The following is a 54,634-nucleotide window of genomic DNA, read 5'->3' as shown; positions in this document are numbered from 1 at the left end:
GCCTCGCGCCTAACTCTGAAGCCCCGGCCGGCTGAAGTTCAGGCGGGGACCTTCTCTGCGGGCAGGCAGTCAGCTATGCAGGCGTGGGGTGGTGGGGGAGCCATGCGTGGGGTGGAGGTTGTGGTGGTCTTGGAGACGAAGGCGACGGAGATTGCCGCCGCGGCCAAGCAGAGCCCCGCGGTAGCGAGCATCGCGGGGCGGAAGCTTGCGGCGATTGTCTCGGTGAGGCTGAGGTCGACGCCGCCAGCCAGTGCCGGGAGTACTGCGATCGCGGCCACGCCACCGATGCGCGACACGGTGTTGTTGACCGCGGAGGCCTCACCGAGGTCGGCGCTGCTCACCGCCGCGAGCACAGCGGCAGTCAATGGTGTGACTGCCAGTCCGAGTCCCAGTCCGTACACAAGGTTCCCCGGGAGCACACCGCCCAGGTAGCTCGAACCCGGTCCGAGCGCGGACAGGTAGACGAACGCGATCCCGACGATGGTCATCCCTGCCGCCATCAACCACCCGGGACCGAAGCGGGCCACCAGGAACCCGCTCACCGGCGAGATGAGCAGGAAGACGATCGAAGACGGGATCAGCGCGGCCCCCGCGGCGCTCGCGCTGTAGCCCAGTTGCAGCTCGAGCTGGAGATAGAGGAGGTACGACGACGCACTCAGGGCGCCGTAGAAGAGCAGCGTGCCGGCGTTGATCGCGTCGAACTGGCGCGACTGGAACAGCCGCAGCTGCAGCATCGGATGCCGCCGCATCGCCTCGAACGGGAACAGTGCGACCAGGCAGGCGACACCGACCAGGCCGGCGACGACGACCGACGGACGCGCCCAGCCCCTGGCGGCACCTTCGGTCAACGCGTAGATCACGCCGCCGAACCCCACCGCCGTGAGCAGAGAACCCGGTACGTCGGGCCTGCCGCCGGCCGCGGGATCCCTACTGTCCGGGACGCCTCGCAGTACGAGCAGTGCGGCGATCACCAGCGGCGCGTTCAGTAGGAAAAGCCAACGCCAGGAGTAGGTGTCCGAAAGCCAGCCACCCGCGTACGGACCGACTGTCATACCGAGTGTCGCAAGCCCCGCCCAGATGCCGATCCCGCGGGCCCGGTCCTCGGGGCGCAGGGTCGCGTTGAGGAGGGCCAGGCTGCTCGGCACCACCAGGGCACCGCCGATTCCCTGGAGCACCCGGGCCGCGATCAGCAGACCCACCGACGGAGCAAGCGCACACAGCACCGACGCCCCCAGGGTGATCACCAGCCCGACCGCCAGGATCCGTCGCCGTCCGTAGCGGTCCGAGAGACCACCGGCGACGAGGAGGAGGGCCGCGACCGTCACCAGGAAACTCGTCACCACCCACTGCAGCTCGGCCACGCCGGCGTTCTGGTCCTCGCCGATGGAGGGCAGGGCGACCGTGACGACCGAGGCGTCGAGGAATCCGATCATCGAGGCCAGCACGGTCGCGCAGATGACCGCGATTCCCGTCGTACTGCGCAGCGGGACGGACGGGCTTGCCTGATCGAGGGACATGCCTCCACACTGCGGGAATCCGGAGGAACTCGCACCAGTGGACTCCCTGGTCTGTCCCGGGCCTAGTGCCGTCGAGCTGCCGTCCGGTACGGATCGCCGGACGGGAGCCAGGCTGTCTCGAGGTCGAGCGAGGCAAGGTCGCGGGTCAGTACTTCGACGGTGGCGTGCACCGCTCTCCGCGACTCGTCGCGCCGCGACACCAGGGACCAGGTCCAGTACGGCGAGGGGTCGATCACCTGGCGCCGGACGAGATCGGGTGGGAGCGGCCCGAGCTGGCTCTTCGGGGAGTTCAGCAGGGGACGGCGGAGGCGGCGTACGTGGTCGAAGAAGGCGTCACCGGTGATCCCACCGTCGTCGATGTACTCGAGCTTCGCGCCGGTGTCGTGGGCGAACTCCTCGCCGTACGCGTTCCAGGACGACCAGGTGGCGGTATCGGCGTCCACCGGGACGAGGATGTCCTTCGCCCGGACCGGCGACGCGTCAGGGCCGACGGCAACGCTGAAAAGCCGGTCCGCGCCGATCACTTGCGCGTCGAGATCGAGCTCGGCCAGGACGTCGGACAGTACCCAGCAGATCGCCAGATCGAGAGTGCCGTCCGCGACCCGGCCCGCCTGGGCATGCGAGGGCAGCACCCAGGCGTCGATCAGGAGCTGGGCGACACCGGACGAGCGGCTGACGAGGTCCGCGGGGTGCCAGCTGACGTAGCCGAGCCGGACCGCTTCGCTCGCCGCCATGCCGCTCGCGAAACGCCGCAACTCGTCGGCCTGCTCGAGCAGGGCCCGCGTCGAGGGCAGCAGCGCCTGGCCGGTGGCGGTCAGGGTGACGGAGCGGCGGTCGCGGTCGAACAACCGGACGCCCAGATCCCGCTCGAGGGACTTGATCTGCTGGGACAGCGACGGCCCGGCGATGTGCAGGCGAGCCGCCGCCCGGCCGAAGTTCAGCTCCTCGGCGACGGCGACGAAGTACCGCAGCTGTCGCAGCTCCATGGGTCGATCGTAAGGCGGTGGGAGGCGTCGCCTCTCAGCAGAGAGCAACTCGGTCGTGGTGAGGCCCCAGGGACCGCGCAACCATCATCACCTAGCTTGAGACCCGTCCCCGTTCGCGACCGGGGAGTACTTCCGACGATAGGCGCGTGATGCTCACCGATCAGCTCGGTATCGACCTCCCGGTGTTCGCCGCTCCGATGGCCGGCGGCGCCACTACGCCGCGGCTCGTCGACGCGGCGGCGAAGGTCGGCAGCCTCGGGTTCCTGGCCGCCGGGTACAAGTCACCGGAGGCCCTCGGCCAAGAGCTGAACGAGGCGCCGTCCACGACGTTCGGGGTGAACCTGTTCGCGCCGAATCCGTTGCCGGTCGACCGCGAGGAGTTCCGTCGCTACGCCAGGCTCGTCGCCGCCGAGGCGGACCGGTACGGCATCGACCTCGAAGATGCCGAGCCGATCGAGGATGACGACCGCTGGCACGAGAAGCTCGACGTACTGCGCGCCCACCCGGTACCCGTGGTGAGCTTCACCTTCGGGATCCCGAGCCGCGACGACCTCGCCGTACTGCGTGCCACCGGCGCGCTGCTCCTGCAGACGGTGACCACGGTCGACGAGGCCAAGGCCGCAAGTGACGCGGGCGTCGACGCCCTGGTGGTACAGGCGTCGGCGGCAGGTGGTCACTCCGGCACCTTCACCCCGGAGCAGCCGCCGGTGGAGGCTCCGATCAACGACCTCGTCGCAGCCGTACGACGTACCGTCGGCCTGCCGGTGATCGCCGCCGGTGGCGTGGCGACCGCGGAGGAGGTGGCCGCGGTGATCCGGGCCGGCGCGGATGCCGTTGCCGTCGGCACCATTCTCCTGCGCAGCGACGAGGCCGGCACGTCGGCCACCCATCGCGCGGCGCTCAAGGACCCGAGCCGGACGGACACTGTGGTGACCCACGCGTTCACCGGGCGTCCCGCACGAGCTCTGCCGAACGCTTTCACCAGCCAGTACGGCGATCTCGCCCCCTACGGTTACCCGGCCTTGCACCACTTGACCAGCGGTCTCCGCAAGGCCGCGGCGGCAGCCGGCGACCAGGAACACGTGCACCTCTGGGCCGGTACGGGATTCAGGCACGCCACCGAGGAACCGGCCGCCACCATCCTGACCCGCCTGGCCGAAAAGCTCTGACGCGCCTCCCGGTGACCCTGCCTCCTCGGTGCCCGCGCCCAAGGGTGGGGTCAGCCGTCGGGGTCGGGACGCGCCGGTTGAGGAAGTGCTGGTTGAGGGCGTGCTGCTTGAGGACGTGCCGGTTCAGGGCGTGCCGGTTGAGGACGCGCTGGTTGGGGAACGTGCATGACCTCGAGGATGTCGACGCCGAGCATGTCGAGGTGGTTGAAGACGCCTGCCAGCGCGGCCTGGTCGTGCAGGTAGCCGTGCAGAACGGTTTGCGCGGGCTCGGAGTGGACGGCCAGGGACGGGAAGGCGTTGGTCAGCTCGCGGGACAGCGTGCCCTTGACACGGATGACGTAGTGGGTCATGGCGTTGCCCCTTTCAGGATGGTCGGGACTGACTGTGCTGCTCCGGTCCCCGGCCGGCATCACCCTGCGCGGGCGATCATTTCTGCTCGGATTCCTTCAGGATCTCGGCCTTCTGGTGCTCGAACTCCTCGTCCGTGAGCACCCCGGCCGAGCGCAGCTCGCCGAGTTCCTTCAGCTGGGCAAGCATCGCGGAGCGGGCCTGGGTCGCAGGGGGTGCGAACGAGGTCGGGACCGGGGCGTTGGTGGAGGCCGCCCACGTGCCCTGCTGGCGCTCGGAGATGCGCTGGTGCACTCGCGTCGCCACACCGGCGACGACAGCGGTTCTCGCGGCCGTTCTGAACAATCCCATCGGAGCATCCCCTCTGTCAGCCGGTGCCGTCGCCGAGCGCCGCCTCGAAGTCGTCGTCCGGGATCCGGCCGGAGGCGACCAGGCGGGCGCTCTCGCCGTGCAGCGCGGCGGCGAGGGAGACGACCCACTCGTTCTCGTAGATGACGACGACGCCCAGGTGGCCGGCCTCGATCAACGACCCGGCCTCGCGGACGTCGTCGGCGTTCATCAACCCGGAGAACGAGCCGATGAACGGCGCCAGGGCGGACAGTTCCGGCAGGATGTCGGACGCCAGCTTGACCGGTGCGACCGAGCTGTCGTCGGCCTTGCTCAGGACCTCGAGGTCGAGGATCCGGATGATCCCCCGCTCGGCCAGGTCCAGCAGGACGCCGAACCCGTCGGGACCGAGTCCCTCCGGCGGAATCTGCACCACGAGCAGATCGATCGGCCCCAGTACGTCGTTGGCCCGGGCCGCTGCGTCAGTGGAAGTCGACATCGGGCCTCCTGGCCGGTCGGGTGGAGCAGGCGCAGAGTCGCTCAGCAGGGGACCACGCGGCCGTGCCGCCATTCTCCCAACCGGCCGGCCAGGGCGGAATCACCTAGACCGGGTGAGATGCCTGGCAACTGGCGTCAGGCGTTCATCAGAAGGGATCCCGGATGGGATCACACTCACGCCGAACGTGCGCAGGCACGCGCCGGTCAGGGTGGCGATGTCGACGATGGCGTCGACGGGTTCCTCGGTCGCCAGCGCCAGCGCGTCGGCCATCACCAGCCGTCCCTCGGCGTCGGTGTTGAGAACCTCGACCGTCTTGCCGCCGTTCCGCATCGTCAGCACGTCGCCGAGCGTCATCGCGGAGCCCGACGGCATGTTGTCGGTGCACATCAGGTAGCCGGTCACCGCGGTCGTACAGCCGAGCCGGCCGAGTGCCGTCATCGAGGCGAGCACCGCGGCCGAACCGGTCATGTCGTTCTTCATCTGCGCGCGGGACTCGTCGCTCGGCTTGAGGCTGATGCCGCCGGAGACCTCCGCAGCCCATCTCGATCAGCTGGTCCTTGTCGAAGACCCCCACCTGCAGGCCGGCCGCAGTACCGACCTCTTGGGCGACCTCGGCCATCCGTACGGCGGACAGCGTGGTGGCCGGGCAGTTGGACAGATCCCGGCCGAGGGAGCACGCCTCCGCGATGACGCGACCCCGCTCCGCTCCCGCGCTGACCTGCTCTGCCACGTCGTCGTCGGCCACGAGCAGCAGCGACTCCAGCGTGGGCTCGTCACGGCCCTGGCCGACGAAGTACCGCCAGCGGGCCAGCAAGACCCTTCGGTCACGGCCTGGGCGAAGTCGGGGGCGGAGATGCCGAGGTCGGCCGAGGGGACCTGGACGGCGAGTCGTTTGTGCCAGGGGACCGAGCGGGCGAACTCCGCCGCCAGATCGCGGACGAGCGTCAGGTCGACCTCGTCCGCGGTGCCGGTGCCGACGGCGACCGCCACCGGACCGTCGCCCCAGCGCGCCTGCACGGGGTCAGGACTGCAGTGCGGCGATGAGTTCCTCTTCGCGTTCCTTCGTGAGGTTGGTCTGGATGACCGTTGGGTTGAACGGCTTCAGCGCATCGATCACGCGGTCCACGGTGGCCGACCTGGCCAGCAGGAAGACGGCCGACTTGCCTTCCTGCAACTGCTTGCCGACCTGTTTGATCAGGTCGTCGCTGATGCCGACGTCGGTCAGCTTGCCGGCCACGGCACCGGACGCCGCGCCGACGGCGAGGCCGGCCAGCGGATTCAGGAAGAGCAGTCCGATCAGGGTTCCCCACAGCGCGCCACCGGCCGCGCCGGCCCCGGTCATGTTCATCGTCTGGTGGATGCGGACCTTGCCCTTCTCGTCCTTGTAGGCATAGGCCGCGTCGTCGCGTTGCAGCAGTTGCTGCTTGGCCAGGTCTTCGGTCAGGGCGAGGACACGCTCGGCGTCGTCGCGACTGTTCAAACCGAGAACCACGAGATGCGTCATTGCTGGACTCCTCCGTCGCCTGGTCGCGCGTCACCCGCTCCGCGCCGAGAGCCTCATGTCATCAGACAGGCGAGGCCGCCGACCTCATCCGAATTGGGTGACTAGATCCACCACCCGGGGGCGGGCGACCACGCCCGGACGGATTGGCCTGAGCGACCGGCGTACCGGTGCCGCCACGTGATCGCATTCGGTAGTTCACCCCTCACGGGGGATGGTGGGGACGCCTCGTTAGGTCAGGCTCGAGGAAGGAGGCATCGACTTGACTGCTCATTACGCCCAAGGCAACGCGAAGACGCTCGACGCCGGCCGGTTGTGGGCCGGCGGGGTGGCCACTGCTCTGGTGTGCGCTCTGATCGCCGTCGTCGGCATCCTGCTGGCTCGTGGCGTCTTCGACGTCGAAGTCCTCGCACCTGAGGGCGAGGGCGTCTGGGGCGACGCCGACACGCCGAAGTACGCCCTGTTCGCCGCCCTGGCCGCCCTCGTGGCGACCGGGCTGCTGCACCTGTTGCTGGTGTCGACGCCCCGGCCGCTGCTGTTCTTCGGCTGGATCATCGCGCTGGCGACGGTGGCGGCCGCGGTGGCCCCGCTGGCGACCAACGGGTCGACCGAGGCGAAGGTCACCACCGGGCTGATCAACCTCGTCATCGGGATCGCCATCGGCACGCTGCTCACCGGAACGGCGCGAATGGCGGTGCGGTACCGGCCGGTCGGCCCAGGTCCGGCCGCCGGTCCGGCCCCCGGTCCGCCCGGCGTCCGCTAGGTGAGGCCGGCGTCGCGGGCGACGCGGAGGGCGGCTGACCGCCTGACGACGCCGAGCTTGCGGTACAGCGATCCGAGGTGGGTCTTGACGGTGTTCTCGGTGATGAACAGCGCGTTGGCGATCTCGGTGTAGGAACTGCCCAGGGCGAGCTCGTCGAGCACGTCCGCCTCCCGCGCGGTCAACCGGATCTTGGCGCCGTTGATGACCGCGTCGAGGCGCCGGGGCGGTGAGGGCTGCCCGTCGGGCCGGGTCCGGGCGAGCAGCGTGACCCCTCCTGCCTTGCTCCACTCCGCCCCGTAGCCGTTGAGCTTGTCCAGCACGACCGCCGCGAACGGATGGACGTTCGGCCCTTCGACGTGTTTGCGCAACAGGCCCACGAAGGCAGGCTCCATCCCGGCCGCCGCGAGCGCGTGCAGGGTCCGCTGGGGAGCGGTCCGGTTCAGCATGTCCACCAGCGCGGTCTCGGCGGCCTCCTCGTCACCGAGGCGCAACAGCAGCACGGTCCGGATCGATGCGGCCGAAGCTGCCAGCACAGGGTGGATGCCCGGGCGCCCCAGGGCCGTGTCCATCGCGTCGAGCGTTGCCTGTGAATCGCCGTCGGTGATGCTGGTGATGGCCCGGATCAGCTCGGCATCCCCGGTGCAGGTGGTCTCCGAAAGGATCCGGAGTTGCTTGTCCATGCCGCTCAGGTCGCCGATCAGCGCGGCCACCCAGAACCGCAACAGGGTGAAGTCGCGCGCCAGGTACGACGGCAGCGCGCCGGCTGCCGTCGGCTCCATGGCGAGCTCGGTGCCGGCCTGGTCGAGCTGGCCGTTCTCGATCAGCAGAGCGGCGCTCAGGATCGCGCGCAAACCGGCGACGACCGTGTCCGAAGCGGCCACGTCGGTGTCGGCAACCTGCTCGAGCCAGTGCTGCGCCGCGTCCAGGTCGAGCTGGTTCAATGCCGCCAGGCCCAGTACCACCTGCGCCCGGACCGCGTAGTCCTTGAAGAGAACGGCATCCCCGGCCACGTGGAGCGCGGCCCGCGCGGACTCCGCGGCGTTCTCCGCCTGGCCGCGCACGTAGTACACGACGGCGCGGTGGGCCAGACCACCCGCGATGAGCTGGCGATGACCGGCCATCCGGGCCGACACCAAGGCCTCGTCGAGATGGCGGAGAGCCTCGTCGAGATCGCCGACCCACGTCTCGGTCGCCGCGAGTTCGATGAGGAGCAGGGACAACCGCTCCGGTGCCAGCACCGCCGGGCGCCGGGCGTTGTCCGGAGTACGATCCAGCACCAGCAGCGACCTGGCGCGGGCGAGCGAGTCGCGGACGTCGTACCAGCCGTAGCGTGACTCCCACAGCCGCAGCGTCAGCGCGTCCGCCCGGAGTGCGTCGTCCTCCGGGGTCGCGGGCTCTGCCGCCGAGCTGATCGACGCCTGGTCGGCGGAGGAGGTGTCCATCACCGCGCCGGTGACGTCACCGGCACGGCGGTGCAGGACGCCGCGAACACCGAGCAAGTGCCGATGGGTGTCCAGGTAGCCGTCCGGGAGGTTTTCGAAGCCCGAGGCAACGAGTTCGTGGCCACCGCTGGCGAGGACGGCAGGCCCGTACCGGAGCAGGACGCGGTCGATCAGCCCTGGATCGCCGGCGTCGAGGGCGTTGCGCAGGGCAAGAGAGCCTTCGCCACGGTTCTCGTAGTACAGCGCCGCGCGGTGGTGAGCCGCGGTGACCACCTTGGCGTCCTCGGGGCTGCCGGCGGCGCGACGGTGCAGGAGCTCGATGAGCAGTGGGTGGTAGCGGTAGACGGATTCACTGTCCGCTCCGTTGGTGTACGCGGTCACAAGCAGCCCGTTGCCGGCGAGATCCGCCAGCAGCGCCTCGGCGTTGGGGTCGGCGCTCAGCATGGCGGCCAGCGGCGCTGTCAGGCCGTTGGCAGCGAAGGTGCTGAGCAGCATCGACTGAGTCCGGGTGTCAAGGGTGGCGAAGGTTTCGCCGAGCAGCAGGTCCAGCACCGGCTGCTCACTGAGCATGCGGGTACCGGCGTCGCGCGAGACGGTGATCGTCCGGGCCGCGAGCACGAGGGCCGCGGCCCAGCCCGCTGTCTTCTCCTGCAACAGCGAGATGTCTGCCGCGGTGGCGTTTTCATCATGCGCATGAATGAGTTCGGCGGCCTCTGCATCGTTGAACCGCAGTTGACGCGAGCGCAGGGTCGTCGCCAGGCCGCGCAGCTCCAGCTCCGTCAGCGGCAGGGGCAGGTCGTAGCGGGTGGCCAGCAGCAGCCGGACCGACTGCGGTGACTTCTTCAGCAGCGTGGACAAAGTGGTCAACATCGTTGCGGAGAGCAAATGAGCGTCGTCCACCACGACAGGCTCGGGCGCCGCCGCCGCTGACGCCTGGCTGAGGACGTCCTCCAGCGCGTCCGGATCTTGTCCGGACACCCACAGCACGGAGCGTCCGGACGTGCTCCGATGGGCCGCCCAGTCGGACAGCAGCACGGTTTTACCGGTGCCCGCGGGTGCCACCAGCATGGTCAGTGGTGCCGCAGAGCCACGGTCGAGTGCAGCGCGGAGCCGCTCACGACTGACCAGCGTCAACGGCGGCCGTGGGGCTCCTCCCATGGCCGGTCGCCTGGTTCCGTCGTGCGCGTGCTCGGGCTCGAAGATCGTCACGCGCCGCCCTCCCTGGCTTGCGTGCTTCGCGTTGAGCCTGTAACCCCTGGTTTCTCATTTGGAGACTAGTCGGTCCGTGGCCGTTGTGGGAGAGGCCGCGCCACGGACCCTTATCTCCCTTCCGCGTCAGGCAGCGGCCAGCGTGAGGGTGGTCGTTGCCGTCTGCCCCGATCGCAGGTAGGTGATCTGGAGGGTGTCCCCGGGCGAGCGGGTCAGCGTCGCCACCACGATGTCCTCGCTGCTGCGGGCGGGCTTGCCGTCGATCTTGGTGATGATGTCGCCGGGCTTCAGGCCTGCCTTCACCGCTGGACTGCCGGGGTCGACGGCCAGCACGAACAACCCCGGCTCGGTGCCGGAGGCCCTGGCCATCTCCGGCGGGAGCTCCTGCACCTGGAGCCCGGTGGTCGGGTGGCCGGCCTCGCCCGTCTCGATGAGTTTCTCGGCGATCGGCATGGCGAGATCGATCGGGATGGAGAAGCCCAGGCCGACGCTGCCGCCGCCGGAGACCCCGGCCGAGTTCGGCACGGTCGCGATCGCGCTGTTCACCCCGACCAGCCGTCCCGAACAGTCGACCAGCGCGCCGCCGCTGTTGCCGGGGTTGATCGCGGCGTCGGTCTGGATCGCGCCGATCAGGTGGTGGGTGACGTCGTCCCCGGGCACCGGAACGTATCGGTCCAGGGCGCTGACGATGCCGGAGGTGACCGTGCTGTAGAGGCCGAGCGGCGCGCCCAGAGCGACGACCGGGTCGCCGACCTCCAGCGCCGCTGACGACCCGAGTGCGATCACCGGGTACCCCTTCGAGGCGTCGGCGGCCTTCAGCATCGCCAGGTCCGTGCTGGGGTCACGGCCGATGATCTCCGCGTCCGAGCTGTGCCCGTCGCTGTAGAGCACCGACACGCTGCCACCGTTCGCGGCCAGCGAGATCACGTGGTCGTTGGTGAGGATGTAGCCGCCGTCGCGGATGATCTGGCCCGATCCGCTGCCGGCCTGACCGCCGCGGCGGGCGGAGATCGTCACGACCGACGGCAGGACCTGGTTCGCGACCGGCGCTGCGGCGCACATGGCGACCTGGCCGGCCGTGGTGCCGGCGGCCGATGACGGGGTGGCCCCGTCGTCGGACAGTGCCCAGACGATCAGTCCGCCGATGACCGCACCCACGAGAGCGGCGCCGCCGATCCCGGCCAGGAGCGTGCGGTCCCGGAGTACGCGGCCGCGGGCGGGGGGCGCTGCCTCAGGGGTTGGCGCCGCAGCGTCCGGGGCGGGCGACGACGCGCTCGGAGCGGCCGTCGGGGCGTCTGGGGCGGGCGTCGAGGCGTCCGGGGCGGGCGTCGGGGGGTCCGGCGCGGGCTGCCCACTGGGTGGATCGGCCATCTCGATCTCCTCCGCGCTGGAATCGTGGCGCACCGGCCGGCGAAGGTGGCGGTTCCGCGAGATCAGCCGTCGATGCGCCGGTCGGGACACAACCCTTCGTCAAGGATCGCCGCCCGAACCGCCGAAATACTCACCCGAAAGAGGTGATCCAGGCGCTTGATGGCGCACACTAGGGTCATCGACGATCACGGCGCCGGCTGCTGGGAGGTGCGGTCATGGGAGCGGCGGACAGCACGCCCCGGCCGCATTGGCGGCGGAGTGGACTAGCGCGCGCGGTCGTGATCGGGCTGGCCCTGGTGGTCGCGGGCATGGCCTACAGCCTGCTGGTGCCGAACGGGGCATCGGGTGCCGACGGACCCCAGTCGCAGCAGATCGAGGAAGGCCGCAAGCTGTTCGCCGTCGGCTGCGCGAGCTGTCACGGGCTCAACGGCGAAGGTGGCTCGGACGGCGAGGGCCATCAGGCCGGACCGCCGCTGATCGGAGTGGGCGCGGCCGCGGTCGACTTCCAGGTCGGTACGGGCCGGATGCCGGCGACCCAGACCGGTGCCCAGGTGCCGCAGAAGGAGCCGGTCTACACCGATGAGGAGATCGCGGCGCTGGCCGCCTTCGTCGCCTCACTCGGGCCGGGCCCCGCGATACCGGCGACGGAGGCGTATGACGTCAGCAAGGCGACGGACGACGAGATCGCCCGCGGCGGCGAGCTGTTCCGGACCAACTGCACGGCCTGCCACAACTTCGCCGGCCGGGGTGGCGCCCTGCCGAACGGCCGCTACGCGCCCTCGCTGATGAGCAGTTCGCCCCGGCACATCTACGAGGCGATGCTGACCGGGCCCCAGCAGATGCCGGTCTTCTCCGACCAGGTGCTGTTGCCCGAGGACAAGCGCGACATCATCGCCTACGTGGTGAACCTGCAGGATCAGAAGGACCCGGGCGGCTTTGGTCTCGGACGCCTGGGCCCCGTCTCCGAAGGACTGTGGGGCTGGTTCGTGGGCATCGGTGCGCTCATCGCGGTCGCGGTGTGGATCGGGGCCAAGGCCCACTGACCGGGGACGCTTGCTACTGATCCGGCTAGAGATCTAGCGGAACAGGTCGAGGCCCTGGCCGATCATCACGGTGGCCAGGACTGTCAGCAGGACGACGAGGATCGTGTTCAGGTTGCTCAGCAGCCACTCCTCGAGCGCCTGCAGGGTCGAGGCGGACCGCTCCGCTCCCGCGACGACGACCGCCAGCAGGGGAACGAGGACCGTCAGCGACGCAGCGAGGACGAACAGGGCCGTGGCGCCGATCTCCTGGCCCGCGGTGAGACCGGATCCGCCGATCCGGCTGCCCGCACCGATGACGAGTGGGAGGTTCTTGAGGTTCGCCAGCGCCGCGCCCGCCCCGGTCAGGACCAGGGCGGGTCCGGACAGCGTCGTGATCTTGTCGACGATCGCCGGGCGAGGTGGAGTCTCACCGGGCGACGGACGCTTGCGCCAGTAGCGGACCGCCAGTACCGCGAACAACACACCGACGGCCAACTGCACGAGGTCCACGCCGTCACGCGCCCCTTCTCCGCCGTCCTCGGTGGCCACGTCCGTCAGCACCACCACGAGACCGGTCGCGATCGCCAGGGCGCCGGTCCAGCCCGCCACGAAGCTCAATCCGGCGCGAATCGGCTGCCGCGACATCAGCACCAGCACGATGCAGATCATCGGCACCGGACTCAACGCGATCCCCAGCGCCTGCGGAAGCACCGCGCCGATCACCGGCCAGAAAGTCACCTGCTCACTATGGAGGAGCGGCCTCGGCCCAGCAACACACCTGCCCGGCCTTCGCCTGATCGCCGGCTGCCGCTCATGGTTTGTTTGAGTTGACGTGTCAACCTATGATGACTGACGTATCAATCAGCTGGCACGAGAGGACGGCGAGTGGTCATGCAGGTGGGGATCTTCGGAGTGGGAGACGTGGTCGCCGACCCGGGCACCGGCCGCCCGCCCACGGAGCACGAGCGGATCAAAGCGGTGCTGGAGTACGCCCAACTGGCCGAGGACGTCGGACTCGACGTGTTCGCGATCGGCGAGCACCACAACCCGCCCTTCATCCCGTCCTCGCGCACGACGATCCTTGGGTACGTCGCCGCCCGGACGTCCAGGTTGCAGCTGTCGACCTCGACGACGCTGATCACCACGAACGATCCGGTGAAGATCGCCGAGGACTACGCGATGCTGCAGCACCTGGCCGACGGCCGGGTCGACCTGATGATGGGCCGCGGCAACACCGGCCCGGTCTACCCGTGGTTCGGGCAGGACATCCGCAACGGCATCGCCCTGGCGGTCGAGAACTACGCCCTGCTGCGCCGCCTGTGGCGCGAGGACGTCGTCGACTGGGAAGGCAAGTTCCGCACGCCGCTGCAGGGCTTCACCTCGACGCCGCGGCCGCTGGACGACGTACCGCCGTTCGTGTGGCACGGCTCGATCCGCAGCCCCGAGATCGCCGAGCAGGCCGCCTATTACGGCGACGGCTTCTTCCACAACAACCTGTTCTGGCCGAAGCGCCACGTGCGGGAGATGATCGAGTTGTACCGGCGGCGGTTCGAGCACTACGGGCACGGTCCGGCCGACCAGGCGATCGTCGGACTCGCCGCCCAGCTCTACGTCCGGAAGAACTCGCAGGACGCGATCCGCGAGTTCCGGCCGCACTACGACGCGTCGCCGATCTACGGTGGCGGGCCGTCGCTGGAGCAGACGTCGCAGGACACGGCGCTGCTGGTCGGCAGCCCGGACCAGGTGATCGAGCGGATCCTGCAGTTCCGCGAGTACGCCGCCGGCGACTACCAGCGGCAACTGTTCAACGTCGACGGCCTCGGAATCCCGCACAAGGCGGTACTGGAGCAGATCGAGCAGTTGGGGGAGATCGCGGCGGCGATCCGCAAGGAGTTCGCCGTCGGCCGTCCGGCGCACGTGCCGGACGCACCGACCCACGCGTCCCTGAAGGCGGCCAAGGAGCTGTCGGCGGAGGCAGCCCGATGAGCCGGAAGATCGTTGTGATCAGCGCGGGGCTGCGGCAGCCGTCGTCGACCCGGTTGCTGGCAGACCGGCTGGCCGAGGCGGTCCGGCGACAGCTCGAAGCGCTCGGCGCCGAGGTGGACCTCGAGGTGATCGAGGTGCGCGACCACGGGCACGACCTGGTGAACAACCTGATCGTCGGCTATCCGTCCGAGCCGCTCGAGGAGGTGCTCGACCGGGTCGGACGGGCCGACGGTCTGATCGCCGTTACGCCAACGTTCAGCGCGTCGTACAACGGGTTGTTCAAGATGTTCGTGGACGTGCTCGACGACACTGCGCTGATCGACAAGCCCGTACTGATCGCGGCGACGGGTGGGACCGGCCGGCACTCGCTGGTCCTCGAGCATGAGCTACGCCCGCTGTTCTCCTACCTGCACGCGGTTGTCATGCCAACCGGCGTGTACGCCGCCCCGGAGGATTGGGGCTCCGGCGCGGAGTCCGAGAGCCCGCTCGCGACCCGGATCCACCGGGCGGCGGCGGAACTGGCCCGCGAGGTCGATCGGCGCGAGTCCCCGCTCCCTCCCGACCCCTTCGACTCGCCGGACTCCTTCGAGCAACTTCTGGCCTGACGACGATCACCTCCGAGCCCGGGATTCTCAGCGGGGGTTCGACGGGAACTGGGCGAGCAGGTCTTCGACGAGCTCCTGCCGGCCCTGGAGGCGATGTTTCTCCCAGTCCTCGCGGGACATGACGCCGTCGATCAGTTCGAGGGCTTCTCCGAGCTCTTCCTCGAGGTACGGGTTGGGCATCTCGAGGCGGTCTCTCATCGCCTCTTCCGCGCCGAACAGATGCGCGGCCCGCGCCGGGTGACCCTGACGGATGAGGATGTTCATCACCGTGTTGGAGAAGGCCATCAGGAGGCTGGGGCTGCCCAGCGTCACCACCGTGTGGACCAGGCCGGCGGCGAGCTCGCTCGCCTCGTCGAGGCGGTCGGCGACCACGAGCAGGTAGGCGAGGTTCTGCCCCTGGACCGTGGACTCGTGGACGTCGCCGATGTCTTCGAAGAGCTCCTGCGACTCCATCATCATCGTCTCAGCCCGATCGAACCGGCCCAGCTCCTCCTCCACGCCGCCGAGGTTGCCGAGGACCCTGGCCAGCTGCCTCTTGTCATCGAGCAGGCGGAGCCGGTCCAGGGCCTCCCCGAGGGTGTCGCGGGCGGCCTCGAGGTCGCCGAGCTGGAGCTGAACCGTGCCCAGCAGGCTCAGCGCGAGGGCGATGCCGGCGTGGTCGTCGAGCGTCTCGGCCAGCTTCACGCTTCTCGTCGCCAGTTCCTCGGCACGGGCGGTCTCGCCTTGCATGACGAGGAGATTCCCCAGCCCCCGCAGGCACGCCACCAGGTCGCGCGACGGCTCCGCGCCTGCCCGCGCGACCACCAGTTCATGCCAGCGGCGACCTTCGGCGAAGTAACCACCCAGCACCCAGACCCAGCCAAGGGCCGCACAGAGGCGAAGACCGGTCGCGAGGTCGCCCGTGGCGTTGTCGCTCGGCGGAACGGCCCAGCCGAGTGCGGCACGGAAGTTGTCGAGCTCGGTCTCTGCCAGTTCGAGCGCGGTCACATGCGTGGACTCCTCCCGCATCGCCAGGAGTTTCTCGGCCACGGTCGCGTAGTACTCCGCGTGCGCGCCGCGGGCCGCCTCCGCCTCGCCGGCGGCCCGCAGTTCGTCGTCGGCGTACTGGCTGATCGTCTCCAGCAGAGCGATCCGCGGACCTCCGTCCGGGCCCTCCGACATCGTGACCAGGCTGGCGTCGATGAGTTCCGCGACGATATCGAGTGGATCCTCCTGAGGCGTGCAGGCGACCGTGGCCACCGCATCGAGGTCGGCGCCGCCTGAGAAGACGGCCAGCTGCCGGAAGACGCGGCGCCGTACCGGGCTGAGCAGGTGGTAGGACCAGGCGATGGTGTCGCGGAGCGTCCGCTGTCGCTCGGGTGTCACGCTGCTGGTCGAGACGATGTCGAGGGCCTGGTCGATACGGTCGAGCAGCGCCTTGGGGCTGAGCAGCCGGACGCGGGTGGCGCAGAGCTCGATGGCGAGGGGGAGCCCGTCCAGGCGGCGGCAGATGGTCACCACGTCGTCGACGTTGTCGTTCGTGAGCGTGAACCCGGGTTGTACGGCCTGAGCGCGTTGGACGAAGAGCTGCACGGCTCCGGAGCTTTGGGCCGCGGCCAGCGTCAGGTCGTCCGGCAGCGTCAGGGGTGTCACCGGATGCAGACGTTCGGCGATGAGCCCAAGCGGTCGCCGCGACGTCGCGATGACGGCGACCCGCGGTGCCGCTTCGAGGATCTGGGCAACGACCTTGGCAGCGCCCTCGAGCTGCTCCAGGTTGTCGAGGACGAGCAGTAGCGAGTGGCGTGTCAGGTGCTTCAGGAGGCCCGCCGGAGTGCGCTCTCTCGTCCCGAGGTCGAGCACCTCGGCGATCGACGTACACATCACCTCTTCGCTGACCTCCGCCGCGAGGGGTACGAAGTACACGCCGTCGGGGAAGCTGGTCTTCAGCTCAGCGGCCGCCGAGATGGCGAGGCGGGTCTTGCCCGAGCCGCCTGGTCCGGTGAGGGTCACCAGGCGGTTGTCCGGAGTACAGAGCATTTCCGTCAACCGGGCCAGGTCTGAGTCCCGGCCGAGCAGCGGAGTCGCTGTGGCGGGCAGGCTCGTCGGTGTTCCGAGGGTGCGGAGTGGTGGGAAATCCTGTTGCAGACCCGCGACCGTCAGCTGGTAGAGATGCTCGGGTTCGCGGATGTCCTTCAGGTGGTGGGTGCCGAGGTCGCGCAGTGAGATGCCGTCGGAAAGTTCGGCGAGGTCACCGGTCGCGGCGGAGATCACCACCTGACCGCCGTTCGCCGACGAGGAGATCCGGGCGGCCCGGTGCACGTCCATCCCCCAGTAGTCGCCATCGTGCAGGCCGGGCGAGCCGGTGTGGATCCCCATCCGCACGCGAAGCCGCTCGCCACCGGGCCAGTGGTGGTCCGCCAGCCGTCGCTGCCCCTCGGCGGCCGCCGTCAGCGCAGCAGTAGCCGTCGGGAAAACGACGAAGAAGCTGTCTCCCTCCGTACCGACCTCGGTACCACCCGTCGCCGCCCAGACGTCTCGCAGGATCCGGCGGTGACTGTCCAGCACCTCGACATAGGTCGGCCCGAGCCGAGTCAGCAGCAGCGTGGACCCCTCGATGTCCGAGAACAACATCGAGACCCGCCCCGCCGGCAACTCCCTCATCCAGCGCCCCGCCCACCCAGCATGCCGAAAGTCTTACAGATCCCCCGCCTCCATACCTCACCCAATTTGCTTGCCTGCGGCGACTTCGCAGTACGGCGGTCACGCATAGGATCCCGCCATGAACACTCCGTCAGAGCAGGTGTTTCTCCGCCCCCTCGCCCTGCCGGACGTGACGACCTACGCTTCCTGGGGTCTGGACCGCCGCTTCTGCGAACACGCGGGCTGGACCGTCGACAAACCCCTGCCGGCCCACGAGGCGCACTGGCACGAGCTGATCACCCACCCGAAACCCGACCTGATCCGCCTCGCCGCAGTCGCCGGAACCGACCTCGTGGGCTACGTCGACCTAGCCGGCGACGAGCCGAACCGCCGCGAACTCGGCTACGTCATCGGCCCCTCCGACCGTTGGGGTCTGGGTCTTGGCGGATCCGTCGCGCGACTGGGCCTCGAGCACGGGCTTCGACCTTCTGGGCCTCGATGAGATCCGAGCTGAGGCCCTGGACGCGAACCACGCCTCAGTCCGTATCCTCACCTCCCTCGGCATGACAGAGACCGGCAAGGGCTCCGAAGAGCCCTTCCTGGGCACGCCCACCTACTACCGCCAGTTCTCCATCACGAAGACTGAATGGGACCGCCGGACGGCGCCCTAAAGTTGCCCATGGCAACCGCCGGCGCTGGGGCGGCTCAGCCCAGGCGGAGGTAGAGGTCGCGTAGTAGGGCTAGCTCTGCGCCGTGGTGGATCTGTTCGTCCAACAGGATGGTGATCACCTCCGCGGCCGTTCTCGGGTCGCCGAGGTGGCTGGGTCGCGGGTCGCCGAGGTCTGCGTCGGTCGCCGTGGCTAGCCACTCAGTCACCGGCTGCCGACTTGCCCGCCAGGCTTCAAGAGCAGCCGCGGCGGTCGACGGTACGGGTAGGTCCGGAAAGTTCCGTACGCCGGGCCCGAAGGCGTGTTCCCAGTAGATGAGGTTGTCCGCGGTGATGTGCACCAGGCGCCAGCTCAAGGTGGTCACCGGCGCAGGCGCGGGAGGTGCGAAGTCGTACTCGTAGGTCCATCGCCCGGGCCTGTCCACGTCAGGCTTGACCGTCCAGCACTCCGCGACCGGTTCCCAGAAGTACTCGTCATCGGTCAGGCCTTCCATCCGCCGATCCAGCCGATCCCCCGACTCTTGCCACCAGCCGCTGAGCAGATTCACCGTCATCCCCAACACATAGCCGATGACAACCAGATCAGCCAGCTGGTTGGTGTCTGGCCTCTTGGATGGCGTTGGTCAGGGTGGTGAGGTCTTGGGGGCCGTCGTGGCGGCGTCCGTTGATAAAGAAGGTCGGGGTTCCCGCGACGCCGCTACGGTCGGCGGAATCGACGTCCTGGGCGACGCGGGCCGCGAAGGGGTGGCTGGTGAGGTCGTCGTGGAAGCGGTCGATGTCCAGGCCCAGTTCGGTGGCGTAGCCGATGAGGTGGTCGAGTTCGAGGTTGTCCTGGTTGGTGAGCAGGAGGTCGTGCATCTGCCAGAAGCGGTTCTGCCGGGCGGCGGCTTCTGCGGCTTCGGCGGCCAGTTGCGCGTGGGGATGGACGTCGTGCAGTGGCAGGTGTCGCCACACGTACCGGATGTGGCTGTTCCTGGCGATCAGCTTCCGCGCGGTCGGTGCGGCCATCTGGGTCCACGGGCACTCGAAGTCGCCGTACTCGACGATGGTGACGCTCGCGTCGGCCGGTCCGCGGAGATGGTCCCGGTCCGGTTCGACGGGGATGGCAAGGTCCTTGAGCTGGTGCGCTGTTCCCAGCAGCGCGCGTGCGCGGGCCGGGGCCGGCAGGAGCGCGATCAGCCGGAAGAAGCTCACGGTCAGGAGGCCGGCCACCAGTGCCGCGGCCAGTACGCCGAGCTTCGCCTCCTCCAACTCGCTGCCGGTGAAAGCGAGGTCGGCGATCAACAGTGAGACCGTGAAGGCGACGCCGGAGAGCATGCCGCTACCCAGTACGCCGGCCCAGCCGACCGGTGGCTGCAGCGCACCCCGACTGGTCCGGGTGATCACCCAGGACGTGCCTGCCACCGCCAACGGCTTGCCGACAACGTAGGCGACGAAGATCCCGATGGTGGCCGGCGCGGTGACCGCTGCCGTGAGCAGCTGCGAATCGATCGGGATCCCGGCGTTGGCCAGTGCGAACAATGGAACGATCGCGTAGCTGGTCACCCGGTGGAAGGTGTGCTGCATCCGCGCGTTGGCCGACAACGCACCGGTCAAACCTCGGGTGGCCGATCCAGCGAGCTCGGGCGTCGGTTGCTCGCGGAACAGGCGGACCAGTGTGGTGGCCTCTTCGAGCGCGCTCCTGCTCGGCAGATAGGCCGAGGTCGCCAAGCCGACGGCCAGTCCGGCGACGACGGGATCGATGCCGCTGGCAAGGAGTCCGCACCAGACGACCACCGCGAGAGTCGTGAAGATCGGCATCCGGTGGCGGTGGTCCAGCCGGGTGCTCAGGAGGAGTCCGGCGTACGCCGCGAGTGCGATCGCGAGGCCGGGGATCCGGACGTGATCGGTGTAGGCGACGGCGATGACGATCAGGGCGACGATGTCGTCGACGACGAACACCGTGAGCAGGAACGTCCGGATCCGGTCGGGGACGTGCCGGCCGGCAACCGCCAGAACGCCGAGCGCCAAAGCGGTGTCCGTGGACATCGCTGCCCCCCAGCCGTGGACCGCGGTACCGGAGTGGTTGATCGCCAGATAGATCAGCACCGGAAGCGCCATCCCTACCAGGCCGGCCGTCAGCGGGAGGATCAGCCGACGCCGGTCGCGCAGTTCGCCCAGGTCGATCTCGCGCCGGGCCTCCAGTCCGACGACCAGGAAGAACAACGCCATCAGTCCACTGTTCACCCAGGTGCGCAGGTCCAGCTCCGCCGACAACGGACCGAGCCGGACTCCGAACACCCAGGTCCAGAAGGCCTCGTACTGGTCGGTGGCGACGTTGGCCCAGACCAGCGCGAGGACGATCGCGGCGGCGAGAACAGCCGCGCTGGCCGTCTCCGTTCGCAGGAACGCGCGGAGAGGGCTCGTGGCCGCGCCGACCATCGACATCTGGCCGGGGTCCAGACCAGTCATGGACGGTGGGGTGGCGGCGGGTGCCGCGGGTGCTGGGCCGTCGGTAGGGGGCGGTTGCATTGCGGGTCGACTCCTACAGTCTCGGACTGGCGGCGCGGTAGCCGATCTCCTGGAGAATCCAGGTGTTGCCGTCGGGATCGGCGAAGTCGGCCATGCTCGCGTAGCTGCGCCGTTCCGGATCCGGCCCGGGCGCGAAGTACCCATCCCACTGGTCGACCGGCCACTTGTGCCGGATGTCGCTGACCTTGACGCCGCGCGCGACGAGTTCACCGCGGGCGGCCTCGATGTCGGTGACCACGAGGTAGGTGGAGCGAGTGGAGCCGGCAGTTGCGTCGGTCAGTCCGGCGCCGAGCTGGACCGAGCATGTCGACCCCGGCGGTGTCAGCTGTACGACGCGGAAGCGGTCGCGCGGGTGGTAGTCGACGTCGAGCGAGAAGCCGAGCTTCTCGGTGTAGAAGGCCAACGCCTGGTCGACATCGCGAACCGCCAGGGTGATGACCTCGAGCTTGTAGTCCATCCAACCTTCCTTTCTCACATGTCCAGCACCAGGTCGGTGGTGGGGCGGGCGCAGCAGATCAGGGTCTGCCCGTCGTCCGGAGGCTCCAACGGCGCCGGGGAGTAGGCGACTTCGCCAGACAGGACTGGCGTGACGCAGGTGTGGCACACGCCGGTGCGGCAGGCCCAGCGCGTCTGGATGTCACAGGCTTCTGCGAGTTCGAGCACGTTGGTCCTGCTGTCGCTGAAGGGCGTCGACAGACCGCTGCGCGCGAAAGTCACCATCGGGCCGACTCCGGGCGGTCCTGGTGGTTGATGCGGTGTTCGGGCGGACTGACCGGTGAGGCCGGGATTGGTGGCCGCCAGGGCACCGAACAGCTCACTGCGAATGCGAGCGGGATCGATACCCATCGCGGTGAGCGCATCGCGCGTGTCCGTCATGAACGAAGCCGGTCCACAGATGTAGGCCTGCGCATCGGCCGGTACAGCCAGGTCGCTCAGCTTGTCCTTGGTCAGGCGACCAGTGGTACCGCTGTAGAAGACATGCTCATACGCGTGCGGCAGCGATCCGATCAGGGCGTGTGCTTCAGCAGCCAAGGGATGCTCCCGTGGCCCACGGGCGCTGTGGATCCACCAGACCTCCCGCGTACTGCGCTCTGCAGCGAGGTCGTGCAGCATCGACAGGACCGGGGTGACACCGATGCCGGCTGAGACGAGCAGTACCGGACCGGTGCCTGCGTCGAGCACGAAGTCACCGCGCGGCGCGGCGGCCTCGATGACGGCGCCCGGCCGCAGCCTCGTCGTCAGGAAGCCGCTCGCGATGCCGTGTGGTTCCCGCTTCACGCTGATGCGGTAGTCGCCGGTGCCGGGCGCGGAGGAGATCGAGTAGTTGCGTACCGTGGCGGGCGGTCCGGTCTCCTTGAGCCGAAGCGTGAGGTACTGGCCGGCCTTGGCCGTGGGCAGCCACGCTCCGTCGGCCGCGGCCAGGTGCACTGAGGAGACTGTCGTGCTTTCGGGGATCACGTCCGTCACCAGGAGCGTCCGGAACCCGCTCCACGCGGGTTCCGCGCCTGTGGACTCCCCGCCGGTCGCCTCGTCCAAGAGATCGCGGAACGAGTTCTGCCAGCCGGGACTGAGGGCCGGGATCTGCGTGGCGCGGCGCAGCGCACCGAGATCGCGGTCCGGAAGGTACAGCAGCGCGTCGGTCTCGGCGACGGTCAGAGCACCGGGACCGGTTCTCGTCCGGACGATCCGATCGCCGGCCTGCACTCGTCCCTCGGTGATCACCCGCAGGTAGAAGCCCGGCCGACGGTGGCTGACGAGGAGGGCAGGGAGCTCTGGCTCGCCCATGCGCAGGCCGACGCGGTAGCAGGTGACCCGGGGCTGGGTGACCTCGAACTCGGCTTCGCCGATCCGGTACCGGTCGCCGATGCAGACCTCGTCGTCGAGGAGACCGTCGACGGTGAGGTTCTCCCCGAACTGCCCGTAGGTGAGGTCGTCGCGCCCGAAGTACCGCTGCCAGTGCCGGTAGGACTGCACTTGGTAGACGAGCACGGCTCGCTGCTCGCCGCCGTGCCCGGCGAGATCGCCCTGGCCGTCGCCCTCGATGTTGAGCCGGCGCACCATGGCCGGGCCGTCGACCGGGTACTTCCACACCCCGGTGTAGACGGTCTTGCCGTTCCACGCCACATCCTTCGGCTTCCCGACGTTCACCGACAGCACGGTCGGCGGCGAATCACTCGTCATGCTGCCGTCCGGAGAACTCCTCCACGGTCAGATCGCGGTCGACGCCGTGCGAGATCACGCCCTGCCCCGGCTCGAGGCGCAGCCGGGCGCCGTCGAGGTACACCTCGACCTTGTCGGGCTCGAACGACACCATCCCCGAGATCCGTCGTACCTCGGTCCAGGCGTCTGCGTACGACCACGCCGCACCGCGAGCACCGGCGATGTCGTAGTAGCTCGCCAGACCCTTGTAGGGGCAGAAGGTCTGCCCTTCGACGAGTGTCAACGCGGTCTCGTCCACGTCGGCGCGCGGGACGTACCAGCGCGGCGCGAACCCCGACTCGTAGAGGGCGAGCGGTCGGGTGGTGTCGGCGATGATCCGATCGCCGTCGCGTACGGCGAGATGGCGGCTGGTCTGACGGATGTCGATGCGGTGATAGCTGTCCGCCGCATGCCCGACAACGCGTTCGTCTTCCTCGTAGAACGCGTCCATCGCCCGCCACGCAAACGCCACACGTCCCTTGAGATCGCCGGCGTAGTCAGGCAGTGCGATGTGCTGCCACGCCGACCGCGGCTTGCTGCTTCCACCCGCCACGGTCGAGTACCACGAGGTCAGGCCGAGGTCGCGATGCGTCGTGGTGTTCTCGCTCGCCTCGAGCGCGTCGGCCGCGATGTCGCCCAGCGGGAAGTACGCCACCGGGTACCGGCCGGGTTCATGCAGGAGTACGACGTCCTCGCTGTCCGCGATCCAGGTGCCGCCGAACTTGACCCGCATACGCCTGCGCAGCGGCTCGGCGTACAGGAGTCTTTCGGGCAATGGGTCCGGGGTCAGGAACCGGCCGATCGCCCCGGTGGCGAGTGGTCCTTGCTGCCAGGAGAGTCCCATCATTCCGCTCCTTCCTGCCGGCCCGGACAATCCGGGCGCGGCATCTCAGCTGAGTGGTTCGCCACCGTCGACATGGAGCGTCGTCCCGGTGAGGAAGGTGTTGGTCATCGCGAACAGAACCGCCTGCGCGATGTCGTCGGCGTTGCCGATGCGCCGGGCCGGGTTGCGGGCGCTCTGGTCGCGGAAGTAGTCCGCCTTGCCCTGCTCGCCGAGTGCGTCCCAGGCGCCGGTGTCGATCACGCCGGGGGAGACAGCGTTGACCCGGATCGGCGCGAGCTCCAGTGCGAGTGAGCGGGCCAGAACGTCCGCGGCGCCGTTGGTGATCGCCACAGCCAGGGTCCCGACCGCGATCTTCGCCGCGGCCACGCCGGAGAAGAGGGTGAACGATCCACCTTCGGTGATCCGCGGTGCCAGGTGTTTGGCCAGCATCAGCGGGCCGATCACCTTGGTGTCGAAGGACAGCTGGACCGCGTCCCGGTCCAGGTCGGCGAGCCGTCCGCGAGCGCGGGCCGAGGCCGTCGACACGATGTGATCGATACTGCCGATCCGTTCCGCGAGGGCTGCGATCGAAGCCTCATCGGTGAGATCGACGTACTCCGCGGTGATGCCGGGCTCGTCTGCGTAGGCCTCCTTCAGGCCCTGCTGGTTCCGACCGGCGACTGTGACGATTGCTCCCGCGGCACGGACGGCCATCGTCACGGCGCCGGCGATTCCGCCGCCGCGGCCGACGACGAGCACCGCCTTCTCCTCGAGCGTTCCAGTCACTGCACAGTCCTTTCGAGGAAGTGGCGGATGGTAGGGGCGGCGGTGTCGAGATGGCTTTCGAGGAGGAAGTGGCCGCCGTCGAGCAGGCAGATCTCCGCGTCCTTCGCATCGCCGGCGAAGGCCAGGGCACCCTCAGCGCGGAAGATCTCGTCGTTGCGGCCCCAGAGGGCCAGCACTGGGACCCGGCTGTCGCGCAGATACTCATGCAGTCGCGGGTACACCGGGAGGTTGCTCGCGTAGTCGGCAAACAGCCGGAGCTGCACCAGATCGTTCCCGGGCCGCGACACCAGGTGGAAGTCGTGGTACCAGGCATCGGGACTGACCAGCGTCTCATCTGCCACACCGTGCAGGTATTGCCACCGGATGGCGTCCAGAGTCAGCGCCTGGCGGACCGCCGCTTCGGTCTGCGCGTTCTGCTCGGTCCAGTACTGACGCACCGGCTTCCAGAACTCCTCCGCGAACCCCACCTCGTAGCCGTTGCCGTTCTGCGTGATGATCGCCGCGACGCGGTCGGGGTGGGCGAGGGCCACCCTCCAGCCGATGGGAGCGCCGTAGTCCTGGACATACAGGGCGAAGCGGCTGATCCTGAGCTGCTCCAGCAGCTGTCCGGTCAGGTCGGCCAATGCATCGAAGGTGTAGCCGAACTCGTCGACGCAAGGAGAGTCGGACAGACCGAAGCCGAGATGGTCCGGAGCGATCACGTGGAAGCGGTCCGCCAGTAGCGGGATGAAATGACGGAACATGAACGAACTGGCCGGGAAGCCGTGCAGCAGCACCACGGTCGGCGCGTCCGCCGGCCCCGCCTCCCGATAGAACAGCCGCTGTCCGAGAACGGTGGCATAGCGATGGTGGACCGTGGTCATTTCCGCTCCGTTCCGGGCTGGATCGAGGGTCGCTGGAGAGTGGTCTGCAGGCACGGATCCGAGCCTGCGGTGTGGCCGCCGGTCGCCGCATCCGCCAGTGGCCAGCCACTCCAGCCGGTATCCCGGCCAGGGGTAGCTTGAGGCTGTGTACCGATCAGCAGATCTGCCCCGATGGCGGCGCGCGGCGGAGTTGATGGGCCGCCGCGCCGAGTGCGGCGTTCTCGACCAGTTGATCGGGGCGGTGCGCGCTGGTCAGAGCCGGGCGCTGGTCCTGCACGGTGAAGCAGGTGTCGGGAAGACGGCGCTGCTCGAGTACCTCGCGGTTCAGGCGCTTGGTTGCCGGGTCACGAAGGTCGCTGCTGTCCAGTCGGAGATGGAACTGGCATTCGCCGGTCTGCACCAGCTGTGCGCGCCGGCTCTGGACTGTCTCGACAGCCTCCCGCCTCCGCAGCGGGAGGCGTTGCGCACCGTCTTCGGGATCAGCTCAGGACCGCCGCCGGACCTGTTCCTGGTCGGCCTGGCCGTGCTGAGCCTGCTCTCCGAGGCCGCGGAACAGCAGCCGCTCGTCTGCCTGGTCGATGACCACCAGTGGCTCGACCGTGCCTCGGCGCAGGTCCTCGCGTTCGTCGCCCGCCGCCTCGGTGCCGAGTCCGTCGGTCTCGTCTTCGCGACCCGGGCCATCAGCCAGGATCTCGTCGCCTTGCCCGAGTTCGCGGTCGAGGGTTTGCCCGACGCCGACGCCCGCGTGCTGTTGGACGCAGTACTGACCGGGCCGATCGACCCGCAGGTGCGGGACCAGATCGTCGCCGAGGCGCACGGCAACCCGCTGGCCCTGCTCGAGTTGCCGCAAGGGCTGACGCCGGCGCAGTTGGCCGGCGGGTTCGGATTGCCAGGAGCGTTCCCACTGTCGGGTGACATCGAGGAAACGTTCTGCCAGCGGGTGAACGCAGTACCGGAAGAGACACGTCGGTTGTTGCAGGTCGCAGCGGCCGACCCGTCCGGGGACGAGGCGTTGGTCTGGCGGGCAGCGGCATGGCTCGGGATCGGAACCGAGGCTGCGTCACCCGCCGTCGAGGCAGGCCTCGCGGAGTTCGGCACTCGGGTCCGGTTCCGGCATCCGGTCGTCCGGTCAGCGGCCTACCGATCGGCTTCGGCTGAGGAGCGGCGCCGCGTCCATCAGGCTCTCGCCGAGGTCACAAACCCGGGAATCGACCCCGACCGGCGTGCGTGGCATCGCGCGCAGGCGGCAGCCGGGCCGGATGAGGACGTCGCCGCGGAGCTGGAATGCTCGGCCGGCCGGGCTCAGGCGCGTGGCGGTCTGGCCGCGGCGGCCGCGTTCCTCCAGCGCGCGGCGACGTTGACGTTGGAGCCCGCGCAACGAGCCGGCCGGGCGCTCGCCGCAGCCCAGGCCGAGATCCAGACCGGTGGCTTCGACGCGGCTGCTCACCTGCTGGCCATGGCCGAGGCGGAGCCGCTGAGTGAGATCCAGCGCGCCCGGGCGGACCTGGTCCGCGCGCAGCTCGCGTTCGTCACGAACCGCGGCAACGACGCCCCGCAGTTGATGCTCAAAGCTGCCAAGCGACTCGAACCTGTCGACGTGGACCAGTCCCGCGCCACCTATCTGGAGGCTCTGTCCGCCGCCATCTTCGCGGGCCGGATGGCCACTCCCGGTGGCGATGTACAGGAGGTCGCCCGCGTGGCCGGTGCTGCGCCGCGGCCCCGTGCTGTCCGGCCGGCCGATCTCCTGATGGACGGTACCGCGCTGGCCTACCGAGACGGATATCAGGCGGGGCTGCCGATTCTGCAGCAGGCCCTGACCGACTTCGGTGCCGGCATGTCCGCCGAGGAGGAGTTGCCGCTGCTGTGGATGGCAACCACGACGGCTCTTCGCTTGTGGGACGCCGACCACTGGGACACGCTTTCGGCCCGGCACCTCCAGCTCACCCGGGAGGTCGGTGCGCTCAGCGAACTGGCCCTGGCCCTCACCTCACGGGCATACCTGCTGATCTTCTTCGGCGACCTGGTCGCCGCGGAGACACTGATCGTCGAACTTCGAGCCGTGATGGAGGCAACCGGCACCCACCTCGCGCCGTACGGCGAACTGGCCCTGGCGGCCTTCCGCGGTGACCTGCCGGCGACGCTCGGCCTGTTCGAAGCCACCAAGAAGGATGCCACCCGGCGTGGAGAGGGAATCGGGATCGCCTTCGCCGAATGGTCCAGTGCCGTGCTCAAGAACGGGCTCGGCCGCTACCAGGACGCGGCACAGGCGGCCGCACGTGCCTTCGAGGACCCGCGGGAATCGATGGCGATGATCTGGCCGCCCGCCGAGCTCGTCGAGGCGGCCAGCCGCTGCGGGTTGAGCGCGACAGCTCACGACGCCTACGAACGGCTGGCCGAGGTCACCAGTGCGACCGGTACCGAGTGGGCGCTGGGAGTCCAAGCTCGTTGCCGGGCACTTCTCGAGGAAGGCGACGAGGCTGAACACCACTACCGCGAAGCGATCGCCCATCTCGACAAGACCCGGCTTCGCGTCGACCTCGCGCGGGCGCACCTGCTCTACGGAGAATGGCTGCGCCGGGAACGCCGCCGTACCGACGCGCGGGAGCACCTCCGGACCGCGCACGGCATGTTCGACGCGATGGGGATGAGCGGATTCGCGGAACGGTCCCGGCGGGAGCTTCAGGCCGCCGGAGGCGTGGCCCGGAAACGCGCGGCTCCGGCCGAGAGCGAAGAACTCACCGCTCAGGAAGCCCAGATCGCGCGGCTGGCACGCGACGGCCTGTCCAACCCGGAGATCGCCGGCCGGCTGTTCATCAGCGCCCGTACGGTGCAGTACCACCTGCGCAAGGTCTTCACCAAGGTTGGCATCACCTCGCGCAGCCAGCTCGACCGCGTACTACCCCCGTGACGGGTCGCCTGTAACCCAACCGCCGGTTGCCGAATCACCACCTCAATCACATCGAGGTGGTGATGCCCGGTCACCACATCTCTTCCTAGGTTTGCCTCAGTCCGCGGCGACCGCCACGGCGCAGCGAGGGAAGCAACCATGACCATCCCCACCACCAAGCTCACCCGGACAGCACGCCGATCGGGGCGGTGGGTTCCCGCCGCACTGGTGGCGCTCAGCCTGATCCCCGTCTTCGCAGGTATCTCCCGCTTCGTCGTGCTCTCCGGCGGTCCGGAGCTACTGCTCCCGGCAGATCCCCGCTCTGAGGCCTCGCCTGTACCCGTCGTCCTGCACGTCGTGTCCGCGATCGGTTTCGCCATCATCGGCGCGTTCCAGTTCTCCGCCGGGATCCGCCGCCGCCGGCCGCGTTGGCACCGTCGCGCCGGGCGCGTCCTGGTGGTGCTCGGCCTGGTAGTCGCGTTATCGGCCCTGTGGCTGACGCTGTTCTACCCCCGCCAGGAGAACACCGGTGATCTCCTGTACCTGTTCCGGTTGCTGGCCGCTTCAGGGCTGGGGGCCAGCATCCTTCTCGGCTTCACCGCCATCCGGAACCGTGAGATCGCCCGCCACCGTGGCTGGATGATCCGCGCCTACGCCTTGGCACTGGGCGCCGGCACCCAGGTGTTCACCCAGGGCATCGGAGAGGCCGTCCTCGGTGCCGGCGCGATCCGCACCGACCTGATGCTGGGGTCAGCCTGGGTCATCAACCTCGCCGTCGCCGAGTGGGTCATCCGCCGGCCGGCGGCTCGCCGAGCACGTACCAGAGCAGCGTTGGCGGCGTCCCGATGAGCCCGCGGCCGCACGCACCCGACCACTACGAGTTCCGGATCGACGGACACCTCGACGACCACTGGTCGGTCTGGCTGGACGGTCTGACCCTCACCCACGAGGCCGACGGCACCACCACGCTGCGCGGCGCCGGGATCGACCAGGCGAAACTCCACGGCCTCCTCACCAAGCTGCGCGACCTCGGCGCCACCCTGATCTCCGTCGAGGCGATCGACCGACCCGACCCGTACGACGGCCGGCCGGCCCAGCTCAGCCCTTCAGACGCGGGAGATCCATGATCGCGGTGAGGGCGTTCGCTCGAAGCTCGGGTGTGACGGCATCCGGATCGAGGAGTTGCTGCAGGAACAGACCTGCATCAAGCGCCAGCACGAGGGCAGCCACCTCGTCCGGCGTCAGCGGCAACTCTTCCCCTCGTGCCGCGTCACGCTCGGCGATCGCAGCGGCCAGCCGGTCCCGCATTCGCCGGTAGCGCTCGGCGAGGGCGGCCTTCGCTGCCGCATCGCGGGCGGCGTACAGCCAGAACTCCAGCATCAGCAGCCCGAAGGAGCCGCCCGCAGCATTCTGCTCGACCGCTGCGTCACGCAGCCTGATGCGCAGGTCGGCAGTCGAGGCGTTCGCGAGCAGCAGGTCCAGCTGGGCGAGCTGGTCCTCGAGGTGGCGGTCGATCAACGCGAGGAAGAGTGCGTCCTTGCCGGCGAAGTTGGCGTACACCGCGCCCTTCGTGTAGCCGGCGGTCCGGGCGATGTCGTCGATGGTGGCGGCATGGAAGCCCCTTCGGGCGAACTCGGCCGCCGCGGCGTCCAGCACCCGGTGCGTCGTCTGGGCACGGCGCTCTGCCTGTCGCAAAGTCAGCTCCTCCATCAGTTAGATACCTACCGGTATATAATACCAGCAGGTATGGAACTTGGGATGACAGAGCTGGGAGATGGTGACCGTGGCGGATCAACGAGCTAGGCGTGACGGCGGACCACGGGCGAGTCGCGTGTCGGCGCGGACTTTTCGCGGCTGGCGGTGGCGCCTGGGGAATGCGCTCGTCACCGTCTTCGCGCGAGCGGGAATCGGACCGATCTCCCTGCTGACCACCACCGGACGTACGACGGGGCGCCCGCACACGGTGCCCGTCGTACCGATCGACCACGCCGGCTCGAGGTGGCTGGTGGCGCCATACGGCCCGGTTGGCTGGGTTCACAACGCCCTCGCCGTCGGCACTGTCGTCCTGTCCTACGGGCGTCAGCGGATCAGCTACACCGTCCGCGAGGCGACACCGACCGAGGCCGGGCCGGTCCTCAAGCGCTACGCCACTGTCGCGACGCGGACACGGCACTGCTTCACCGCCGGGATCGACGACCCGGTCGAGGCGTTCGTCGCCGAGGCAAGCGAGCATCCGGTCCTCGAACTCCGGCCGGCCCCGGCTTGACCTGGAGTGCGCGGGTCAGTTGGTCAGGCGGGCGGTGATTTGCTCGGTGCCTCCCGGGTTGTCGGTGATGTCGGCGGTGCCGTGGGCGTTGCGGTAGCGGCCGGTACCGCCGGTGATGGCGAAGGTGGTCTTGAGCGGCTCGGTCGGTGGGCCGGTGGGGCCGTCGGCGATGGCCTGGAGGGTGAGTTGTCCCTCCGGGAGGGCGATCGTCATCTGCCAGTTGCAGGTCATCGCCTGCGGAGTCGCCTTCACCACGGTGCAGGTGACCCCGTCGGTTCCGACGGGCTTGCCGTTGCGGAAGACCCTGTCGGAGCTGACGATCTGGTCACCGAGCCCGAGGGCGGGTCCGGGGGTGCCGACGTCGATGATGGCGAACTGCTCGGTCTGGGCGGTGAGGTTGAGTACTTCGCCGCCGGACGCATGGGCGACCGATCCGCCGAGAGCGCCGGCGAGGCAGGCTGTGACGACGGCTGCGGCGGTGTGGATGTTGCGCATTCGAACTTCTCCTTGTGCGAGTAGTGATGTTGCAACGAGAGTGCGGCAACACCCACCGCCCGGACATCCGTGTCGGCTACGGAGTTAGGGCGTGGGCAATTCCGCTGTTCAGCGGCAGGGCTCTGGGGTCTACTGAGACTCGTGACTGCGGCACCGGGCCTGTCCGCACTGATCGGTCGCGACAAGGAAGCGGCCGTACTGCGGCGCGCGGTCGACGGGGTGAGCTCGGGCACGGGCGGGGTCGTCCTCGTCACCGGCGAGGCGGGCATCGGCAAGTCGCGACTGCTTCGTGAAACCGCCCGCTACGCCGGGGCGGCGGGCCTGACGGTGTTGTCGGGGCGCGCGGTTCCGCAGGGCGGGGCCTATCGTCCGCTGGTGGATGCGCTACTCGGACAGTTGCGTGACGCAACGGTCACCGAGTCGCCGGACCTCAGGCCGTTCCGGTCCGCGCTGTCACGCCTCATCCCCGGCTGGTCCGGATCGGAACCGGTCGCCGAGCCGGCCGTCGACTCCGTGGTTGTCCTCGGTGAGGGCCTGCTGAGACTCCTGCGCAGGGTAGGCGGTGACGCCGGATGTGTTGTCGTGCTGGACGATCTGCACTGGGCGGATGCGGACACTCTCGCGTTGCTCGAGTTCCTTGCCGGTGCGGTCGGTACGTCGCGGATCCTGGTCCTGGGCGCGGCACGGACCGACGAGCGGTGGGCGCGGGACCGGCTCGTCGCGAACGAAGACGTGTTCACCGTCGCCCTGGACCGGTTCGACCGAGAGGACATCGTCGCGCTCCTCACCAGCCGCTGGCAGCAGGAGGCGCAGCTGTCGCCGGAGTTCGAGGACCTGATCGTGGCGCGTTCGGAGGGCGTGCCGCTCGTGGTGGAAGAGCTTCTGGCGGGGCTGGTCGAGTCGGGAACCCCCTCCAGCGACGTCCAGCAGCTAGGAGTTCCGGCCGGGCTGACGGCACTTGTCGCCCGCCGCCTGGCGGCGTTGACCACTGACCAACGCAAGGTCGTTCACGCGGCCGCGGTGCTCGGCCGTGAGGTCGACTGGGCGTTGCTTCCGCTGGTGTCTACCCTCGACGAGGAGGCCGTTCTCGCCGGGCTTCGGGCCGCGGCCGACAGCCACCTGCTGGTACCGGCCGGGTCTCCCGGGCGGCTCAGTTGGCGTCACGGGCTGATCCGCGACGCCGTACTCACCATGCTCGGCCCCGGTGAGCACAGCGTGCTTGCCCGCCGCGCAGCCGAGGCCCACCTCAACGGGACCGGCGCTGCTCAGGACGACATCGCCGCAGCGGTAGAGCTCCTCGTCGTCGCAGGTGACGGGCCACGCGCGGCGCAACTGCTGACAGGCCTTGCCAGGCAGGCGATCGCGGTCGGTGCCCTCGGTACGGCGGACGAGCAGCTCGAGTACGCAGTACAGCTTGCGCCGAGCGGGTCTGATCTCGCTGCCGAGCGGGTCCGGGTCCAGACGTTGTCGGGGCGGATGGATGCCGCGTTCGCGACAGGTGACACGGCCCTCGGAAAGATGTCAGGCGATCGGCACGCCGAGCTGTGCTTCCAACTGGCGCAGGCCGCGCTGGCGGCCGGCCGCTGGGATCAGGCGCGCGGTTACCTGGAACGAGCCGGCCGACCGGCGGATGCCCGTACTCCGGCGATCGCCGCCGACGTTGCCTTTGGCAACGGACAGGTGAGTGAGGCGGCAGAACTCGCCAAGCGTGCCGCGGAGCAGGCGGAGCGCGATGGCATGCCGGAGCAGTGTTGCGCGGCGCTGGAGGTCATCGGGCGCTGCGCTCGGGAGACCGATCCGGAAGCAGCGGCCGCCGCGTTCCGGCGGGCCGCGCAGGTCGCCGCCGACCACGGGCTGGCACCCGCCCGGATCAGTGCGCTACTCGCGCTCGGCACGATCGAACTGCTCGACTCGGAATCGTCCGCCACGCTGATGGAAGCCCGCCGGCTGGCGCTCGACTGCGGGATGCTCGGTCGGGTGTGCGACATCGACCAGTTGCTCACCGATTGCGCTCTGGTCGTCGACGGTCCTGCGGCGGGCGAGTCGGCAGGTCGCCGTACTGCGGAGCTTGCCGCGGGCATCCGGCTGTACCGGGTACAGGCGATGACCGAGATGATGGCGGCATCCGGAGCCGGAGCACGGGGTGATCTGGCGGCGATGGCGGCGGCTCTCGATGCTGCCGTGCGGCGGCCTGACGCACCGTTCGAGGTGACCGCCGGGCGGCCCTGCATCGAGGCGATGGTGCCGCTCGTCGGCCACGACCTGCCGCGGGCCGGGGAGCTGCTCGACCTCGGCATCGGTGCCCTGGCGGCGCGTGGTTCTTCGGCGCCGATCGGCCATTGGGGCCTGTGGGCGCTGGTCCGGACCGTGCTCGACGACCGGGGAGCGGAGGCCCGCGAGACGCTGCGGCACGCGCCGCCGGTGATGCGGGCGATCAACCGGGCCGCGCTGGACTTCGCCGACGCGGTCGCCGCCGGCCGGGCGGGTCGGTCGGCCGAAGCGGTCACCCTGCTGGCGGCCGGAACCGAGATGCTGCCCAGCCAGCACTGGTGGCGGAGGCTGTTGCTGCTGCTCACCGCCGAGGCCATGATCGCCGACGGCTGGGGCGACCCCGTCTCCCTGCTGCGAGCGGATCTGACCGCCTTCGAAGCCGATGGCGACGACCAGCTCGCGCGGACCTGCCGGATGCTGCTGCGCCGAGCCGGTGTCACGGTACGCCGAGGCCGCGGGAGCGCCGCAGTACCGCCGGCGCTGCGCGCGATCGGGGTGACGAGCCGCGAGATGGACGTCCTCGGCCTGGTCGCCGATCGGCTGACGAACCAGCAGGTCGCCGAGCGGCTCTTCCTGTCGCCGCGCACGGTGGAAACCCATGTCACGAATCTGCTGACCAAGACGGGGACCACCAGTCGAGCCGAACTCGTCGCGTACGCGGCACGGGCTGATCGCGATGCCTTAAGTCCGTAGCGACCACGGATCCGCGGGCGGCGCCGTAGGCGGAGTCTCGGAGCTGTTGACCTCGCGTCCAGACGAGGTCCGGACCGGAAGGACTCCCGAAATGATCATCGGCTACGACTATGTGGGTGCGATCGCCCAGGGCCGCATCACCGACCACCGTCGCCATGCGGACCAGTGTCACTTCAGTGCAGGGAAGGAATCACGCTGGCGCCCCCGGCTGATGGCGGCTCTGCGGGCGATCGCGTTCGCCTCGGCAGCGCAGTACTCGCTGCCGTTCGTGCCCGAACTCCGCGACTACCCGGTACGCCGGCCGTGAGCGCGAACGGGAAGTCCACGTGGAGTAGCGTCGAGCAGATCGACGTGCTCGTCGTGGGCGCGGGGCCCGCGGGTCTCGCCACAGCGATCAGCCTGGCCCGCCATGGGAGCTCGCCGCTGGTGGTCGAACGGCATCCGGGTACGTCGATCTTCCCGCGGGCGACGTTCGTCAGCACCCGGACGATGGAATGCCTTCGATCCTGGGGGCTGGACGAGGAGGTCCGGGCCGGCGGGATGGACGTCCAGCCGATGATGTCGGTGTCGGCCACGTTGGCGGATCCCCGTCACACGCTGGTGTCGATGGGTGTCCCGTCGGCCGACGAACTGCGGTCGATCAGTCCCACGACTCCGTGTCTGTGCCCTCAGGACCACCTCGAACCCGTCCTGGCGGAGCATCTCCTCGCTCTCGGCGGCGACTTGGTCTTCGAGACCGAGGTGATCTCGTTCGAGCAGGACTCCACCGGGGTGACGGTGTCGCTGCGCGACCGCCGTACCGGGGCTGTTCGAGTTGTGCGAGCCGCGTACGTCGTCGCCGCCGACGGCGCGCGCAGCACGATCCGGGCGGGCCTCGGGGTGCGGATGGAGGGGCCGGACAATCTCGCCAACCTCGTCAGTGCGCTGTTTCGGGCCGACCTTCGGGACACGGTGGGGGAGCGGCCGTGTGGGTTGTACCGGATCGAGACGCCGCAGGCGGCGGGTGTCCTGCTGCCGACTAGCTCTGGTGATCGCTGGGTCTACGGGCGGGAGTGGCATCCGGAGCTCGGCGAGCAGTTGACGGACTTCACGGTCGAGCGCTGCACCGAGCTGATCCGGGCGGCCACTGGGTTACCGGAGTTGGAACTTGATGTTGTTGCTGTGCAGGCCTTCGAGTTCGCGGCGCAGGTGGCCGAACGTAGTCGCGAGGGCCGGGTCTTCCTGGTCGGGGACGCCGCCCATCGGATGACCCCGGTCGGCGGGATGGGCATGAACACGGCGTTCCTGGACGGCCACAACCTCGGCTGGAAACTGGCCTGGGTACTGCGAGGCTGGGCTGGCGAGGCTTTGTTGGAGAGCTACCAGTCCGAGCGGCGGCCGGTCGGCGTACGGAACACGCTGCGATCGATGGGGGATACCAGCCGATCCAACGCCGACGGCCTCATCGACGACCTCGGCGTCAGGTACTGCTCGGAGGTCATCCCCGACGGTGGTGGAACGGACTCCGGCGAGTTCCGTCAGTCGGCTCGTCCCGGCGATCGGGCGCCTCATCTGCAGGTCTGCGTAGAGGGACGGGCGATGTCGACCCAGGACCTGTTCGGGCCACACCTGACCTTGCTACTCGGCGCTGCCGGTGCCCCGTGGGAAGGTGCGATCGCCGACTGCCCGCTGGTGTCGCTGCGCTGTGGCACCGACTTCCAGGACGCCGGCGGGACCTTTCACGACCTCTACGGCATCGGCCGCGACGGCGCCGTACTGGTTCGCCCCGACGGCCACGTCGCCTGGCGCTCCCGAACCGCCCCCACAGATCCGCTGACCACCCTCTACTCAGCAATCACCACCTCCCTCGGCGTTCCGAACCTCCGGCAGCCCAGGTCAGCTGCGTGACCCGGGCTGTCGGATGGGGCTTTGCTAGCGGACCCCCGGAGGGCGCGAAACCTCGCCTGCGCAGCCGCAGAGTGTGCTCCGCCCGTGCTGTGGGGGTTCGCCCACTGTCAGAACAGTGGGCGAACCCCTCGAGGACGCAGTGAACCCCCCGGAGGAGGCAGCGAACCCCCGAGGAGGCAGCGGACCCCCCGAGGAGGCAGCGGACCCCCCGGAGGGCGCGAAACCTCGCCCGCGCAGCCGCAGAGTGTGCTCCGCCCGTGCCGTGGGGGTTCGCCCACTGTCAGAACAGTGGGCGAACCCCCCCGAGGACGCAGCGAACCCCCCGAGGACGCAGCGAACCCCCCGAGGACGCAGCGAACCCCCCGAGGAGGCAGCGAACCCCCGGAGGGCGCGAAACCTCGCCCGCGCAGCCGCACAGTGTGCTCCGCCCGTGCTGAGGGGGTTCGCCCACTGTCAGAACAATGGGGTAACCCCCCGAGGAGGCAGCGAAACCCCCAGAGCACCAGGGAGGCTTCGCCTCTGACCGCCGAGTGTGGGGCTGGCGTGGGTGTCATGGCGCGGGGCAGCCTGGGTTATGGCGACGGTGACGGTCAACGAGCCCGCCGCCGCCTCAACCGGCTCGTCCAGCGACGGCAAGGTACCAACACCTACGACCTCACACCCGACGGACCGATCGGCACGGTGCTCTTCCCGATCGGCCAACGAGTGGCGATCTTCCACACCAAAGTCCACGACCGCCTCCTCAGCCCCCTCCTCGCCGCCGACCACCCCCCCGCCGAGATAGGACCAGCACTGGCCACCATCCACCGCCACGCCCGCAGCCGCACCGACCACGAACGCCTCGCAAAGGCCGCCTGAAACTCACGACAAACGCCACACTCCTAGCGGCCAAGCACCACTAGGTCTGAATCACGCCGAGCTGTTTCAGCTGTGAGAGGACGTCGACGACTCCCCAGGTCTCGGCGATCCGGCCGTCGGCGAAGCGGAGGATGAAGATCTCGTTGTAGGTAACGGATCTGCCGGTGGGTGGTAAGCCCATGTATTCACCCTGGTGGGTCCCGGTGACCGTGTGCCGGGCGACCACCCTGTCGCCCTCTTCGATCAGATCCTCGACGGCGATGTGGAGGTCGGGGAACGCTCGGTGGAGCCTCGCGTACACCTCCTTGATCGCTCGCGCCCCGGTCTCCAGAATCGGTAAGGGGGTGCTCATCCGCACATCGGGCTGGAAGACCTCGTCGACAGTCGTCGAGATGAGTTCCTCATCGTGGGTGTTGCTGGCGTCGAGGACGCGCCTGAACGCCGCTTTGTTGCTTGTTTCCTGGCCAGTTGACGAAAGGATGTCGTTCATACCCAGGCGACGAACGAGCACCCGCCCGGGGGACAGCCCGCCTCAGACCTGTTCGAGCCGCCGGGTCAGGAACCGCCGCTCGGGGGCCGAGGTGGCCAGATCGAGCGCCCGGCGGTACGCCGCCCGGGCCTCCTCGTCACGGCCGAGACGCCGCAACAGCTCGCCGCGGGTCGAGTGGAAATAGAGGTAGCCGTCCAGGTCGAGTCCATCGACCGTGCGCAGCGCCGCGGCGGGGTCGCCGGCCTGGGCGAGCGCCACGGCGCGGTTGAGTTCGATCACCGGGGAGCCGGTGAGTTCGACCAGCCGCCGGTACAGCTCGGCGACCTGCGGCCAGTCGATTCGCTCCCGGGCCTGCAGCGACGCGATCGCGGCCTGGGCGACGTAGGCGCCACGCCCGCCCAGCTCCATCGCCCGGTCGAGCACCGCCCGTCCCGCCGCGATCTGGCGCAGGTCCCACAGCGAACGGTCCTGCTCGTCGAGCAGGACGAGGTCCTCGCCGGAGAACCGGGCCTGCCGCCGGGCGTGGTGGATCATCATCAGCGCGAGCAGCCCGTGCGCCTCCGGCTCGTCCGGCATCAGCGCGACGAGCAGTCGCCCCAGCCGGATGGCTTCGGCACCGAGGTCGAGCCGGCCGCTGTAGCCCTCGTTGTAGATCAGGTAGATGACGGCCAGCACCGCATCGACGCGGTCTGGAAGCAGGTGCGCGCCGGGCACCGCGAACGGGATCCCGGTCGCCTTGATCTTGGTCTTGGCGCGGGTCAGGCGGCGCTTCATCGTCTCCTCGGAGACCAGGAACGTCCGAGCGATATCGGCGGTCTCCAGGCCGCCCAGCGCCCGCAGCGTGAGCGCTACCTGCCCTTCCAACGGCAGCGCCGGGTGGCAGCAGGTGAAGATCAGTTCGAGCCGTTCATCCTTGATCACCGTGTCGTCCAACTCGTCCATGACGTTCTCCGGCACCGGCAGCAGGTGGATCTTCTCAGCCAGGGTGCGCTCCCGCCGGATCCGGTCGATCGCCCGGTTGCGGGCCGTCGTCACCAGCCACGCACCCGGGTTGGCCGGCACGCCCGCCACAGGCCAGCGCTCCGCTGCGGTCGCGAACGCGTCCTGCACGGCTTCCTCGGCCTTGTCGAAATCCCCGAGGAACCCGATCAGCGAGGCCAGCACCCGGCCCCACTCGTCCCGGAAGACCTCCTCAAGCACGGTCTCGCCGCAGTACCGGCCTGACCTCGACAACGCCGCCGAGCCGGGTGGCCGGGATGCGTGCGGCCAGTTCGATCGCCTCGTCCAGGTCGGCCGCCTCGATCAGGCAGAAGCCGCCGAGCACTTCCTTGGTGTCCGCGAACGGGCCGTCGGTCACCAGCGTCCGGCCACCGGCCACGCGCACGTTGGTGGCCGTCTCGACCGGCTGTAGCCGTGCGCTCTCGACGCAGCGGGGGTCATCGGCCAACGCGAAGTACTCCGCGTACGCCGCCTCACGTTCGGCTTGGGGCAGCGCCTCCTGGTAGCCGGGCTCGGCGTAGATGAGCAGGGCGTACTGCATCACAACCTCCAGGGCAGTGGGCTCTCACCTGAAAGACGAACGAGAAGCGGTGCGGGGGACACGACCGGCTCACGACTTGTTCCTTCGCTACCGGGTCCGGGACGCGGCGACGCTCTCGCGGTGCGCGGACGGATCGCTGCAATAGGTCTTGCTGCCGTTCTTGGACCGGTCGATGAACGCGCGACGGCAGGTCACCGAGGCGCAGGTGCTCGGCCGGCGCGAGCTCACCTGTCACATTAGCTCGCAGTCAGGCGGCACCACGATGGCCGGCGACGCCAATATCCCGCATCACGTCGGACTCATCGCTCGCGATCTCGACCCTGCGATCGGACCCTACGAGCGGCTCGGCTTCTCGTTCACGCCGCTGCCGCGCATCCCGCTGCGCCCGAGGTCGAGCCAGGCGGGCCTGGTTGCAAGCTGCTGCAACGGCCGTGCAACACGGCGGCGCACGATCTGCTCATGGACTGGTCGGGGACTGAACCGTATTCCCAGGGAGATCGTGATGAAGAACATGACGGAAAAACGCAGCAACCAGGAACTTGTCGCGGCGGTGTGTCGAGAGCTTTATCTTCTCGCCAGTCGCGAGGAGCGGGCTGCGGCCGACGAGGCGTGCCGGGTGCCGTACTGGCAGGCGTGCCCACCCTCGGTGAACGTGCACTGGACCGCGGCTCAGTTGCTGCGGGCCGATGCGAATCGACTCGAGTCCGAGGCCGGCTTGCTGGCCGAGGCGTGCTGAGGGGGTGGCGATCGTGAAGCAGATCCGGATCGTTCGTCCGAAGCCCCAGCGGCCCTCGGTACCACGCCTGCCGGACACCCGGACCCCGTCCGGCCGGCGGACCCTGCCGTACTGAGCAGGCGGCGCGGGAGCTCGTACGGGAAGGTGTGGGATCCGGACGTGACAGCCTCGAGCGGTGCCAGGCCGACCCTGGCAGCACTGGTACCCACTCTGGTGTCGCGCGAGCGGACCTCGCTTTCCCTCGTCGAGGAGTGCCTTCGCCGGATCGCCGAGCTCGACTCGGGATCCGACGGCCTGGGTGCCGTCCTCGCGCTGAACCCGCAGGCGAGGTCGCAGGCGGAGGCAGCCGATGAGCAGCTTGAACGCACCGGGCGGCAGCGCGGCCCGCTGCACGGGATCCCGATCCTGATCAAAGATGTCTTCGAGACCGAGGGCATCCCGACGACCTTCGGTTGCGCGGCCTTCAAAGGCTATGTGCCCGGCCAGGACGCGGTCGCCGTACGGCGGCTTCGAGCGGCCGGCGCGATCGTGCTGGGCAAGACGAGTACACCGGATTTCGCGATGTCCTGGCTTTCCGATTCGTCGAACGGAAGCATCACGGTCAACAGCCGATCGGCCGCGCACGAGCCCGGTGGCTCCAGCGCGGGGTCGGCAGTGGCGGTGGCGGCCGGGCTCGTTCCCGCGGCCCTGGGGTCCGACACCGGCGGCTCGGTCCGGGTGCCGGCCTCCTTCAACGGGGTCGTCGGCCTACGTCCGACCACGGGGTTGGTGTCCCCGGATGGCATGTCGTCGCTCGTGACGGCGCAGGACACCCCGGGTCCGCTGGCCGGCTGTGTCGATGACGCGGCTCTCCTGCTGCAGGTCCTCGCTGGTCACCAACGGCCGATAGGTGAGGTTCGCCGCCCGCTCGGCGGCTACCGACTCGGTGCTCTCGCCCTGCCGAGCGAACCGGTGGCATGGGATGGCGCCGATGAGGTCGCGGCCGTGGTCGACGCGACGCTCGCACGTCTGGTGAATGAGGGTGCCTGCATCCTCGACGACGTGGTGCTGCCTGACCTAGCTGCGCTCCTGCGCGACAGCTCCCTGTATCTCATCACCGCACTAGACGACATCGACGCGTTCCTCGCCTCACGCCCAGAGCTCGGCAGCAGCTCCTTCCTCGACCTGTACTACGCCGGCGTGTTCCCCGAATCGCTCGACCTGGCCGAGCTGCTGGCGACGCGCAGCCGGTCCGACGCCCAGTTGCGTGCCGAGCGACTGGCGAACCGGTACCGGCTGCGCGACACGGTGGTGCGCGCGATGAGCAACCTCAGCCTGGACGCCCTTGTCTACCCGACTGTGCGTGTGCCGGCGCCCCTTCGAGACCGGGACCGCCGGTTGCTCCCGAGCCGGCTCCTTCCTGTCAACACGTTGATCGCGTCGCAGGCCGACCTGCCGGCGCTGACCTTGCCCGCCGGTACGACGGACGCCGGGCTGCCGGTCGGACTGGAACTGCTCGGCAGGCCAGGGACCGACGGTCCGCTCCTCGGGCTGGGTCGCGCCGTCGAGGGTGCCCTCAGTGACGGGTGACGCCCATCCGGCGTTCGAGAACCGTCCACCACTCCTCGTCCTCGAGCAGAACCCGGCCGCGGTCGAGGGCATCCCAAGCGAGCGTGATCACGGCTTGCAGGAGTCGTTGTGGTTCGACTGCCGCGAGTACTGCGATCGCACCCGCCGGCGTGAGGTCCACGATCCCGTTGGTCTGCTCGAGCCTGCACAGCGCCGGCTGGAGCAGACCGGAGAGACCGAACGCGAAGTAGGTCGGCCGGGAGTCCTTTTCGGCGAAGGCAAGGTCTTGCAGAGTGCTGGACCCGCCCAGCACGAACATCGAGTCGAGTCCCGCCGAGTGCGCACCGGCGATGTCGGTCTCGAGCCGGTCGCCCACCACGATGGTCGCGTCCCGCTCGGTGCCGAGCCGGGAACGCGCGAAGTCGAACAACGCCGCATTCGGCTTGCCGGTGACGTGTGGGACGACCGCGGTCGTTGATCGCACCGCCGTGACGAGTGCTCCGTTGCCGGGAGCATGTCCCCGCGAGGTCGGGATAGTCGCGTCCAGGTTGGTCGCAACCCAGATCGCACCTGCCTGAACGAGATAGCCCACTTCCGCGAGCTCGCGCCAGCTGACTTCCTGGCCGGCCCCCTGGACCACGGCGTCGACAGCCGTCGTACCGGGAAGCTCCGTCACGCCGAGCGGAGTCAGGCCAACCTCGGTCAGCCCGTCGGCGACGCCCGGACCACCGACCGCGAGCACCGGCGTACCCGGCGACAGCCGGCCTGCCAGGTACGCCGCAGCGGCCTGCGCGCTCGTGACGACGGACCAGGCGGCAGGTTCCAGTCCCAACCGCCGGAGATGGCGGCCGACCGCGGCCGGCGGCCTGGACGCGTTGTTCGTCGCGAACGCCACGGGCACGCCGGCGACCACGGTGTTGAGGGCCGCGATCGCGCCGGGCACCGCCTCCGATCCCCGGTAGACGACACCGTCCAGGTCGCAGATCACTCCGCGGTAGTTCGCGACCAGCGGTGCACGGCCTGCGCTCACGAACCCGCCTTCTCGGGGACGCGGGCAGCCGTCGTCGACTCGCTCGCCAGTCGAGCGCTCTGCACGAGCAGCTTCCGCGCGGCAGCGTTGTCATCGCCGGGAGCACCGCTCGCTGCGGCCACCAGAGCCCGTGAGAACCCGAAGGTCACCCGCCACGGCACGCCTCGCTTTGTGGCGAGCGCGCTGACCGCGCCGAGGTTCGCGCAGGCCTGGTCGAGCGACTGCCCGCCGGACAGCAGGAGGACGCCGGGCGTACCGCTCGGCAGGGTCCACTCCAGCAGTTGTACGGTCTGCCGAGCCACCTGGTCCGGTGCGGCGGGGGACGGGTGCGACAGCCCGGCGACAACCATGTTGAGCCGGATCATCAGCTGTCGAGGATCGACGCCGGTCCGCTGGAGTTGGTCGCGCAGGGCCAGCAGGGCATTGGTGGTGGCGGCCTGGTTCACGGTGATGCTGGACGAGCCGAGGTCCGGCATGGCGATCGTCAGGACCGGCAGGAGACCCTCCGCCTGGGTCGCTGCCGCCGCGGAAGCGAGCTTGTCGGCCTCGATGTGGGTGGCGCCGTGAGGCACGTCCAGGGGAGACAGGTGAGCGCGCCATTCCACGAACGATGCGCCGTCCCGCGCCGCCTCGACGAGCCGGTCTCGTACGCCGGTCCCGGACGGAGTCATCCGTACTCCGACCAGCGGCAGCTCGAGCGTCGACTCGGACAGCTGCCGGCGCAGCGGCAGTGTCGCCGCGAACGTGTCCGCTGTCAGGAGCAGGGCAGAGAGGTGGTGTGTCAGCGCTGGTTCGCGCAGTACCAGCTCTGCCGCGCTCGGGACGAGCGCCTCGGCGTACTCGTCGGCGACCAGCATCCCCTTGGGCGGTGCCAGGATCGCCGCCGCGGTCTCCTCGATCGTGCGCATCAGGACTCCTTGCAACGAAGGGTGGCGGTGTCCCGTTCGACGCTACGAGTCAACGCCTCGGAGCCCCTCACCCCTGCGGCTGAGATCGCGGGTGACCTTCGCGGGTTGGCCACCTGTCCCCAGCGGGCCATCCCCCTGCGGCCACCTCGGGTGACCACCCCCGCGGTCACCCCTGGGGTGGATGCCCGCAGCTCGGGCGCGAGGTGTGCTGGTCGTGCCAGTCCGCTGATCCACGTGAGGAGTGCCGATGCCGACCGAACGCTCGACGTTGACCGAGTTCCTGGCCGAGGAACGGCGACGTCATCCCGGCCTGTGCGCGGACCTCACCTCGCTGATCGCCGACGTCGCCCTTGCCTGCCAGGAGATCTCGCACCGGATCACCACCGGCGCGCTGACCGGTGTGCTCGGAGGCAACGACGTCGTCAACGTCCAGGGTGAGCAGCAGCAGAAGCTCGACGTGCTGGCCAACGACATCTTCCTGCGGACGACCGAGGGCGGCGGGAAGCTCGCCGGCATGGCGTCCGAAGAGCTCGACCTGCCCTACGCCATCCCGTCGCGCCATCCGAGGGGCCAGTACCTGCTGACGTTCGATCCGCTCGACGGGTCGTCGAACATCGACGTCAACGTGTCCGTCGGCAGCATCTTCTCGATCCTGCGCGCACCGGTGCCCGGCGCCCACGCCCAGCCCGACGACTTCCTGCAACCGGGAACCGAGCAGGTTGCCGGCGGCTATGCGATCTACGGTCCTTCGACCGTCCTCGTCCTCACCGTGGGCACCGGCGTCCATGCCTTCACGCTCGACCTGGGCGTCGGCGAGTTCCTCCTGACCCGGCAGGACATCAAGCTGCCGGCCTCGACGGCGGAGTTCGCGATCAACACCTCGAACCGGCGGTTCTGGCGGCCGGCCGTGTCGCAGTACGTCGACGAGTGTCTGGCCGGGACCTCGGGTCCGCGGCAGAAGGACTTCAACATGCGTTGGGTCGCCTCGCTGGTGGCCGAGACCCACCGGATCCTGACCCGTGGTGGCGTGTTCCTGTATCCGCGCGACTCGAAGGACCCGGCGAAGGAAGGCAGGTTGCGCCTGCTCTACGAGGCGAACCCGATCGCGTTCCTGATCGAGCAGGCGGGCGGCCTGGCGTCGACCGGACACGGGCGCGTGCTCGACGTCAGGCCGGCGCAGTTGCACCAGCGGATCGGATTCATCTTCGGTGCGCGGGAGGAAGTCGAGCGCATCGAGCGCTACCACGCCGAGCACACAGGCGGTGCCGCCGAGGAGCAGAACCACCCCCTGTACGGCTTCCGCGGCCTCTACCGGTCCGCCAGCTGAGGAGCGCCCATGACCACACAGCACCCTGTCGTCGCGATCACCGGGTCGTCCGGCGCCGGCACCACCTCGGTGATGCGCACCTTCGAGCAGATCTTCCGGCGGGAGAAGGTGAACGCCGCCTTCGTGGAGGGCGACAGCTTCCACCGCTACGACCGGATGGGCATGAAGGAGCAGATGGAGAAGGCCCTGGCCTGTGGTGACCACACCTTCAGCCACTTCGGCCCCGAGGCCAACCTGTTCGAGGAACTGGAGTCGCTGTTCCGCGAGTACGGCGAGACGGGCGGCGGGCGGGTCCGCAGGTACCTGCACGACGAGGGGGAAGCAGCGCCGTACCGGCAGGAGCCCGGGACGTTCACGCCCTGGGAGGACCTCGCGACGGGTACGGACCTGCTGTTCTACGAAGGGCTGCACGGCGCCGTCGTCACCGACGGGGTCGATGTCGCCCGGCACGCCGACCTGCTGATCGGCGTCGTCCCCGTGATCAACCTCGAGTGGACGCAGAAGCTGCACCGGGACAAGGCCAAGCGCGGCTACTCCACCGAAGCCGTCACGGAGACGATCCTGCGGCGGATGCACGACTACGTGACCTACATGTGCCCACAGTTCTCCCGTACTCACGTCAACTTCCAGCGCGTCCCGGTGGTGGACACGTCCAATCCCTTCATCGCCAGGACGATCCCGGCGCCGGACGAGTCGATGCTCGTGATCCGCTTCAAGGATCCGCAGGGGATCGACTTCCCCTACCTGCTGTCGATGCTGCACGACTCGTTCATGTCGAGGCCGAACACCATCGTCTGCCCCGGCGGAAAGATGGATCTGGCCATGCAGCTGATCTTCACGCCGATGCTGTGGCGGCTGCTCGAGCGCCGTCCGAAGACGCGCTGACATACGGAGTTCCCCCACCCAGGAAGGCCATCGCCTGTGACTGTTCGTGTTGGAATCAACGGCTTCGGCCGCATCGGCCGCAACTTCTTCCGCGCCGTCCGCGCGTCGGGGGCCGACATCGAGATCGTAGGGGTCAACGACCTCGCCGACAACACCGTGCTGGCGCACCTGCTCAAGTACGACTCGATCCTCGGTCCTCTCGACGCCGACGTCACCGTGACGGCCGACTCGATCGTCGTCGGCGGCGCATCCGTCGCGGCGCTGGCCGAGCGTGATCCGGCCGACCTGCCGTGGAAGGACCTCGGCGTCGACGTCGTGGTCGAGTCCACGGGCTTCTTCACCGATGCCACCAAGGCCCGGGCCCATGTCGACGCCGGCGGCGCGAAGAAGGTGATCATCTCCGCGCCGGCGACCAACGCCGACGCCACCTTCGTGATGGGCGTCAACCACGACCAGTACGACGCGGACGCGCACACCGTGATCTCCAACGCGTCCTGCACGACCAACTGCCTTGCCCCGATGGCCAAGGCGCTGAACGACGGTCTCGGCATCGTCAAGGGCCTGATGACCACGATCCACGGCTACACCGCCGATCAGAACCTCCAGGACAACATCCACAAGGATCTGCGCCGCGCCCGCGCGGCCGCGATCAACATCGTACCGACCTCGACCGGAGCGGCGAAGGCCGTCGGTCTGGTGCTTCCCGAGCTCGCGGGCCGGCTCGACGGCTATGCCCTCCGGGTCCCCGTTCCCACCGGCTCGGCGACCGACCTCACCTTCGAGGCAGCGCGGGACACGACCGTTGCCGAGGTCAACGAGATCGTCAGGGTCGCCGCCGAGGGGGTGTTGAAGGGCTACCTCCGGTACAGCGAGGCCCCGATCGTGTCCTCCGACATCGTGACCGACCCGGCGTCGTGCATCTTCGACGCGCCGCTGACCAAGGTGATCGGCAACCAGGTCAAGGTCGTGGGCTGGTACGACAACGAGTGGGGCTACTCCAACCGGCTGGCCGATCTCGTCGCCCTGGTCGGACGGAGCGCGTGAGCCGGTGACCACGATCGACGAGCTCAGTACCGAGCTGGGCGGACTCCGTGGCCGGCGAGTGCTGGTCAGGTCCGACCTCAACGTGCCGCTGGACGGCGACACGATCACTGACGACGGCCGGATCCGGGCGGCCCTCCCGACGATCGCGGAGCTGGCGGCCCGGGGCGCCCGCGTCGTAGTGGCCGCGCACCTGGGTCGTCCCGACGGGTGGCCGGATCCGCGCTACTCGCTGGTGCCGGTGGCCAGGCGGCTCGGCGAGTTGCTCGGCGGCGACATCGCGTTCGCCACCGACACCGTGGGCAGCAGCGCCCACGCTGTCGTGAACAGCCTGGCCGACGGCGGCGTGGCACTGCTGGAGAACGTCCGGTTCGACCGGGCCGAGACCAGCAAGGACGACCACGTCCGCGGTGCTTTCGCCGACCGGTTGGCCGCGCTCGCCGACGCGTTCGTGAGCGACGGCTTCGGCGTTGTCCATCGCAAGCAGGCCTCAGTGTACGACGTGGCGCTGCGGCTACCCGCCGCGATGGGAGGGCTCGTCGCCACCGAGATCGGTGTCCTGGAGCAGCTCACCGGGACACCTCGGCGGCCGTACGTCGTCGTGCTGGGCGGTTCGAAGGTTTCGGACAAGCTGGGAGTCATCGACAACCTGCTGGGCAAGGCAGACAAGCTCCTCATCGGCGGCGGGATGGCCTACACCTTCCTCAAGGCGCAGGGTCACGAGGTCGGTACCAGCCTGCTCGAGGAGGACCAGGTTGCGAGGTGTCGCAGCTACCTCGAGCGGGCCGAGGACCAGGGCGTCGAGCTGTTGCTGCCGGCAGATGTCGTCGTCGCAGACCGCTTTGCGGCCGACGCGAGGCCGGAGATCGTTCCGGTGCACGCGATCGCTCCGGATCGGATGGGGCTGGACATCGGGCCCGAGTCCCAGAAGGCTTTCGCGGCGGCGGTCGCCGACGCCAGGACTGTGTTCTGGAACGGCCCGATGGGCGTCTTCGAGTTCGACGCGTTCGCCGCCGGGACTCGTGCGGTCGCCCAGGCGTTGACCCGGATCGACGGTCTGTCGGTCGTCGGTGGCGGGGACTCCGCGGCCGCAGTACGCCGGCTCGGTTTCGACGAGAGAGCTTTCGGCCACCTCTCCACCGGCGGTGGTGCGTCGCTGGAGTACCTGGAGGGCAAAACCCTGCCCGGCATCGACGTACTCGATGCCGGGCAGGAGGGTTACCGACCGTTCAAGCGACGGTGGTGGTGACCGGAGGGCGTCGGCCGGCTCGTGACAACACCGAGCCGGCCACCAGCCCCAGCGTTGCCCACAGCAGGGCGAGCAGGCCCAGCGACTGGACCCGGAATCGCCAGACGAGCGCTGCGCCGACGTCGGAGGGGACCGCGTCGGGAGCAGGTGGCAGACCGGCGAACAGCAGTACGCAGCCGACGGCCAGAATCCCTGCCGCGGCCCAGGAGATGCGCGTGGACGACCAGTTCCGCCGGTGGCCGGTGCGGACCACAGTGACGACCGCCGCGGCGATCAGTGCCGAAACCACGATCGAGGCGACGTAGAGAGTCGTGCGCTGGGTGACCGTATCGGGGTCACCCACGGCCGGCGGGTTGGCCGGGTACTTGAGACCGGGCCCGAGGGCCAGGACGGCGAAGCCGGCCACTGCGACCAGCATGGCGCTGCGCAGTTCGCCCAGGTCCCAGGTACGGCGGACGCGGGCCAGGAAGACGGCGTACACGAGCGAGAGCAGCAGCGCCGCGGCGATCACCGCGAGCGCGCCTCCCACCTGCTGCAGGCCACGGCCGACGAGTTCGGCGTCGTGAGTGTGCTCGGGGGTGGAGCCGCCGTGCGAGTGCTCGGCCGTGGCACGGCTATCCTCCACCGCCAGTGCGATCCGGATCGTCGGCTCGACGACGAGCAGGGAGAAGGCCGCGGCGGCGCTACCCGCCGCGGCTCCGCCAATGAGTGAGGCTCGAAGCGTGCTTGGCCACAGGCTCATCAGGTCACTGCCTAGTGGCACGGCACGCCGAGCGCGTGACGGCCGTCGTGGGTGAACTCGTGGACGTACGGCGCGATGCCGGACAGCAGGGCGCCGTTGTCCTGGAGCATCAGGTACAGCAGCAGCATGGCCAGCAGGGCGGTGAGATAGGCCCAGGCAGGGACCCGCTGAGCTGCTGCTGCGGTGACGGTGCTCGACATGGTCGTGTCTCCTTAGGTCGACTACGGACGGATGGGATCCGGCGATGCGCTGTCGAGCGCGCGCCGGTAGACGTCGAGGTGTTGCGCGGCCGTGCCGGCCCACGAGTACGAGCCGGCGAGCTCCGGCCCGCGCTCGGCGAGCCGCTGCCGTGTGGCCGCATCGTCGACCAGCCGAGCCAGGCCTCGGGACAGTGAGTCGGAATCGCCCGCCCTGGTCATGAGTGCGTCGCGTTCGTGCGTGAGGAACTCGTGGAAGACGTCGATGTCGGACGTGACGACCGGGAGACCGGCAGCCATGGCTTCGAGGACGACCAGGCCCCAGCCCTCCTTGATCGACGGGAAGGCGAAGCCGTCCGCGGCGGCGAACCACTCCGGCAGTTCGTCGTGGGAGACGGTGCCGAGCAGTACTACGTCCTCGTCGAGCCGCAGGCCGTTCGATTCCAGCGAGTCGAGCACGCCTTGGCGGTACGCCCGGTAATCCTGGAACGAGTGGCCGCCGACGATCGCCAGCATGGGTGGGTGCGGGTGCGTCGCCTTCAACTGCGCCATCGCGTCGATCAGATGGGCGGTGCCCTTGCGGGGCTCGATGCCGCCCACGGTGAGGTAGAGGAACCGGTCACCGGCACCGATACGGTCGCGGAGTTCCTGCCGGCGTTGCGCGGTGATGCCGGCGCCGAACCGGTCGGTGCGTACTCCGTTGGTGACGATGTCGGCCTTGACTCCGTAGTCGTCCAGCAGTTGTTGCTGCCAGCCCCTGCTCACGACGAGGACGTCGTCAGGCTCGAGGATCGCGTTGCGCTGACAGTCGATCAGGGCCCGGGTGGTGAAGTCGTCGACGTGGTGCACCGTGCGGATCACCCGGTACGGCGTACCGGCGTCCCGCACTCTGGCCGCGGCCCGGGCCGAGATGCAGTCCTGGCTGTGCACGATGTCGAACCGGTCGCCGATCTCGCCGAGCGCGGTGGTGAGCGCCGCGATCGAGTCGAAGACGCGCTCCTCGAGTGTGGGCGCCGGCTCCGGCGCGTCGACCAGGTGCACCGGCACGTCCACCTCGCGGAAGAACCCGCGCCCGTTCTCGGACAGCGCCACCACGGTGACGTCGACTCCCTCGGCCTGCAACGCCTCCGCCAGTTCGAGGGTATGGACGACGCCACCGCGTGGCTTGACGGAGTACGTCGTGAGCGCGAGGCGCAGGGGGGATCCCATCGGGCGCCCCTACAGCTCGGTGGCGACGAGGGCAGGGTCGCGCAGGGCGATCGCCGATGCGGCCAGGGCGGCCCGCGCGGCGGTCTCTGTCACGATGGCGCCGGCCCGTCGCAGCGTCTCCTGCTGGGCTTCGAAGCCCTGCGGGTCGCGCTCGGTGCCGAGCACGTAGGCGACGACCGCCGCGCCGGAGGCGGTCACCTTCTCGATCGCGGGGGCGAGCGTGCCGGCCGGGTCCTCGTGTGCGCCGTCGCCGATGACGACGTCGAGCAGGACAGCCGCGACGCGGTCGTCGTCGACCTGGCGCTCGAGGAACTCGATCCGGGCCTGCGGATCGATCATCGGGTGCGGACGGCCCTTGGTGTACTCCTCCTCGCCGAGGTCGAGGAACAGGTGTGCGTCCGGCGCCGCGGTGCCGACGGTCAACGACTTGTCCAGCGGCACGTTGGAGTGGATCGGGCCGAGGTGGTCGGTCGAGATCGTCAGAGCCTCGTAGCAGAGCGTTCCTCCGCTGTAGAGACCGACGACCTTGCTGCGGTTGGGATCCAGACCGGTGATCAGGCTTGCCACCTGCTCGGCCAGGTCCTGCACCAGGTCGGGGGCGGAGCCGCCGATCAGGCCGAGGGTCCGGATCGCGCCCTGCTCGAGCGTGTTCACCACGGTGACGTTGTCCGCGGTCGAGAGTTCGTCGCGCAGACCCATCAGCGCGGCGACCGTCGGCTTGGACGGCACCTTGAGCAGCCGCTCGGCGACGTCGCGGGCCGGTGGCTTCGAGACCAGCAGGATCGCCTGGGTCCGGTCGTCGGCGTCGAGGGCGCGGATCGCGGACTCGGCCATCAGCCCGCCGACCTCGGGTGAGAGGTCGCGGCCCCCGACACCGATGACGTGGGAGACTCCGACTCCCCAGCGGTCCAGCAGGCTCATCACCTCCTGGGCGCCGGTCCCGGCCGCGGCGACGATGCCGACCGGTCCGGCCGCCACTCTGTTCGCGAACCCGAGCCCGGCGCCGGCGATCATCGCGGTACCTGCTCCGGGACCCATCACCAGCCGGCCGAGGTCGCGGGCCCGCTCTTTGAGTTCGATCTCGTCGGCGAGCGGCACGTTGTCGCTGAAAAGCAGGACGTCGAGACCCGCGCTGAGCGCCTTGTGGGTCTCCAGCGCCGCGTAGGCGCCCGGTACCGAAACGATGGCCACGTTGGCGTCGGGGTGCTCGGCGACTGCTCCTGCCAGATCAGTGGTGCTCTGCGCGACGGCCTCGTCCTCGCCGGCGTTCGCGGCGAACAGGGTGGCCTCGGCGCTCTCGAGGGCGGCGGTGGCCGCCGCGTCATCTTCGGCCCGGACGGCGAGCACCAGATCGTTCGCCGCGGCCTCACCCGCCTCTCCCGCGATGCCCTGCTCCTCGAGGGTCGCGAGGTTCGCCGGCGTGGCCATCAGGGCCCAGCCCCACGAGACGCCGGGCGATCCGAGGATGGCGCGGGTCGCCTCGAGAAGACGAACGCTGTCCTTGTACGAGTTCTTGCGTACGGTGACGCGGGTGCTCATCCGACAAGCTCCTTGGTGTCGACAGAGGTGGGAACATCAGCAGCCAGGATTCGGGTGCCACGGTTTCCCTCCACGACGCCATGCGGTTCGTCGAGGGTGGCGTAGACGAGTTCAGGGGTGGTGATGGCCGCGAAGCGCGGCCGCTCCGCCGAGGTCGAACCCTCCACGAACTTGATCGCCGCGCTCATCTTGGGACCCATGCTCCCGGCGGGGAACTGGCCGTCCGCGAGGTGCTGCCGGGCCTCGCTCAAGGTGAGGTCCGCGACCGACCGTTCCTGAGGCGTCCCGAAGTCGAGCTTGACCGACGGGACACCGGTGACCATGACGAGTGCGTTGGCACCCGCTGCCACGGCGATGCGTTCGGCCGCGAAGTCCTTGTCGATGACGGCGTCGATGCCCCGCAGGACGCCGTGGTCGTCGACCACGGGGATACCGCCGCCGCCGGCCGCGACCACGATGTGACCCGACCGGGTCAGCGCCGCGATGGCATCGGCCTCGAGGATCGCCCGGGGCGTGGGGGAGGGGACCACCCGTCGGTACCCCCGGCCGGCGTCCGGGACCATCTTCCAGCCGCGGCTCTCGGCAAGCTGGGCTGCCTCGGCCTCGGGGAAGAACGGCCCGATGGGCTTGCTCGGGTTCACGAAGGCCGGGTCGTCCTTGTCGACCACGATGTGGGTCACCACGGAGACCGCACCGGTGACCTCGGTGCCGCAAACCTCGTGCAGGGCAAGGCAGATGAGGCTGCCGAGGGCGCCCTGCGTCATCGCGCCGAGGGAGAAGAGCGGAAGCGCCGGGACCAGCCGGGCGCCCTCCTCGTGCTGGATGGCGAGGTTCCCGACCTGCGGCCCGTTGCCGTGGACGATGATGACCTGCCAGCCCTTGCGCAGCAGGGACCGCACCGATCTGGCCATCGCCAGAGCGTTGCGGTACTGCTCGTCGAGGGTTCCCCGCTGATCCTCGCGGGTGAGGGCGTTGCCGCCGAGGGCGATGACCGCGATATCACTCATGTACAGCTCCACTGTCGGGGACGAATCTGCGCCAGCGACTAGAACATAGCAGACGGACGTGTCGTATAGTAGATGAAAGAGCCGCCTGACCGACGGAGATGTGCCATGACCGACGAGATGACCGCACGTGCGCTTCGCTCCTCCTGGCAAGCCGCGGAACAAACCCTCTACTCGATGGGTGGAGGCGACGTCGGGCGGTACGAGCGCGCTGTCACGCTGGTGCGCGCGGTCTTCGACGAGCTGCGCGAGACAGAGTCGACGGCCACTCTGGTCGACAGGTGGCCGGAGGCCGGGGCGATCGTGGCGGCTGCCGCGGAGCGCGCCGGGCTGGGGCTGGGGTCGCTGCCCGTCGACCAGGTCGCCGGCGCCGGCTTCGCGCTGCGTCACGCCGCGTTGCGCGAGGCGGAGACGCGGCGAGCCCGGGCCGACCTCATCGCCGCCGCGCGGGCCGAGGGTGCGGAGTGGGTTGCCCTGCACGAGACAGGCGATCCGCTCGCCGGGTTCGCAGACCCTTACGGCTCGATCCGGGTGCACCTCCCCTCCGGGTTGGCGATCGTGGCCGGCGTGCAACCGGACCCGGCCACGGGCGCCGTCGCCCACACCCTCACCGTGGTCGGCCTGGATCCGCTCAACGGCGACCTGGTCGACGACGATCCGGGGATCGCGGACCTGACGTACTCCGACTGCACCTCGTTCCGCAGCGGCGAGGTCGCGCTGCGCGGACTCGTCGAAGAGGTCGCCGCCCAAGGATCGTGTCGGATAATGGACGATTGTGTCGTATATGAAGTATGGTGAGTCATTGACCTGCCCGCCTCGCGGACGGCGTGGCGCGCTCGGAAGGAGCCCTCGTGAACCGGACAGCCATTGCCACCATCGATGACGGTAGTCGACTGAGCGATCTGATCCTCGAGCTCCAGGAGAAGGGGCTCAAGGTCTCCGGTCCGCTGGAGCGGAGGCCCGGCGGTGCCGGACCGTCGGACGCCGGCATGATCTGGGTGGAGGGCACGCCGGTCACCGTTCCGGTCGACGCCGAGTACGTCGCGAGTACGCCGTTGTCCCTGGTGGCCGAGGACTCCGGCCACGGGATCTACCGCGACGGGGTCAGGCTCGCTTCTGCCACACCGGCGGGGCGGCCGCGCTTCTACGACCTGTCCACCGCCGACGGGACGCCGTACTGGAAGCTCGCCCTGATGCACCTCGATTCGCTCGCGAGCACCGTCCTGCAGACCTGTGCCTACTGGGGTAACAGCGACCAGTGCACCTTCTGCGGGATCGGTGTCTCGCTCTCGTCGGGCAACACGGTCAAGGTGAAGCGGCCCGAGCAGCTCGCGGAGGTCGCTGTCGCGGCTCGCGACCTCGACGGCGCAGTCGACATCACGCTGACGACCGGCTCGACCTTGGGCAGGGACCGCGGCGCCTACTACGTCAGCAAGTGTGGTCATGCCATGAAGGAGGCCTCGGGGCTGCCGGTCGAGGTGCAGTTCGAGCCGCCGACGGATCTCGCCGTCATCGACAAGGTGCACAGCCTCGGCATCGACTCGCTCGGCATCCACGTCGAGTCGTTCGACCCCGACGTGCTGGCGAGGGTCGCTCCGCCCAAGGCGAGGACCGGGATCGAGCGGTACTTCGAGACGTGGGAGTACGCCGTCGAGCGGTTCGGCGAGGGGCAGGTCTCGACCTACGTCATCCTCGGGATGGGCGAGGATCCCGAGGTGACGCTGGCTGGGTGCAAGCGGGCCATCGACATCGGGGTCTACCCGTTCATCGTTCCGCTCCGGCCGGTCCCGGGCAGCCTGATGGCCGACGCGACCCCGCCGAGCCGGGCCTACACCGAGAGCATCGCCCGGGCGGTGGCGCCGGAGCTCGTCAAGCGCGGGCTGACGGCAGACAAGGTCTCGGCCGGCTGCGCGCGGTGCCAGGCGTGCTCCGCGCTCGGCTCATTGGAGCGGACCATCCAGCTGGGGATGCCCAAGCTTGGGGGCTTGATGCCGGGGCGTGCGTCGTGAACCCGTCGGCGGACATCGGTATCTGGCGCGCGGCCGGACCGGATCTGACGGTGCACTACTCGATCCGTCACCAGGTCTTCGTGCTCGAACAGCGCGTCATGAGGCTGACCGACATCGACCTGCGGGACATCGAGCCGAGCACGATCCACGTGCTGGCCGCGCGGGGAGCACAGGCCGCCGGCACGGTGCGCGTCTATCCATTGGAGAACGGTCTATGGCAGGGGGACCGGCTCGCCGTGCTCCCCTCGCACCGCTCGTCCCTGATCGGCGCCGAGCTCGTCCGCTTCGCGGTCGCGACCGCCGCCGCCAACGGTGGTGGCTGGATGAGGGCGCAGATCCAGCTGCCTAACGTGCGGTTCTTCGAGCGGCTCGGCTGGGTTCGCTCCGGCGATCCCGAGCCGTACTGCGGGTTCGACCACCAGCCGATGCTGTTCGACCTGGCTCAGGCGCTCGCGCCGCAGCACCTGGGCAGGCCGCACCAGGTGCTGCTCGAGGCGCCGCTGGAGATGCCGGGCTTGCGAGCGGGCTAGATCCCAACAGCTAGATCCACAGGCCGGTCACGGCCTCGGTGGCGAGGTCCATCATGATCGCCTCGCTTCCGCCGCGCGCC

Annotated in this window: 56 protein-coding genes (2 of these 56 cut by a window edge); 24 read left to right on the top strand and 32 right to left on the bottom strand. The window is 69.4% G+C overall.

Features of this window, described 5'->3' with window-relative positions:
• Positions 1-35, top strand: partial view of a TetR/AcrR family transcriptional regulator gene (locus ACFPJ1_RS09100; protein WP_380102891.1) — the 3' end only. Its footprint begins 655 nt before the window's first position; 35 of the gene's 690 nt are visible here — the last part of the coding sequence; its start codon lies off the left edge, out of view; the stop codon is at positions 33-35.
• A 3-nt stretch (positions 36-38) separates the two neighbouring features.
• On the opposite strand, the gene ACFPJ1_RS09095 is transcribed toward ACFPJ1_RS09100, so the two are convergent.
• Both ACFPJ1_RS09095 and ACFPJ1_RS09090 read right to left on the bottom strand, forming a co-directional pair.
• A complete protein-coding gene (locus ACFPJ1_RS09095) occupies positions 39-1,517 on the bottom strand; it encodes an MFS transporter (RefSeq protein ID WP_380102889.1) in 1,479 nt (492 codons plus the stop codon).
• Positions 1,518-1,579: 62 nt separating this feature from the next.
• Positions 1,580-2,503: a LysR family transcriptional regulator gene (locus ACFPJ1_RS09090; protein WP_380102887.1), complete on the bottom strand. Its 924-nt coding sequence runs from the start codon at positions 2,501-2,503 to the stop codon at positions 1,580-1,582.
• Between the two features lie 149 nt (positions 2,504-2,652).
• On the opposite strand from ACFPJ1_RS09090, the gene ACFPJ1_RS09085 reads away from it, so the two are divergent.
• Positions 2,653-3,672, top strand: a complete 1,020-nt coding sequence (locus ACFPJ1_RS09085) for an NAD(P)H-dependent flavin oxidoreductase (protein ID WP_380102942.1) — start codon at positions 2,653-2,655, stop codon at positions 3,670-3,672.
• A gap of 50 nt (positions 3,673-3,722) precedes the next feature.
• On the opposite strand, the gene ACFPJ1_RS09080 is transcribed toward ACFPJ1_RS09085, so the two are convergent.
• The 5 genes from ACFPJ1_RS09080 to ACFPJ1_RS09060 all read right to left on the bottom strand — a co-directional run bounded on the left by ACFPJ1_RS09080 (position 3,723) and on the right by ACFPJ1_RS09060 (position 6,350).
• On the bottom strand, positions 3,723-4,022 hold the full coding sequence (locus tag ACFPJ1_RS09080) for a hypothetical protein (protein ID WP_380102885.1): 300 nt from the start codon (positions 4,020-4,022) through the stop codon (positions 3,723-3,725).
• 76 nt (positions 4,023-4,098) lie between these two features.
• Positions 4,099-4,371 carry an SHOCT domain-containing protein gene (locus ACFPJ1_RS09075; RefSeq protein WP_380102884.1) on the bottom strand — a complete coding sequence of 91 codons (273 nt, stop codon included), beginning with the start codon at positions 4,369-4,371 and terminating at the stop codon, positions 4,099-4,101.
• A 16-nt stretch (positions 4,372-4,387) separates the two neighbouring features.
• The gene (locus ACFPJ1_RS09070; RefSeq protein WP_380102882.1) at positions 4,388-4,846 is read right to left on the bottom strand and encodes a DUF6325 family protein; all 459 of its coding nucleotides are present in this window, start codon (positions 4,844-4,846) and stop codon (positions 4,388-4,390) included.
• A 99-nt stretch (positions 4,847-4,945) separates the two neighbouring features.
• Positions 4,946-5,362 (bottom strand): M17 family metallopeptidase, encoded by a 417-nt coding sequence (locus ACFPJ1_RS09065; RefSeq protein WP_380102940.1) that lies wholly within the window; start codon positions 5,360-5,362, stop codon positions 4,946-4,948.
• 505 nt (positions 5,363-5,867) lie between these two features.
• Complete coding sequence (locus ACFPJ1_RS09060; RefSeq protein WP_380102880.1) at positions 5,868-6,350, bottom strand: DUF1269 domain-containing protein; 483 nt, start codon at positions 6,348-6,350, stop codon at positions 5,868-5,870.
• A gap of 259 nt (positions 6,351-6,609) precedes the next feature.
• On the opposite strand from ACFPJ1_RS09060, the gene ACFPJ1_RS09055 reads away from it, so the two are divergent.
• Positions 6,610-7,110 (top strand): DUF6069 family protein, encoded by a 501-nt coding sequence (locus ACFPJ1_RS09055; protein ID WP_380102878.1) that lies wholly within the window; start codon positions 6,610-6,612, stop codon positions 7,108-7,110.
• Here ACFPJ1_RS09055 and ACFPJ1_RS09050 read toward each other — a convergent pair.
• Positions 7,107-9,761: a LuxR C-terminal-related transcriptional regulator gene (locus ACFPJ1_RS09050; RefSeq protein WP_380102876.1), complete on the bottom strand. Its 2,655-nt coding sequence runs from the start codon at positions 9,759-9,761 to the stop codon at positions 7,107-7,109. The two genes, ACFPJ1_RS09055 and ACFPJ1_RS09050, sit on opposite strands and share 4 nt — an antisense overlap.
• Before the next feature lie 126 nt (positions 9,762-9,887).
• Positions 9,888-11,132, bottom strand: a complete 1,245-nt coding sequence (locus tag ACFPJ1_RS09045) for a S1C family serine protease (RefSeq protein ID WP_380102874.1) — start codon at positions 11,130-11,132, stop codon at positions 9,888-9,890.
• A 215-nt stretch (positions 11,133-11,347) separates the two neighbouring features.
• Between ACFPJ1_RS09045 and qcrC the strand changes: the two genes are divergently transcribed.
• A complete protein-coding gene (gene qcrC, locus ACFPJ1_RS09040; protein WP_380102872.1) occupies positions 11,348-12,175 on the top strand; it encodes a cytochrome bc1 complex diheme cytochrome c subunit in 828 nt (275 codons plus the stop codon).
• Between the two features lie 33 nt (positions 12,176-12,208).
• Here qcrC and ACFPJ1_RS09035 read toward each other — a convergent pair whose 3' ends face one another.
• On the bottom strand, positions 12,209-12,892 hold the full coding sequence (locus ACFPJ1_RS09035) for a GAP family protein (protein WP_380102871.1): 684 nt from the start codon (positions 12,890-12,892) through the stop codon (positions 12,209-12,211).
• A gap of 153 nt (positions 12,893-13,045) precedes the next feature.
• On the opposite strand from ACFPJ1_RS09035, the gene ACFPJ1_RS09030 reads away from it, so the two are divergent.
• On the top strand, positions 13,046-14,140 hold the full coding sequence (locus ACFPJ1_RS09030) for a CE1758 family FMN-dependent luciferase-like monooxygenase (protein WP_380102938.1): 1,095 nt from the start codon (positions 13,046-13,048) through the stop codon (positions 14,138-14,140).
• Positions 14,137-14,745, top strand: coding sequence for an FMN reductase (locus ACFPJ1_RS09025; protein WP_380102869.1), 609 nt, complete (start codon positions 14,137-14,139; stop codon positions 14,743-14,745). Before ACFPJ1_RS09030 ends, ACFPJ1_RS09025 begins: the two co-directional genes overlap by 4 nt.
• A gap of 27 nt (positions 14,746-14,772) precedes the next feature.
• Here the strand turns inward: ACFPJ1_RS09025 and ACFPJ1_RS09020 are convergent, their stop codons facing one another.
• Complete coding sequence (locus ACFPJ1_RS09020; RefSeq protein ID WP_380102867.1) at positions 14,773-17,385, bottom strand: ATP-binding protein; 2,613 nt, start codon at positions 17,383-17,385, stop codon at positions 14,773-14,775.
• A 118-nt stretch (positions 17,386-17,503) separates the two neighbouring features.
• On the opposite strand from ACFPJ1_RS09020, the gene ACFPJ1_RS09015 reads away from it, so the two are divergent.
• Positions 17,504-17,866, top strand: a complete 363-nt coding sequence (locus ACFPJ1_RS09015) for a GNAT family N-acetyltransferase (RefSeq protein ID WP_380102865.1) — start codon at positions 17,504-17,506, stop codon at positions 17,864-17,866.
• A gap of 203 nt (positions 17,867-18,069) precedes the next feature.
• Here the strand turns inward: ACFPJ1_RS09015 and ACFPJ1_RS09010 are convergent, their stop codons facing one another.
• The 7 genes from ACFPJ1_RS09010 to ACFPJ1_RS08980 form a co-directional block, all read right to left on the bottom strand.
• Entirely contained in the window at positions 18,070-18,585 is a 516-nt protein-coding gene (locus tag ACFPJ1_RS09010; protein ID WP_380102863.1) for a DinB family protein, read from the bottom strand.
• A gap of 28 nt (positions 18,586-18,613) precedes the next feature.
• Positions 18,614-20,482: a Na+/H+ antiporter NhaA gene (locus ACFPJ1_RS09005; RefSeq protein WP_380102861.1), complete on the bottom strand. Its 1,869-nt coding sequence runs from the start codon at positions 20,480-20,482 to the stop codon at positions 18,614-18,616.
• A gap of 73 nt (positions 20,483-20,555) precedes the next feature.
• Positions 20,556-20,999 carry a VOC family protein gene (locus ACFPJ1_RS09000; RefSeq protein ID WP_380102859.1) on the bottom strand — a complete coding sequence of 148 codons (444 nt, stop codon included), beginning with the start codon at positions 20,997-20,999 and terminating at the stop codon, positions 20,556-20,558.
• Positions 21,000-21,013: 14 nt separating this feature from the next.
• Positions 21,014-22,723: an MOSC domain-containing protein gene (locus tag ACFPJ1_RS08995; RefSeq protein ID WP_380102858.1), complete on the bottom strand. Its 1,710-nt coding sequence runs from the start codon at positions 22,721-22,723 to the stop codon at positions 21,014-21,016.
• Positions 22,713-23,585 carry a DUF427 domain-containing protein gene (locus tag ACFPJ1_RS08990; RefSeq protein WP_380102856.1) on the bottom strand — a complete coding sequence of 291 codons (873 nt, stop codon included), beginning with the start codon at positions 23,583-23,585 and terminating at the stop codon, positions 22,713-22,715. Before ACFPJ1_RS08990 ends, ACFPJ1_RS08995 begins: the two co-directional genes overlap by 11 nt.
• A 45-nt stretch (positions 23,586-23,630) precedes the next feature.
• On the bottom strand, positions 23,631-24,350 hold the full coding sequence (locus tag ACFPJ1_RS08985) for an SDR family oxidoreductase (protein ID WP_380102854.1): 720 nt from the start codon (positions 24,348-24,350) through the stop codon (positions 23,631-23,633).
• Positions 24,347-25,213, bottom strand: coding sequence for an alpha/beta fold hydrolase (locus ACFPJ1_RS08980; protein WP_380102852.1), 867 nt, complete (start codon positions 25,211-25,213; stop codon positions 24,347-24,349). Before ACFPJ1_RS08980 ends, ACFPJ1_RS08985 begins: the two co-directional genes overlap by 4 nt.
• Positions 25,214-25,358: 145 nt before the next feature.
• On the opposite strand from ACFPJ1_RS08980, the gene ACFPJ1_RS08975 reads away from it, so the two are divergent.
• The 3 genes from ACFPJ1_RS08975 (at position 25,359) to ACFPJ1_RS08965 (ending at position 29,227) form a co-directional block, all read left to right on the top strand.
• Positions 25,359-28,121, top strand: a complete 2,763-nt coding sequence (locus tag ACFPJ1_RS08975; protein WP_380102850.1) for an ATP-binding protein — start codon at positions 25,359-25,361, stop codon at positions 28,119-28,121.
• Between the two features lie 138 nt (positions 28,122-28,259).
• Positions 28,260-28,949, top strand: coding sequence for a DUF2306 domain-containing protein (locus tag ACFPJ1_RS08970; protein ID WP_380102848.1), 690 nt, complete (start codon positions 28,260-28,262; stop codon positions 28,947-28,949).
• Complete coding sequence (locus ACFPJ1_RS08965) at positions 28,946-29,227, top strand: hypothetical protein (RefSeq protein WP_380102846.1); 282 nt, start codon at positions 28,946-28,948, stop codon at positions 29,225-29,227. The genes ACFPJ1_RS08970 and ACFPJ1_RS08965 overlap by 4 nt, the downstream gene beginning before the upstream one ends.
• Here ACFPJ1_RS08965 and ACFPJ1_RS08960 read toward each other — a convergent pair.
• Positions 29,199-29,810, bottom strand: coding sequence for a TetR/AcrR family transcriptional regulator (locus tag ACFPJ1_RS08960; RefSeq protein WP_380102844.1), 612 nt, complete (start codon positions 29,808-29,810; stop codon positions 29,199-29,201). The two genes, ACFPJ1_RS08965 and ACFPJ1_RS08960, sit on opposite strands and share 29 nt — an antisense overlap.
• A 121-nt stretch (positions 29,811-29,931) precedes the next feature.
• Here ACFPJ1_RS08960 and ACFPJ1_RS08955 point away from each other — a divergent pair, with 121 nt between their 5' ends.
• Positions 29,932-30,366 (top strand): nitroreductase family deazaflavin-dependent oxidoreductase, encoded by a 435-nt coding sequence (locus tag ACFPJ1_RS08955; RefSeq protein ID WP_380102842.1) that lies wholly within the window; start codon positions 29,932-29,934, stop codon positions 30,364-30,366.
• A 15-nt stretch (positions 30,367-30,381) separates the two neighbouring features.
• Here ACFPJ1_RS08955 and ACFPJ1_RS08950 read toward each other — a convergent pair whose 3' ends face one another.
• Positions 30,382-30,861 (bottom strand): allene oxide cyclase barrel-like domain-containing protein, encoded by a 480-nt coding sequence (locus ACFPJ1_RS08950; RefSeq protein ID WP_380102840.1) that lies wholly within the window; start codon positions 30,859-30,861, stop codon positions 30,382-30,384.
• Positions 30,862-31,002: 141 nt separating this feature from the next.
• Between ACFPJ1_RS08950 and ACFPJ1_RS08945 the strand changes: the two genes are divergently transcribed.
• The 4 genes from ACFPJ1_RS08945 (at position 31,003) to ACFPJ1_RS08930 (ending at position 36,570) form a co-directional block, all read left to right on the top strand.
• Positions 31,003-33,825: an ATP-binding protein gene (locus ACFPJ1_RS08945; protein ID WP_380102838.1), complete on the top strand. Its 2,823-nt coding sequence runs from the start codon at positions 31,003-31,005 to the stop codon at positions 33,823-33,825.
• Between the two features lie 91 nt (positions 33,826-33,916).
• Positions 33,917-34,132 carry a hypothetical protein gene (locus ACFPJ1_RS08940; protein ID WP_380102836.1) on the top strand — a complete coding sequence of 72 codons (216 nt, stop codon included), beginning with the start codon at positions 33,917-33,919 and terminating at the stop codon, positions 34,130-34,132.
• Positions 34,129-35,712: an FAD-dependent monooxygenase gene (locus tag ACFPJ1_RS08935; RefSeq protein ID WP_380102835.1), complete on the top strand. Its 1,584-nt coding sequence runs from the start codon at positions 34,129-34,131 to the stop codon at positions 35,710-35,712. Before ACFPJ1_RS08940 ends, ACFPJ1_RS08935 begins: the two co-directional genes overlap by 4 nt.
• A 552-nt stretch (positions 35,713-36,264) precedes the next feature.
• A complete protein-coding gene (locus ACFPJ1_RS08930) occupies positions 36,265-36,570 on the top strand; it encodes a hypothetical protein (protein WP_380102833.1) in 306 nt (101 codons plus the stop codon).
• Between the two features lie 40 nt (positions 36,571-36,610).
• Here ACFPJ1_RS08930 and ACFPJ1_RS08925 read toward each other — a convergent pair whose 3' ends face one another.
• From ACFPJ1_RS08925 to ACFPJ1_RS08910, 4 genes are all read right to left on the bottom strand, one after another.
• Positions 36,611-37,060 carry an ester cyclase gene (locus ACFPJ1_RS08925; RefSeq protein ID WP_380102831.1) on the bottom strand — a complete coding sequence of 150 codons (450 nt, stop codon included), beginning with the start codon at positions 37,058-37,060 and terminating at the stop codon, positions 36,611-36,613.
• Positions 37,061-37,102: 42 nt separating this feature from the next.
• Positions 37,103-38,260 carry an RNA polymerase sigma factor gene (locus tag ACFPJ1_RS08920; RefSeq protein WP_380102829.1) on the bottom strand — a complete coding sequence of 386 codons (1,158 nt, stop codon included), beginning with the start codon at positions 38,258-38,260 and terminating at the stop codon, positions 37,103-37,105.
• The gene (locus tag ACFPJ1_RS08915) at positions 38,253-38,600 is read right to left on the bottom strand and encodes a YciI family protein (protein ID WP_380102827.1); all 348 of its coding nucleotides are present in this window, start codon (positions 38,598-38,600) and stop codon (positions 38,253-38,255) included. Before ACFPJ1_RS08915 ends, ACFPJ1_RS08920 begins: the two co-directional genes overlap by 8 nt.
• Positions 38,601-38,687: 87 nt before the next feature.
• The gene (locus ACFPJ1_RS08910) at positions 38,688-38,795 is read right to left on the bottom strand and encodes a CGNR zinc finger domain-containing protein (protein ID WP_380102936.1); all 108 of its coding nucleotides are present in this window, start codon (positions 38,793-38,795) and stop codon (positions 38,688-38,690) included.
• On the opposite strand from ACFPJ1_RS08910, the gene ACFPJ1_RS08905 reads away from it, so the two are divergent.
• Together ACFPJ1_RS08905 and ACFPJ1_RS08900 are read left to right on the top strand one after the other, a co-directional pair.
• Complete coding sequence (locus ACFPJ1_RS08905; protein ID WP_380102948.1) at positions 38,773-39,336, top strand: hypothetical protein; 564 nt, start codon at positions 38,773-38,775, stop codon at positions 39,334-39,336. The genes ACFPJ1_RS08910 and ACFPJ1_RS08905 overlap by 23 nt on opposite strands.
• Positions 39,337-39,495: 159 nt before the next feature.
• The gene (locus ACFPJ1_RS08900) at positions 39,496-40,905 is read left to right on the top strand and encodes an amidase (RefSeq protein ID WP_380102825.1); all 1,410 of its coding nucleotides are present in this window, start codon (positions 39,496-39,498) and stop codon (positions 40,903-40,905) included.
• On the opposite strand, the gene ACFPJ1_RS08895 is transcribed toward ACFPJ1_RS08900, so the two are convergent.
• Both ACFPJ1_RS08895 and ACFPJ1_RS08890 read right to left on the bottom strand, forming a co-directional pair.
• Positions 40,892-41,914, bottom strand: coding sequence for an HAD-IIA family hydrolase (locus ACFPJ1_RS08895; RefSeq protein ID WP_380102823.1), 1,023 nt, complete (start codon positions 41,912-41,914; stop codon positions 40,892-40,894). The genes ACFPJ1_RS08900 and ACFPJ1_RS08895 overlap by 14 nt on opposite strands.
• Positions 41,911-42,822 (bottom strand): class I fructose-bisphosphate aldolase, encoded by a 912-nt coding sequence (locus ACFPJ1_RS08890; RefSeq protein WP_380102821.1) that lies wholly within the window; start codon positions 42,820-42,822, stop codon positions 41,911-41,913. The genes ACFPJ1_RS08895 and ACFPJ1_RS08890 overlap by 4 nt, the downstream gene beginning before the upstream one ends.
• Positions 42,823-43,069: 247 nt before the next feature.
• Between ACFPJ1_RS08890 and ACFPJ1_RS08885 the strand changes: the two genes are divergently transcribed.
• Genes ACFPJ1_RS08885 through ACFPJ1_RS08870 form a run of 4 tightly spaced genes read left to right on the top strand, consistent with a single transcriptional unit; the run spans position 43,070 to position 47,324 of the window.
• Positions 43,070-44,149: a class 1 fructose-bisphosphatase gene (locus ACFPJ1_RS08885; RefSeq protein WP_380102819.1), complete on the top strand. Its 1,080-nt coding sequence runs from the start codon at positions 43,070-43,072 to the stop codon at positions 44,147-44,149.
• Positions 44,150-44,158: 9 nt separating this feature from the next.
• On the top strand, positions 44,159-45,034 hold the full coding sequence (locus tag ACFPJ1_RS08880) for a phosphoribulokinase (protein WP_380102817.1): 876 nt from the start codon (positions 44,159-44,161) through the stop codon (positions 45,032-45,034).
• A 36-nt stretch (positions 45,035-45,070) separates the two neighbouring features.
• A complete protein-coding gene (gene gap, locus ACFPJ1_RS08875; RefSeq protein ID WP_380102815.1) occupies positions 45,071-46,078 on the top strand; it encodes a type I glyceraldehyde-3-phosphate dehydrogenase in 1,008 nt (335 codons plus the stop codon).
• Positions 46,079-46,091: 13 nt separating this feature from the next.
• Positions 46,092-47,324 (top strand): phosphoglycerate kinase, encoded by a 1,233-nt coding sequence (locus ACFPJ1_RS08870; RefSeq protein ID WP_465261065.1) that lies wholly within the window; start codon positions 46,092-46,094, stop codon positions 47,322-47,324.
• Here the strand turns inward: ACFPJ1_RS08870 and ACFPJ1_RS08865 are convergent.
• Genes ACFPJ1_RS08865 through ACFPJ1_RS08845 form a run of 5 tightly spaced genes read right to left on the bottom strand, consistent with a single transcriptional unit; the run spans position 47,305 to position 52,018 of the window.
• Positions 47,305-48,066, bottom strand: coding sequence for a CbtA family protein (locus ACFPJ1_RS08865; protein WP_380102811.1), 762 nt, complete (start codon positions 48,064-48,066; stop codon positions 47,305-47,307). The genes ACFPJ1_RS08870 and ACFPJ1_RS08865 overlap by 20 nt on opposite strands.
• Before the next feature lie 11 nt (positions 48,067-48,077).
• Positions 48,078-48,266, bottom strand: a complete 189-nt coding sequence (locus tag ACFPJ1_RS08860) for a CbtB domain-containing protein (RefSeq protein WP_380102809.1) — start codon at positions 48,264-48,266, stop codon at positions 48,078-48,080.
• 21 nt (positions 48,267-48,287) lie between these two features.
• On the bottom strand, positions 48,288-49,472 hold the full coding sequence (locus ACFPJ1_RS08855) for an MSMEG_0565 family glycosyltransferase (RefSeq protein WP_380102807.1): 1,185 nt from the start codon (positions 49,470-49,472) through the stop codon (positions 48,288-48,290).
• 9 nt (positions 49,473-49,481) lie between these two features.
• Complete coding sequence (locus tag ACFPJ1_RS08850; RefSeq protein WP_380102805.1) at positions 49,482-51,011, bottom strand: hypothetical protein; 1,530 nt, start codon at positions 51,009-51,011, stop codon at positions 49,482-49,484.
• On the bottom strand, positions 51,008-52,018 hold the full coding sequence (locus ACFPJ1_RS08845; protein WP_380102803.1) for a carbamate kinase: 1,011 nt from the start codon (positions 52,016-52,018) through the stop codon (positions 51,008-51,010). Before ACFPJ1_RS08845 ends, ACFPJ1_RS08850 begins: the two co-directional genes overlap by 4 nt.
• Before the next feature lie 105 nt (positions 52,019-52,123).
• Between ACFPJ1_RS08845 and ACFPJ1_RS08840 the strand changes: the two genes are divergently transcribed.
• Genes ACFPJ1_RS08840 through ACFPJ1_RS08830 form a run of 3 tightly spaced genes read left to right on the top strand, consistent with a single transcriptional unit; the run spans position 52,124 to position 54,554 of the window.
• Positions 52,124-52,813, top strand: coding sequence for a hypothetical protein (locus ACFPJ1_RS08840; RefSeq protein ID WP_380102801.1), 690 nt, complete (start codon positions 52,124-52,126; stop codon positions 52,811-52,813).
• Positions 52,814-52,866: 53 nt separating this feature from the next.
• Positions 52,867-54,024: an MSMEG_0568 family radical SAM protein gene (locus ACFPJ1_RS08835; protein ID WP_380102799.1), complete on the top strand. Its 1,158-nt coding sequence runs from the start codon at positions 52,867-52,869 to the stop codon at positions 54,022-54,024.
• Complete coding sequence (locus ACFPJ1_RS08830; protein ID WP_380102798.1) at positions 54,021-54,554, top strand: MSMEG_0567/Sll0786 family nitrogen starvation N-acetyltransferase; 534 nt, start codon at positions 54,021-54,023, stop codon at positions 54,552-54,554. Before ACFPJ1_RS08835 ends, ACFPJ1_RS08830 begins: the two co-directional genes overlap by 4 nt.
• Positions 54,555-54,564: 10 nt before the next feature.
• On the opposite strand, the gene ACFPJ1_RS08825 is transcribed toward ACFPJ1_RS08830, so the two are convergent.
• Positions 54,565-54,634, bottom strand: the end of a protein-coding gene (locus ACFPJ1_RS08825) for an AIR synthase related protein (protein WP_380102796.1). It continues 905 nt past the right edge of the window; only the last 70 of its 975 coding nucleotides appear in the window; its start codon lies beyond the right edge, outside the window; it ends in the stop codon at positions 54,565-54,567.

Origin of the sequence: Kribbella qitaiheensis (assembly GCF_042657745.1) — a bacterium.
In the GTDB taxonomy this organism is placed as follows: domain Bacteria; phylum Actinomycetota; class Actinomycetes; order Propionibacteriales; family Kribbellaceae; genus Kribbella; species Kribbella qitaiheensis.
Note: the sequence above shows the minus strand (reverse complement) of the source record. Positions and strands in the feature narration are given on the sequence as shown.

Excerpts from the sequence above, each read along its gene's own strand:
- ACFPJ1_RS08840 (WP_380102801.1), top strand. The coding sequence starts at position 52,124 with ATGACCGACGAGATGACCGCACGTGCGCTTCGCTCCTCCTGGCAAGCC.
- ACFPJ1_RS08995 (WP_380102858.1), bottom strand. The coding sequence starts at position 22,723 with ATGACGAGTGATTCGCCGCCGACCGTGCTGTCGGTGAACGTCGGGAAG.
- ACFPJ1_RS09015 (WP_380102865.1), top strand. The coding sequence starts at position 17,504 with ATGAACACTCCGTCAGAGCAGGTGTTTCTCCGCCCCCTCGCCCTGCCG.
- ACFPJ1_RS09025 (WP_380102869.1), top strand. The coding sequence starts at position 14,137 with ATGAGCCGGAAGATCGTTGTGATCAGCGCGGGGCTGCGGCAGCCGTCG.
- ACFPJ1_RS09045 (WP_380102874.1), bottom strand. The coding sequence starts at position 11,132 with ATGGCCGATCCACCCAGTGGGCAGCCCGCGCCGGACCCCCCGACGCCC.
- ACFPJ1_RS09075 (WP_380102884.1), bottom strand. The coding sequence starts at position 4,371 with ATGGGATTGTTCAGAACGGCCGCGAGAACCGCTGTCGTCGCCGGTGTG.
- ACFPJ1_RS08940 (WP_380102836.1), top strand. The coding sequence starts at position 33,917 with ATGATCATCGGCTACGACTATGTGGGTGCGATCGCCCAGGGCCGCATC.
- ACFPJ1_RS09085 (WP_380102942.1), top strand. The coding sequence starts at position 2,653 with ATGCTCACCGATCAGCTCGGTATCGACCTCCCGGTGTTCGCCGCTCCG.
- ACFPJ1_RS08950 (WP_380102840.1), bottom strand. The coding sequence starts at position 30,861 with ATGCGCAACATCCACACCGCCGCAGCCGTCGTCACAGCCTGCCTCGCC.
- ACFPJ1_RS08845 (WP_380102803.1), bottom strand. The coding sequence starts at position 52,018 with ATGAGTGATATCGCGGTCATCGCCCTCGGCGGCAACGCCCTCACCCGC.
- ACFPJ1_RS09030 (WP_380102938.1), top strand. The coding sequence starts at position 13,046 with ATGCAGGTGGGGATCTTCGGAGTGGGAGACGTGGTCGCCGACCCGGGC.
- ACFPJ1_RS08915 (WP_380102827.1), bottom strand. The coding sequence starts at position 38,600 with ATGCAGTACGCCCTGCTCATCTACGCCGAGCCCGGCTACCAGGAGGCG.
- ACFPJ1_RS08905 (WP_380102948.1), top strand. The coding sequence starts at position 38,773 with ATGAACGCGCGACGGCAGGTCACCGAGGCGCAGGTGCTCGGCCGGCGC.
- ACFPJ1_RS08880 (WP_380102817.1), top strand. The coding sequence starts at position 44,159 with ATGACCACACAGCACCCTGTCGTCGCGATCACCGGGTCGTCCGGCGCC.
- ACFPJ1_RS09080 (WP_380102885.1), bottom strand. The coding sequence starts at position 4,022 with ATGACCCACTACGTCATCCGTGTCAAGGGCACGCTGTCCCGCGAGCTG.
- ACFPJ1_RS08890 (WP_380102821.1), bottom strand. The coding sequence starts at position 42,822 with ATGCGCACGATCGAGGAGACCGCGGCGGCGATCCTGGCACCGCCCAAG.
- ACFPJ1_RS08925 (WP_380102831.1), bottom strand. The coding sequence starts at position 37,060 with ATGAACGACATCCTTTCGTCAACTGGCCAGGAAACAAGCAACAAAGCG.
- qcrC (WP_380102872.1), top strand. The coding sequence starts at position 11,348 with ATGGGAGCGGCGGACAGCACGCCCCGGCCGCATTGGCGGCGGAGTGGA.
- ACFPJ1_RS08850 (WP_380102805.1), bottom strand. The coding sequence starts at position 51,011 with ATGAGCACCCGCGTCACCGTACGCAAGAACTCGTACAAGGACAGCGTT.
- ACFPJ1_RS09020 (WP_380102867.1), bottom strand. The coding sequence starts at position 17,385 with ATGAGGGAGTTGCCGGCGGGGCGGGTCTCGATGTTGTTCTCGGACATC.
- ACFPJ1_RS08930 (WP_380102833.1), top strand. The coding sequence starts at position 36,265 with ATGGCGCGGGGCAGCCTGGGTTATGGCGACGGTGACGGTCAACGAGCC.
- ACFPJ1_RS09010 (WP_380102863.1), bottom strand. The coding sequence starts at position 18,585 with ATGACGGTGAATCTGCTCAGCGGCTGGTGGCAAGAGTCGGGGGATCGG.
- ACFPJ1_RS08855 (WP_380102807.1), bottom strand. The coding sequence starts at position 49,472 with ATGGGATCCCCCCTGCGCCTCGCGCTCACGACGTACTCCGTCAAGCCA.
- ACFPJ1_RS08860 (WP_380102809.1), bottom strand. The coding sequence starts at position 48,266 with ATGTCGAGCACCGTCACCGCAGCAGCAGCTCAGCGGGTCCCTGCCTGG.
- ACFPJ1_RS08960 (WP_380102844.1), bottom strand. The coding sequence starts at position 29,810 with ATGGAGGAGCTGACTTTGCGACAGGCAGAGCGCCGTGCCCAGACGACG.
- ACFPJ1_RS09070 (WP_380102882.1), bottom strand. The coding sequence starts at position 4,846 with ATGTCGACTTCCACTGACGCAGCGGCCCGGGCCAACGACGTACTGGGG.
- ACFPJ1_RS08980 (WP_380102852.1), bottom strand. The coding sequence starts at position 25,213 with ATGACCACGGTCCACCATCGCTATGCCACCGTTCTCGGACAGCGGCTG.
- ACFPJ1_RS09095 (WP_380102889.1), bottom strand. The coding sequence starts at position 1,517 with ATGTCCCTCGATCAGGCAAGCCCGTCCGTCCCGCTGCGCAGTACGACG.
- ACFPJ1_RS08865 (WP_380102811.1), bottom strand. The coding sequence starts at position 48,066 with ATGAGCCTGTGGCCAAGCACGCTTCGAGCCTCACTCATTGGCGGAGCC.
- ACFPJ1_RS08990 (WP_380102856.1), bottom strand. The coding sequence starts at position 23,585 with ATGGGACTCTCCTGGCAGCAAGGACCACTCGCCACCGGGGCGATCGGC.
- ACFPJ1_RS09060 (WP_380102880.1), bottom strand. The coding sequence starts at position 6,350 with ATGACGCATCTCGTGGTTCTCGGTTTGAACAGTCGCGACGACGCCGAG.
- ACFPJ1_RS09005 (WP_380102861.1), bottom strand. The coding sequence starts at position 20,482 with ATGACTGGTCTGGACCCCGGCCAGATGTCGATGGTCGGCGCGGCCACG.
- ACFPJ1_RS09090 (WP_380102887.1), bottom strand. The coding sequence starts at position 2,503 with ATGGAGCTGCGACAGCTGCGGTACTTCGTCGCCGTCGCCGAGGAGCTG.
- ACFPJ1_RS08970 (WP_380102848.1), top strand. The coding sequence starts at position 28,260 with ATGACCATCCCCACCACCAAGCTCACCCGGACAGCACGCCGATCGGGG.
- ACFPJ1_RS08965 (WP_380102846.1), top strand. The coding sequence starts at position 28,946 with ATGAGCCCGCGGCCGCACGCACCCGACCACTACGAGTTCCGGATCGAC.
- ACFPJ1_RS08885 (WP_380102819.1), top strand. The coding sequence starts at position 43,070 with ATGCCGACCGAACGCTCGACGTTGACCGAGTTCCTGGCCGAGGAACGG.
- ACFPJ1_RS09000 (WP_380102859.1), bottom strand. The coding sequence starts at position 20,999 with ATGGACTACAAGCTCGAGGTCATCACCCTGGCGGTTCGCGATGTCGAC.